Annotated in this window: 55 protein-coding genes, 1 other RNA gene and 1 riboswitch (2 of these 57 running past the window's edge); of the genes, 17 read left to right on the forward strand and 39 right to left on the reverse strand. The window is 69.3% G+C overall.

Translation table 11 applies throughout. The annotated features are described in order from the left end of the window. The 5 genes from JJL56_RS14425 to JJL56_RS14445 form a co-directional block, all read right to left on the reverse strand. Positions 1–941 carry the 5' portion of a hypothetical protein gene (locus JJL56_RS14425; protein WP_145625660.1) on the reverse strand. 262 nt of this gene lie to the left of the window's left edge, so 941 of the gene's 1203 nt are visible here — the first part of the coding sequence; its start codon is at positions 939–941; the stop codon falls past the left edge of the window. A gap of 147 nt (positions 942–1088) precedes the next feature. Then, complete coding sequence (locus JJL56_RS14430) at positions 1089–1799, reverse strand: ABC transporter ATP-binding protein (protein WP_247889414.1); 711 nt, start codon at positions 1797–1799, stop codon at positions 1089–1091. After that, positions 1796–3535 (reverse strand): branched-chain amino acid ABC transporter ATP-binding protein/permease, encoded by a 1740-nt coding sequence (locus JJL56_RS14435; RefSeq protein WP_345772579.1) that lies wholly within the window; start codon positions 3533–3535, stop codon positions 1796–1798. Before JJL56_RS14435 ends, JJL56_RS14430 begins: the two co-directional genes overlap by 4 nt. After that, complete coding sequence (locus JJL56_RS14440; protein WP_094304366.1) at positions 3528–4412, reverse strand: branched-chain amino acid ABC transporter permease; 885 nt, start codon at positions 4410–4412, stop codon at positions 3528–3530. The genes JJL56_RS14435 and JJL56_RS14440 overlap by 8 nt, the downstream gene beginning before the upstream one ends. A gap of 7 nt (positions 4413–4419) precedes the next feature. After that, positions 4420–5562 (reverse strand): ABC transporter substrate-binding protein, encoded by a 1143-nt coding sequence (locus tag JJL56_RS14445; RefSeq protein ID WP_200485482.1) that lies wholly within the window; start codon positions 5560–5562, stop codon positions 4420–4422. A gap of 69 nt (positions 5563–5631) precedes the next feature. Further along, positions 5632–5729: riboswitch (TPP riboswitch) on the reverse strand. A gap of 161 nt (positions 5730–5890) precedes the next feature. Between JJL56_RS14445 and JJL56_RS14450 the strand changes: the two genes are divergently transcribed. Continuing rightward, positions 5891–6268 carry an STAS domain-containing protein gene (locus JJL56_RS14450; RefSeq protein WP_200485483.1) on the forward strand — a complete coding sequence of 126 codons (378 nt, stop codon included), beginning with the start codon at positions 5891–5893 and terminating at the stop codon, positions 6266–6268. 11 nt (positions 6269–6279) lie between these two features. Here the strand turns inward: JJL56_RS14450 and JJL56_RS14455 are convergent, their stop codons facing one another. Next, a complete protein-coding gene (locus tag JJL56_RS14455) occupies positions 6280–7176 on the reverse strand; it encodes a DMT family transporter (protein ID WP_145625657.1) in 897 nt (298 codons plus the stop codon). Positions 7177–7392: 216 nt separating this feature from the next. On the opposite strand from JJL56_RS14455, the gene JJL56_RS14460 reads away from it, so the two are divergent. Then, the gene (locus tag JJL56_RS14460; RefSeq protein WP_200485484.1) at positions 7393–9447 is read left to right on the forward strand and encodes a phytoene desaturase family protein; all 2055 of its coding nucleotides are present in this window, start codon (positions 7393–7395) and stop codon (positions 9445–9447) included. Between the two features lie 9 nt (positions 9448–9456). Here the strand turns inward: JJL56_RS14460 and deoA are convergent, their stop codons facing one another. The 8 genes from deoA to JJL56_RS14500 all read right to left on the reverse strand — a co-directional run bounded on the left by deoA (position 9457) and on the right by JJL56_RS14500 (position 17822). Then, on the reverse strand, positions 9457–10779 hold the full coding sequence (gene deoA, locus JJL56_RS14465) for a thymidine phosphorylase (protein ID WP_200485485.1): 1323 nt from the start codon (positions 10777–10779) through the stop codon (positions 9457–9459). Between the two features lie 36 nt (positions 10780–10815). After that, positions 10816–11661: a deoxyribose-phosphate aldolase gene (gene deoC / locus JJL56_RS14470; RefSeq protein ID WP_145625654.1), complete on the reverse strand. Its 846-nt coding sequence runs from the start codon at positions 11659–11661 to the stop codon at positions 10816–10818. Continuing rightward, on the reverse strand, positions 11658–12491 hold the full coding sequence (locus tag JJL56_RS14475) for a purine-nucleoside phosphorylase (RefSeq protein ID WP_200485486.1): 834 nt from the start codon (positions 12489–12491) through the stop codon (positions 11658–11660). Before JJL56_RS14475 ends, deoC begins: the two co-directional genes overlap by 4 nt. Positions 12492–12506: 15 nt before the next feature. Further along, positions 12507–12935, reverse strand: coding sequence for a cytidine deaminase (gene cdd / locus JJL56_RS14480; protein ID WP_145625652.1), 429 nt, complete (start codon positions 12933–12935; stop codon positions 12507–12509). Beyond that, positions 12935–13909, reverse strand: coding sequence for an ABC transporter permease (locus JJL56_RS14485; RefSeq protein WP_145625651.1), 975 nt, complete (start codon positions 13907–13909; stop codon positions 12935–12937). Before JJL56_RS14485 ends, cdd begins: the two co-directional genes overlap by 1 nt. After that, on the reverse strand, positions 13902–15050 hold the full coding sequence (locus tag JJL56_RS14490) for an ABC transporter permease (RefSeq protein WP_145625650.1): 1149 nt from the start codon (positions 15048–15050) through the stop codon (positions 13902–13904). Before JJL56_RS14490 ends, JJL56_RS14485 begins: the two co-directional genes overlap by 8 nt. A gap of 115 nt (positions 15051–15165) precedes the next feature. Further along, a complete protein-coding gene (locus JJL56_RS14495) occupies positions 15166–16701 on the reverse strand; it encodes an ABC transporter ATP-binding protein (protein ID WP_145625649.1) in 1536 nt (511 codons plus the stop codon). A 122-nt stretch (positions 16702–16823) separates the two neighbouring features. Beyond that, positions 16824–17822 (reverse strand): BMP family lipoprotein, encoded by a 999-nt coding sequence (locus tag JJL56_RS14500; RefSeq protein WP_145625648.1) that lies wholly within the window; start codon positions 17820–17822, stop codon positions 16824–16826. Between the two features lie 229 nt (positions 17823–18051). On the opposite strand from JJL56_RS14500, the gene JJL56_RS14505 reads away from it, so the two are divergent. Beyond that, entirely contained in the window at positions 18052–18714 is a 663-nt protein-coding gene (locus JJL56_RS14505; RefSeq protein ID WP_247889427.1) for a LysE family translocator, read from the forward strand. 4 nt (positions 18715–18718) lie between these two features. On the opposite strand, the gene JJL56_RS14510 is transcribed toward JJL56_RS14505, so the two are convergent. Then, entirely contained in the window at positions 18719–19387 is a 669-nt protein-coding gene (locus JJL56_RS14510) for a DedA family protein (RefSeq protein WP_145625646.1), read from the reverse strand. Positions 19388–19607: 220 nt separating this feature from the next. Between JJL56_RS14510 and JJL56_RS14515 the strand changes: the two genes are divergently transcribed. Further along, the gene (locus JJL56_RS14515; protein WP_145625645.1) at positions 19608–21308 is read left to right on the forward strand and encodes a methyl-accepting chemotaxis protein; all 1701 of its coding nucleotides are present in this window, start codon (positions 19608–19610) and stop codon (positions 21306–21308) included. 24 nt (positions 21309–21332) lie between these two features. Here JJL56_RS14515 and mrdA read toward each other — a convergent pair whose 3' ends face one another. The 5 genes from mrdA to JJL56_RS14540 all read right to left on the reverse strand — a co-directional run bounded on the left by mrdA (position 21333) and on the right by JJL56_RS14540 (position 26761). Further along, on the reverse strand, positions 21333–23210 hold the full coding sequence (gene mrdA / locus JJL56_RS14520) for a penicillin-binding protein 2 (protein WP_145625875.1): 1878 nt from the start codon (positions 23208–23210) through the stop codon (positions 21333–21335). A gap of 58 nt (positions 23211–23268) precedes the next feature. After that, entirely contained in the window at positions 23269–23781 is a 513-nt protein-coding gene (gene mreD / locus JJL56_RS14525) for a rod shape-determining protein MreD (RefSeq protein WP_145625644.1), read from the reverse strand. Next, positions 23778–24647 (reverse strand): rod shape-determining protein MreC, encoded by an 870-nt coding sequence (gene mreC, locus JJL56_RS14530; RefSeq protein WP_145625643.1) that lies wholly within the window; start codon positions 24645–24647, stop codon positions 23778–23780. The genes mreD and mreC overlap by 4 nt, the downstream gene beginning before the upstream one ends. Positions 24648–24737: 90 nt before the next feature. Beyond that, a complete protein-coding gene (locus tag JJL56_RS14535; protein WP_014240000.1) occupies positions 24738–25778 on the reverse strand; it encodes a rod shape-determining protein in 1041 nt (346 codons plus the stop codon). Between the two features lie 440 nt (positions 25779–26218). Then, positions 26219–26761 (reverse strand): TIGR00645 family protein, encoded by a 543-nt coding sequence (locus tag JJL56_RS14540; RefSeq protein ID WP_145625642.1) that lies wholly within the window; start codon positions 26759–26761, stop codon positions 26219–26221. Positions 26762–26951: 190 nt separating this feature from the next. On the opposite strand from JJL56_RS14540, the gene phoU reads away from it, so the two are divergent. Then, positions 26952–27656 carry a phosphate signaling complex protein PhoU gene (gene phoU, locus JJL56_RS14545; protein WP_145625641.1) on the forward strand — a complete coding sequence of 235 codons (705 nt, stop codon included), beginning with the start codon at positions 26952–26954 and terminating at the stop codon, positions 27654–27656. A 194-nt stretch (positions 27657–27850) separates the two neighbouring features. Here the strand turns inward: phoU and ilvC are convergent, their stop codons facing one another. From ilvC to JJL56_RS14575, 6 genes are all read right to left on the reverse strand, one after another. After that, positions 27851–28870: a ketol-acid reductoisomerase gene (gene ilvC / locus JJL56_RS14550; RefSeq protein ID WP_014239996.1), complete on the reverse strand. Its 1020-nt coding sequence runs from the start codon at positions 28868–28870 to the stop codon at positions 27851–27853. Positions 28871–29033: 163 nt separating this feature from the next. Then, the gene (gene ilvN, locus JJL56_RS14555; RefSeq protein WP_114861385.1) at positions 29034–29540 is read right to left on the reverse strand and encodes an acetolactate synthase small subunit; all 507 of its coding nucleotides are present in this window, start codon (positions 29538–29540) and stop codon (positions 29034–29036) included. A gap of 50 nt (positions 29541–29590) precedes the next feature. Beyond that, positions 29591–31354 (reverse strand): acetolactate synthase 3 large subunit, encoded by a 1764-nt coding sequence (locus JJL56_RS14560; RefSeq protein WP_200485487.1) that lies wholly within the window; start codon positions 31352–31354, stop codon positions 29591–29593. A gap of 305 nt (positions 31355–31659) precedes the next feature. Further along, complete coding sequence (locus tag JJL56_RS14565) at positions 31660–32874, reverse strand: aminotransferase class I/II-fold pyridoxal phosphate-dependent enzyme (RefSeq protein WP_200485488.1); 1215 nt, start codon at positions 32872–32874, stop codon at positions 31660–31662. Positions 32875–32892: 18 nt separating this feature from the next. After that, a complete protein-coding gene (miaA, locus tag JJL56_RS14570) occupies positions 32893–33885 on the reverse strand; it encodes a tRNA (adenosine(37)-N6)-dimethylallyltransferase MiaA (RefSeq protein ID WP_200485489.1) in 993 nt (330 codons plus the stop codon). Positions 33886–33965: 80 nt separating this feature from the next. Continuing rightward, positions 33966–34466 carry a cupredoxin domain-containing protein gene (locus tag JJL56_RS14575; RefSeq protein WP_145625637.1) on the reverse strand — a complete coding sequence of 167 codons (501 nt, stop codon included), beginning with the start codon at positions 34464–34466 and terminating at the stop codon, positions 33966–33968. A gap of 161 nt (positions 34467–34627) precedes the next feature. Between JJL56_RS14575 and serB the strand changes: the two genes are divergently transcribed. The 3 genes from serB to JJL56_RS14590 all read left to right on the forward strand — a co-directional run bounded on the left by serB (position 34628) and on the right by JJL56_RS14590 (position 36122). Continuing rightward, complete coding sequence (gene serB / locus JJL56_RS14580) at positions 34628–35539, forward strand: phosphoserine phosphatase SerB (protein ID WP_200485490.1); 912 nt, start codon at positions 34628–34630, stop codon at positions 35537–35539. Positions 35540–35601: 62 nt separating this feature from the next. Continuing rightward, positions 35602–35856, forward strand: a complete 255-nt coding sequence (locus JJL56_RS14585) for a type II toxin-antitoxin system Phd/YefM family antitoxin (RefSeq protein WP_145625635.1) — start codon at positions 35602–35604, stop codon at positions 35854–35856. Then, entirely contained in the window at positions 35853–36122 is a 270-nt protein-coding gene (locus JJL56_RS14590) for a Txe/YoeB family addiction module toxin (RefSeq protein WP_200485491.1), read from the forward strand. The genes JJL56_RS14585 and JJL56_RS14590 overlap by 4 nt, the downstream gene beginning before the upstream one ends. Positions 36123–36199: 77 nt before the next feature. Here JJL56_RS14590 and JJL56_RS14595 read toward each other — a convergent pair whose 3' ends face one another. The 4 genes from JJL56_RS14595 to hflK form a co-directional block, all read right to left on the reverse strand. Then, complete coding sequence (locus JJL56_RS14595; RefSeq protein WP_200485492.1) at positions 36200–37729, reverse strand: DegQ family serine endoprotease; 1530 nt, start codon at positions 37727–37729, stop codon at positions 36200–36202. A 257-nt stretch (positions 37730–37986) separates the two neighbouring features. Further along, entirely contained in the window at positions 37987–38175 is a 189-nt protein-coding gene (locus JJL56_RS14600; protein WP_145625632.1) for a DUF2065 domain-containing protein, read from the reverse strand. Between the two features lie 124 nt (positions 38176–38299). Beyond that, the gene (gene hflC, locus JJL56_RS14605; protein ID WP_145625631.1) at positions 38300–39247 is read right to left on the reverse strand and encodes a protease modulator HflC; all 948 of its coding nucleotides are present in this window, start codon (positions 39245–39247) and stop codon (positions 38300–38302) included. 11 nt (positions 39248–39258) lie between these two features. After that, positions 39259–40437, reverse strand: coding sequence for an FtsH protease activity modulator HflK (gene hflK / locus JJL56_RS14610; protein ID WP_200485493.1), 1179 nt, complete (start codon positions 40435–40437; stop codon positions 39259–39261). 184 nt (positions 40438–40621) lie between these two features. Between hflK and apbC the strand changes: the two genes are divergently transcribed. Both apbC and JJL56_RS14620 read left to right on the forward strand, forming a co-directional pair. Continuing rightward, entirely contained in the window at positions 40622–41791 is a 1170-nt protein-coding gene (gene apbC, locus JJL56_RS14615; RefSeq protein WP_145625629.1) for an iron-sulfur cluster carrier protein ApbC, read from the forward strand. A gap of 137 nt (positions 41792–41928) precedes the next feature. Continuing rightward, entirely contained in the window at positions 41929–43737 is a 1809-nt protein-coding gene (locus tag JJL56_RS14620) for a monovalent cation:proton antiporter-2 (CPA2) family protein (protein WP_145625628.1), read from the forward strand. A 24-nt stretch (positions 43738–43761) separates the two neighbouring features. Here the strand turns inward: JJL56_RS14620 and JJL56_RS14625 are convergent, their stop codons facing one another. The 3 genes from JJL56_RS14625 to JJL56_RS14635 all read right to left on the reverse strand — a co-directional run bounded on the left by JJL56_RS14625 (position 43762) and on the right by JJL56_RS14635 (position 46567). After that, the gene (locus JJL56_RS14625; RefSeq protein WP_145625627.1) at positions 43762–44559 is read right to left on the reverse strand and encodes an ABC transporter ATP-binding protein; all 798 of its coding nucleotides are present in this window, start codon (positions 44557–44559) and stop codon (positions 43762–43764) included. Next, positions 44556–45455 (reverse strand): ABC transporter permease, encoded by a 900-nt coding sequence (locus JJL56_RS14630; protein WP_200485494.1) that lies wholly within the window; start codon positions 45453–45455, stop codon positions 44556–44558. Before JJL56_RS14630 ends, JJL56_RS14625 begins: the two co-directional genes overlap by 4 nt. A 143-nt stretch (positions 45456–45598) precedes the next feature. Beyond that, on the reverse strand, positions 45599–46567 hold the full coding sequence (locus JJL56_RS14635) for an ABC transporter substrate-binding protein (RefSeq protein WP_200485495.1): 969 nt from the start codon (positions 46565–46567) through the stop codon (positions 45599–45601). A gap of 80 nt (positions 46568–46647) precedes the next feature. Between JJL56_RS14635 and JJL56_RS14640 the strand changes: the two genes are divergently transcribed. Beyond that, positions 46648–46851: a hypothetical protein gene (locus JJL56_RS14640; RefSeq protein ID WP_145625624.1), complete on the forward strand. Its 204-nt coding sequence runs from the start codon at positions 46648–46650 to the stop codon at positions 46849–46851. A 60-nt stretch (positions 46852–46911) separates the two neighbouring features. Next, the gene (locus JJL56_RS14645) at positions 46912–47316 is read left to right on the forward strand and encodes a DUF983 domain-containing protein (protein WP_145625623.1); all 405 of its coding nucleotides are present in this window, start codon (positions 46912–46914) and stop codon (positions 47314–47316) included. Between the two features lie 21 nt (positions 47317–47337). Here JJL56_RS14645 and JJL56_RS14650 read toward each other — a convergent pair whose 3' ends face one another. Next, complete coding sequence (locus tag JJL56_RS14650; RefSeq protein ID WP_200485496.1) at positions 47338–49248, reverse strand: O-linked N-acetylglucosamine transferase, SPINDLY family protein; 1911 nt, start codon at positions 49246–49248, stop codon at positions 47338–47340. 31 nt (positions 49249–49279) lie between these two features. Further along, the gene (gene thyX / locus JJL56_RS14655; protein WP_200485497.1) at positions 49280–50218 is read right to left on the reverse strand and encodes an FAD-dependent thymidylate synthase; all 939 of its coding nucleotides are present in this window, start codon (positions 50216–50218) and stop codon (positions 49280–49282) included. A gap of 95 nt (positions 50219–50313) precedes the next feature. On the opposite strand from thyX, the gene ssrA reads away from it, so the two are divergent. The 3 genes from ssrA (at position 50314) to JJL56_RS14670 (ending at position 51652) form a co-directional block, all read left to right on the forward strand. After that, positions 50314–50690, forward strand: a transfer-messenger RNA (tmRNA) gene (ssrA, locus tag JJL56_RS14660). Positions 50691–50721: 31 nt separating this feature from the next. Next, positions 50722–51282: an SspB family protein gene (locus JJL56_RS14665; protein ID WP_200485498.1), complete on the forward strand. Its 561-nt coding sequence runs from the start codon at positions 50722–50724 to the stop codon at positions 51280–51282. Positions 51283–51289: 7 nt separating this feature from the next. Beyond that, a complete protein-coding gene (locus tag JJL56_RS14670; RefSeq protein ID WP_345772580.1) occupies positions 51290–51652 on the forward strand; it encodes a TfoX/Sxy family protein in 363 nt (120 codons plus the stop codon). 4 nt (positions 51653–51656) lie between these two features. Here the strand turns inward: JJL56_RS14670 and JJL56_RS14675 are convergent, their stop codons facing one another. Together JJL56_RS14675 and def are read right to left on the reverse strand one after the other, a co-directional pair. Continuing rightward, entirely contained in the window at positions 51657–52364 is a 708-nt protein-coding gene (locus JJL56_RS14675) for a COQ9 family protein (RefSeq protein WP_200485499.1), read from the reverse strand. Position 52365: 1 nt separating this feature from the next. Next, positions 52366–52908 (reverse strand): peptide deformylase, encoded by a 543-nt coding sequence (gene def / locus JJL56_RS14680; RefSeq protein ID WP_145625618.1) that lies wholly within the window; start codon positions 52906–52908, stop codon positions 52366–52368. Positions 52909–53124: 216 nt separating this feature from the next. Here def and rpsU point away from each other — a divergent pair, with 216 nt between their 5' ends. Continuing rightward, positions 53125–53328, forward strand: a complete 204-nt coding sequence (gene rpsU / locus JJL56_RS33685) for a 30S ribosomal protein S21 (protein ID WP_012974546.1) — start codon at positions 53125–53127, stop codon at positions 53326–53328. Positions 53329–53522: 194 nt separating this feature from the next. After that, positions 53523–54347: a 3-methyl-2-oxobutanoate hydroxymethyltransferase gene (gene panB / locus JJL56_RS14690; protein WP_145625617.1), complete on the forward strand. Its 825-nt coding sequence runs from the start codon at positions 53523–53525 to the stop codon at positions 54345–54347. 71 nt (positions 54348–54418) lie between these two features. Here panB and JJL56_RS14695 read toward each other — a convergent pair whose 3' ends face one another. After that, the gene (locus JJL56_RS14695) at positions 54419–54706 is read right to left on the reverse strand and encodes a DUF1330 domain-containing protein (protein ID WP_145625616.1); all 288 of its coding nucleotides are present in this window, start codon (positions 54704–54706) and stop codon (positions 54419–54421) included. Between the two features lie 93 nt (positions 54707–54799). Further along, the coding region annotated (locus JJL56_RS14700) for an NAD(P)(+) transhydrogenase (Re/Si-specific) subunit beta (protein ID WP_200485500.1) crosses the window boundary (this coding region is incomplete at its 5' end): on the reverse strand, positions 54800–55533 show 734 of its 1064 nt. The annotated region continues 330 nt past the right edge of the window.

The raw sequence follows: 55533 nt of genomic DNA on the forward strand, positions 1-55533 counted from the left end.
CCGGGGAGGTTCTCGACGGCGCTCAGCGACGCGGTCGGCGTGCCGCCTTCGCAGCGCTTCTTCATGGCGTCTACGTAGCCGGCGGACAGGTCCTCCAGCTTGGACCCTTCTTCCACCATCCGCTCGCGGATGCCGCCGACGATCGGGCCGATGCGCCACGCCATGTCGGCGGGGCGCTCGCCCTTCGGCACATTCTCCAGCGACACGCGCTTGACGTCGCGCACACCGGCCGCCTTCAGCAGGTCGCCCAGCCCTTCCGGCAGTTCGTCGGGGCGGGTCGCCACCTTCTTGGTGCGGGTGTCGATGGGCGGGACGGCGCCGGCCTTGTCCACGCAGGTCTTCAGGTCGGTGAGCACCTTCTTGGTGCCCTTGAGCGCGAAGGCCATGCGGTCGGCGTCGGAGGCGAAGACCACCTCCTTGCCGTTCATCAGGGCGGTATAAAGCTCCTCATCCTTGCCGTTGGGGATGACCAGCATGTCCGGCTTGGGCGCCAGCGCGCGCCGTTCGCGTGTCAGCTTGCCGTCCACCACGACCTTGACCTTCCACTGCTCGCCGTTCGGCAGCTCGGCGCCGGGGATGCCCATGCCCAGGTTGACCTCGCCCTTGACGTTCCGAGCGATCATCAGGACATGGCCGGTGTCGAAGCGGCCCTCGATGGCGCAATAGGCAAACTTGCCGTCCCGGTCGCGCGACGGGCCGCCTTCCCAGCCGTCCTCAAGCTCGGCCGGCCCGGTCTTCTCGGTCGGATCGGCGGCGGCCGGCGCCGGCGGCGCGACGGTGCGGGGCGCCGGTGCGGGGCCGGAGGAGGATGGCGCCGGGTAGTACATGGTCGGCGGGTTGACGGGGACCAGTTCCGCCACCTGCGCCCCATCGGCGTGGGCGGCGGCGGCGCCCAGCAGAAGAAGGGAGGAGAGTGCAGCAGCGACGGCTTTGTCCAACATGGCAGAGGTAATCCTTACGGGCAGGGCGACGCCGGAAGCTAGCCCCGCCGTTTGGGATCGGCAAGCGCAAGACGAGAAAGTCACGACAAAGATCCCGCCCTGTTGCCGCAATGCCGAATTGCGTCCGGCGCACCCTCCGCGACGGGATCACCCGCCCAGAAAGGCGTCACGCAGCGCGTCCGCGGGGAGGGTTTCCACCGGCCCGTCATGGACCGCCCGGCCGAGGCGCAGCAGCACGACGCGCCCGGCGGCGGACAGCGCTCGCGCGGCGCTCTGCTCGGCGACCAGCACCGCCGTTCCGGCGGCGGCGATGGCACGGACGGCGGCGAACACCTCCCCGGCCAGCTTGGGCGACAGGCCGAGTGAGGGCTCGTCGAGCAGCAGGACCCGCGGGCGGCCCATCAGCGCGCGGCCCACCGCCAGCATCTGCTGCTGCCCGCCGGACAGGCGCCACGCCCGCTCCTCCGCCTTGCCCTCCAGCGCCGGGAACAGGGCGAAGACACGCTCCAGGTCACGGGCGCGCTCGGCCCAGCCCAGCCGGCTCGCCACCTCCAGATTGTCGCGCACGCTCATGCCGGGAAAGACGCGCCGGCCCTCCGGCACATAACCCAGGCCGCGGCGCACCCGCCGTTCCGGAGCGAGGGCGCCGATCTCCTCGCCCGCCAGCCGGACCCGCCCGCCCGTCGCCGGGACGAGTCCGAGGATGGCCTTGAGCAGCGTCGACTTGCCCGCCCCGTTGGCGCCCAGCAGAGCCACCGCCTCCCCCGCCGCCACGGACAGCGACAGACGGTCCACCGCCACCGCCCCGCCATAGCCGGCGGTCAGGCCCTCCACACGCAACAGGGGGTTTCCCATCATGCCCCCTCCCCCAGATAGGCGGCGACCACGGCGGGATCGCTGCGCACCCCCTCCGGCGGGCCGGCGTAGAGCGGGCGCCCCTGGTCCAGGCACAGCACATGGCCGGCGAGCGGCAGCAGGAAGCCCATGTCGTGCTCCACCACCAGAATCGCGGTGCCGGTGGCGGCGATGGCGCGCAGGTGTCCGGCCAGTTCCGCCTTCTCCCCGTCGGTTAGCCCCGCCGCCGGCTCGTCGAGCAGCAGGACGGCGGGCTGGCGGGCCAGCGCGCGAGCCAGTTCCACCCGGCGGCGCAGTGCCGCGGGCAGGCCGGCGCAGGGCTTGGCGGCGAGGTCCGCCGCGCCCAGCCGCTCCAGCGCCCACAGGGCGTGGGCCTCGGCCTGGGCGATCGAGCCGTCGCGCTCCAGCCGCGCCGCCGCCACCGCCGCGAGGACGCTGGCGCCCTCCGGCAGGCTGACCGCCTGGAAGGTGCGGGCGATCCCGGTGCGGGCGATGCGATCGGGTCGCTGTCCAGCGAGATCCGTCCCCCCCATCAGCACCCGCCCACCGTCCGGCATCTCCAGGCCGGAGATCAGGTTGACCAGCGTCGTCTTGCCGGAGCCGTTGGGGCCGATCAGACCGGTGATGGTCCCGGCCTCCAGCGTCAGCGACACGCCATCCACCGCCCGCACCCCGCCGAAGCCCTTGGTCAACCCTTCGACCCGCAGCAGGGGACCCGTCGGGTTGGCCGTCTCCGGTGGTGCAGCGGGCTTGGGCAACGGCGCCGGGCGAGCCGGGAACAGTCGGTCGAGCAGGCCGGTCAACCCGTGCGGCGCCAGCACGATGGTGGCGAGCAGCGCCACGCCGTAGACGATCAGATAGCTGCGCTCCAGGAAACGGAACCACTCTGGCAGGTGGAGCAGCAGCACCGCCCCCAGGATCGCCCCGGCCACCCGCCCCCGCCCGCCGACCACGGCGATGGTCAGGACGGAAACCATGACGGGGAACTCCAGCACCTCTGGCGAGACGACGCGCTGGGTGTGCACCGCCAGCGCTCCCGCCGCCCCGGCATAGACGGCGCTCAGCGTGAAGGCGGCCAGCCGCAGCCCGCCGACGTCCAGACCCAGAGTGCCGGCGGCCAGCGGGTCGTCGCGCACCAGCGTCAGCGCCCGTCCCCAACGCCCGCGCGCCAGCCTCCAGGCCAGCAGACCGCCCAGCGCCACGAAGCCCCAGACCACCGCCGCCAGCGGCAGCCCGCGCGGCACCGCCCAGCCGAACAGCATGATGCCCGGCACGCCCGGCAAACCGTTGGCTCCCCCGGTCAGGGCGGGGCTGTTGACCGCCAGCAGATGGACGACCTGCGCGATGCCCAGAGTCGCCAACGCGAAGTAATGGGATTCCAGCCGAAGCACCGGCAGCCCGACCAGCAGGGCCAGCAGCAGCGGCACCAGCAACGACACCGGGAAGGTCGCCGCGAAGCCCCACCCCCACTGGCTGCCCAGGATGCCGGTGGCGTAGGCCCCCAGCCCGAAGAAGGCGCCATGGGCCAGCGACAGCGCCCCGCCCAGCCCGAACACGATCTGGAAACCGATGGCGGCCAGCGCGTACACCCCCGCCACGGTCAGCACGCGCAGCCCGTAGGGCGATGCGTACAGCAGCGCGTACGCCACCAGCACCGCAAGCATCATTCCCTCCCCCGCCCAGCGGGGGAGGGTCAGGGTGGGGGCCAGCGCCCACACCTTGTGCACGATCCTACGCACGGCGCCGCGCCGCCTCGCCGAACAGCCCCTGCGGGCGGGCAACCAGAATGACCAGCAGCGTCGCGTAGAGCAGCCCCAGCGCCACCGGATAGGACAGCACCGACGAGACCCCCACCTCGAACAGCGCGATCAGCAGCGCGCCGGCCACCGCGCCGGGGACGGAACCCCAGCCGCCGATGGTCACGGCGATGTAGGCTTTCAGGATCAGGTCGCCGCCCGCCGTCGGCGTGACGAAGTAACGGTTGGCGAGCAGCAGCCCCGCCGCCCCGGCGAAGGCGGTGCCCAGCGCGAAGGTGATCAGGATCATCGCCGTCACCGGCACGCCGCAGGCCCGCGCCATCTCCGGGTCCTGCGCCGTGGCGCGCAGGCGGCGGCCGAGCTGGGTCCGCCCGAACAGCCATTGCTGCCCGGCGATCAGCAGCGCCGCGACGGCGATGATGGCCAGCGACTGCTCCGCCACCACCAGCCCGCCGAGGTCGAGCGTCCCTCCGCCCAGCAGCGGCGGTGCCGCCCGCGGCTCCGGACCGAACAGGACGGAGGCGCCGTTCTGCAGGATGATGCCCGCCGCGATGGTGCTGATGAAGACCGCCACCGGCGGGCGGCGGCGCAGCGGCAGATAGGCCGCCGCCGCCAGCAGCAGCCCCAGCCCGGCCATCAGCACCAGAACCACCGGCAGCAGGAGCAATCCGGGCAGCGGCAGATACCCCGGCAGATGCGGCGCCAGCGCCACGCCGAGCAGCCCGCCGGCCATCACGAGGTCGCCCTGCGCGAAATTCACCGCCGCGGTGGCGTTCAGCACCAGCACGAAGCCCAGCGCGACCAGCGCATAGGCCGCACCCAGGGCCAAGCCGTTGACGAGAAGTTGCAGGGTGATCAAGACCCCCTCACCTCACCACGCCGGTCACATTGTCGTACCGTTTGGCAATCGCCGGCACGCGCGAAGCGCCGTCGTAGCAGACGATCACGGCGGAGTGCGCCATGTTGCCCTTGCCGTCCGAGCGGTAGGTCATGGCGAGGCCCTGATGGGTCCCGGCGGACAGGGCCTTGCGCACCGCCTCCGCGTTCCCCGCGCCGGCCTGCACCGCCGCCAGCACCATGCGGATGCCGTCATACTGGCCGAGCGCGAAGGCGTCCGGCTCCGCGTTGAAGGCGGCGCGGTAGGCGGCGGTGAAGGCCTCCACCTCCGGGCTGCCGCCGGAGATCGGCGAGGCCGCCGTCTCGGCGCAGACGCCCTTCAGCTCGGCCGGTTCCAGCAGCGCCGCCGTGCTCGGCTGGTGCATGGCCGACCCGGCGACGATGGGCACCGCCACCCCGTTGGCAGCCGCCTGCCGGATGAACAGGGCGGTCGGGCCGGAATGCAGATGCAGCACCAGCACGTCGGGCTTGGCCGCCAGCGCCTTGGTCAGAACGGGCAGCAGATCCTTGGCGGCAGGGTCCACCCCCTCCTCGAACACCGGCTCGACGCCCAACGTCTTGAAGGCCTGCTCCAGATGAGCCTTGCCGCTCTGCCCGTAGGCGGTCGTCTGGTAGATCACCGCCGGGCGCTTCTTCCCCAATTCCTCCGTCACGTAGCGGGCGTGGGCCTCCTTGGTCACGGCGTCGCCGGGGAAGAAGCGGAAGACCCAGGGGTTGCCCTGCTCGGTGATGCTCGCCGTGCCCGACACGGTGACCAGCGGAATGCCGTAATCCTGGGCCAGCGGCAGCATCGCCAGCATCTGCGTGCCCAGCATGCTGGCCGCCACCGCCGTGACCGTGCCGCCCGCCGCGCGCTCCAGCGCCGTGACGGCGGCCTCCGGCGAGGTGCCGGTGTCGATCACTTCCGAGCGCACCGCGACATCCGCGGGTGCGTCCTTCAGCGCCAGGACGGCGCCGTTGCGCTGGCTCGTCCCCTCCAGCGACAGGAAGCCGGTCAGCGGCACCAGAACGGGGACCGAGGCCTCGCCCGCCCGCGCCACGCCCGGCAGGAGCGTCGCCGAGAAAACCGCCGAAAAGGCCGTTGCCGAGAGGATGGAAAGGAAGCGCCGCATGAATGTGTCTCCTCCTGCCCGGCGAAGAACCGCGCGAGGACGAGGAGGCCAGGGGTGTAGCGGCGGCACAGCCTCGAACGCTTGGCTCCCTTCGCTGGCATGACCCAGATCAGGTTCGATGGGTGTGGTCTCAGCCCGCCTTGCGGCAGGCACCCCAGCCGTTCGTGTGCACAGTGTGAGCCCCGCGCCCGGCTGTCAAGCGGCGGCCCGGCGCGTTTTCACAATTTCGCAACGCAACAGACACCGGAAAGTCGTGCTTCCCGTGGTTCCTTCCGCCGCCCCCGGCCCGCCCCGGACCGTGGCCCCAACCGGAAAGTCGTCACGAAGCATGCGGCCCATCCCGTCGCACAGCACCGTCACCCTTCACCCCTTCGCCACCGCGCAGGGCGGATGCGGGCTGCGCGCCGTCCTGTCGGGACGGATCGACCACGCCGCCCTGTCCGGCTTGACGCCCCTGCTCCGCCGTGTCGCGGACGCCCCGGCGCTGACCGTGCGCGTCGATCTGGGACGGGTGGACTTCCTCGATTCCTGCGGCATCGGCATTCTGCTGGCGCTCCGCAACGCGGTGCTCGACCGCAGAGGCGCCATCGCTTTCGAGAAGCATCCGCCGCGAATCCGCCGCGTGCTGGAGCGCAGCCGGATCATCGCGCTGACGGAAGCCCCGCCCTTCATGGATAGCGGCCTGGCGATCCCCGTCGCCGCCTGAACGGCACCCCGTCAGCCGCCGCGGCGCAGCGTTTCCCGGTACAGGATGTAGAGCCCGCTGGCGATGATGATCCCCGCCCCGGCCAGCACGGTGGGGGTCGGCACGTCGCCGAAGACCAGGAAGCCGAGCAGGGTCGCCCAGATCATCCCCGTGTACTCGAAGGGCGCCACCACCGCGGCGCGGCCCAGGCGGAAGGCCTGGGTCATCAGCACCTGCGCCGCCCCGCCCAGCGTGCCGACCAGAAGCATCAGTCCCAGGTCGAACCCGCCCGGCTGCACCCAGTCGGGGATCGCCGCCACACCGCTCACCACCGTGGTGGTCAGCAGCAGATAGACGACGATGGCCGTGTTGCTCTCCGTCCGCGACAGGCCGCGCACCGCGATCATCGCCAGCGCGTAGAAGAAGGCCGCGGCCACGCCGACGAAAATCGGCAGGAGCGGCGCGTCAGCCTCCGGGCGGGCCATCACCACCACCCCGCCAAAGCCGACCAGCACCGCCGCCCAGCGCCGCCAGCCCACCGGCTCGCCGAGCAGCGGCATGGACAGCGCCGTGATGAACAGCGGCCCGGCGAAGCTCAGCACATAGACCTCGGCCAGCGGCAGATGCTTGAAGGCGTAGAAGAAGCAGCCCATCGACAGCAGCCCGGCCAGCGAGCGGAAGACGTGGGCGAAGGGCCGCCGCGTGCGCATCCCGCCCCAGCCGCCGCGCGCCAGCGAAATGCCGCCGACCAGGACCAGCGCCACAAGCGAGCGCGCGAACATGAGCTGCGCCACCGGATAGCCGCCGCTCAGATATTTGATGAGCGTGTCCATGCCCGCGAACAGGAAGATGGCCAGCAGGAAGCAGCCGATGGCGCGGCGGGTGTCATCGTTGTGTTCGGCGGCGGGCAGAGCGGCGGCTTGGGTCATGATTGCACAGTATCTGAGCAACCCGGACCCTGCCCAGTGCCGCAACCGCAGATCTGGCCCGCGCGGCGGCACCCGGTGGAACGCCCACGTTTCACGCTTCGTCAATCGATGGTCCGGCGTTTGGCGAAGCGAACCCGGCCTTTCACGGATCGGCGCTGGCCCCGTCCGGTGCCTTGGACAGTCTTGCGGACATCCCCATCACCGCAAAGGTCTGCCATGCTCCTGCCGAAACCGATACCCCCTTCGATCCGCATCCTCGTCGGCTTCTCGCCCTGGATCGCCTTCGGACTTCTCCAGCCGGCGGGCCATTCGGCGGCCGCGCTGGCGGCGCTGCTGCTCAGCCTGACGCTCTGTGCGCATGACTGGCGGGGCGGTTCGCTGAAGGCGCCGGAACTGGTGGCCGCCGTCTTCTTCGCCCTGCTGCTCCTCATCGGACCGCTGGAGAGCATGGGGGTGACCGTCCATCTCGCGCTGGCCGGCATGGCCTTCGCCTCGATCGCGCTGGGCCGTCCCTTCACCCTGCCCTACGCCCGCGAGACGACACCACCCGGCCTGTGGCACCTGCCGCAGTTCGTCGCCGTCAACAAGGCGATCACCGCGCTGTGGGGATTGGTCTTCCTGGCCGGCGCCGCCGGCTTCGCCGTGGCGACGGAGGTCGGCATCGTCACCTCCGCCCTCGCCGCCCTGGCCGGCCTGCTGGGGAATCGCCGATTGCCGGACTGGCTGGTCAACCGGGCCGTCGCCCGCCGGCTGGCCGAGCGAGAGCCTCACCGCTGGCCGGCGCCCGCCGTCCTTGGACAAAAGGACGGCGTTGTCGTCGTGGGCGCCGGCATCGGCGGGCTGACCGCGGCGGCCCTGCTGGCGGAGGCCGGAGTCCGCGTCACCGTTCTGGAGGCGCACGACCGTCCGGGCGGCTTTTGCTCCTCCTGGGACCGCAGGGTGCGGCTGCGTGACGGGACGGTGGGGCGTTTCACCTTCGACGCCGGGGTGCACGACGTCAGCGGCACCCATCCGGATGGCCCGGTCGGGCATCTGCTGCGCACGGTCGGCGTGGCGGACCGCGTGCGCTGGCAGCCGGTGAGCCGCGGCATCGTCCGGAACGGTGCCCTTCAGCCGTTGCCCGGCGACGCCGCGGGGCTGGCCGCTCTGATCGCGCGGGAGCATCCCGGCAGCGCCGCCGGGGCCGCCGCCTTTCTGGAGGAGATGCGCGGGGTTTACCGCGACCTCTACCGCGGCTGCGCCGAGACCGGCCTTCCCCACATCCCGCGCAGCGTCGCGGCGATGCGCGCCTATCCGCTGGAGTGCCCGCAGGCCTTCCGCTGGCAGGACCGCGGCTTCTTGGAGATGCTGGAGCATTACGTGCCCGACCCCGGAGCCCGCGCCCTGCTGTCCAGCCTGACCGGCTACCTGTCCGACCGGCCGGAGCGGCTGGGCGCCACCCAGATGGCGCCGATCTTCGGCTACTTTTTCGACGGCGGCGCCTATCCGGAGGGCGGATCGCAGCGGCTTGCCGACGCTCTGGTCGAGGCGATCCATGCGAAGGGCGGCGAGGTCCGGCTGCGCACCTCCGTCCGCCGCATCCTGGTCGATGACGGCCGGGCCGCCGGGGTGGAAACCATGGACGGGGAGCGCATCGCCGCCGCCGCGGTGATTTCCAACGCCGACGCCCGGCGGACCCTGCTGGAACTGGTGGGGGAAGAGCATCTGCCCGCCGGTCGCGCGGACCAATATCGCGCGCTATGCCCCTCGACCTCCGCCTTCCTGGTCACGCTGGCGCTGGACTTCCGTCCCGAGCTGCCCGCCATGACTTTTCTGAGGGATGCAGGGATGGCACTGGCCCTTCCCTCCGCCCACGATGCCACCCTGGCGCCGCCGGGCTGCGCCTCGCTGACGCTGATGCGGCTGGACCCGGCGGGCGGCACCTGGGACCGCTCCGCCCCCGATTACCGCGCCTGCAAGGCACGGGAAGGCGACGCCATGATCGCCGCGGCGGCGGGCCTGATCCCGGATCTGGAGCGCCACATCCTGCACCGGCAGGAGGCCAGCGCCGCCACCTTTGCCCGCTACGCCCACACGACGGACGGAGCGATCTACGGCACCGATCCGGCGCTTCCCGCCAAGTCGCCGCTGCCCGGCCTGCTGCTGGCGGGCGGCGGGGTCTTTCCCGGTCCGGGGGTGGAGGCCTGCGTCATTTCGGGCCGCCTCGCCGCGGAGGCTCTGGTCGGGCCGGTGCGGGCGCGGCAAGCCGAGGACCAGTGCCGCGCCGCGTAAAGCCGCCTTTTACAGCCGGATGCGGTCGGCGATCAGCGGCCCGGCCGGCGGGGCGGTGTCGGTCACGGTGAAGGCGCGGCGGAGCAGCGCCGCAGCGTCCTCCGCCTGCGCCACGCTGCGGGCGTGGACGACGGCGAGGGGGCGCTCCGCCGGCCCCACCGAAGCGCCCAGCCCGGCGACGTCCGCCAGCCCGACGGCGAAGTCGATGGGATCGGTCGTCTTGGTCCGCCCGCCGCCCAGGGCCACCACGGCGATGCCGACCGCCCGCACGTCGATGGCCGCCACCACGCCCGCCCGCTCGGCGAAGACCTGCTGGACGACGGGAGCGGCGTCCAGATGGCGGTCCGGCGCGTCCAGCAGGTCCGCCGGGCCGCCCAGCGCGTGGACCATGCGGGCGAAGCGCTCGGCCGCCTGCCCGCTCGCCATCGCCTGGTCGAACCGGGCGCGGCCGCCGGCGGCGTCGGGGACCAGCCCGGCCAGCACCAGCAGCTCGGCGGCCTGGGCCGCGGTGACCTCGTAGAGCCGGGAGTCGGCCGTGCCGCCGCGCAGGATGTCGATGCACTCCCGCATCTCCAGCGCATTGCCGGCGGTCAGGCCCAGCACCTCGTTCATGTCGGTCAGCAGGGCGACGGTGGGCAGCCCGGCGCCCTCGGCCACGGTGACGAGGCTGTCGGCCAGTTCCCGCGCCTTGGCGATGTCGGGCAGGAACGCGCCGGAGCCGAACTTCACGTCCATGACCAGCGCATCCAGCCCCGCCGCCAGCTTCTTCGACAGGATCGAGGAGGTCAGCAGGTCGATGGTTTCCACCGTCGCCGTCACGTCGCGGATGGCGTAGAGCCGGCGGTCGGCGGGGGCGATGTCGTCGGTGGCCCCGATCACCGCGCAGCCGACCTCCTTCACCACCCGCTCCAGCGTCGCCCGGTCTGGCTTGGCGCGGTAGCCGGGAATGCTCTCGAACTTGTCCAGCGTGCCGCCGGTGTGGCCCAGCCCGCGCCCCGACACCATCGGCACGAATCCGCCGCAGGCGGCCAGCGCCGGGGCGAGGATCAGGCTGACCTTGTCGCCGACGCCGCCGGTCGAATGCTTGTCGACCACCGGTCCCGGCAGGTCGAGATGGTCCCAGCGCATCACCGCCCCGGAATCCCGCATGGCCAGCGTCAGGGCCACCCGCTCCTCCAGCGTCATGCCGCGGAAGAAGACGGCCATGGCGAAGGCCGCCGCCTGTCCTTCGGTGACCGAGCCGTCCGTGATGCCGCGCACGAAGGCGCCGATCTCCGCCGCGTCCAGGCGTGCGCCGTCGCGCTTCTTGCGAATCAGTTCCTGGGGAAGCATCCGTGCGTCCGTCCTATGGTCGAGCTGTCCCCCGGATCAATAACCGGCGGCGGCCGGCTGGGCAACCGCCCCGCCTCCCTTGCCATCGCCCTTGCCGCCACCATGGCCGGCGGTGGCAAGCAGCGAGTCCAGCAGCCCCGACGCGCCGAAGCGGAACGTGTCCGGCTTGGCCCAGCCCTTGCCCTGGATCGCGGTGGCGAGCGCCAGATAGGCCGCCGCCCCGTCGGCGTCGCGGATGCCGCCCGCCGCCTTGAAGCCCACCGGCTTGCCCGATTCGTGGATGACGTGCAGCAGCAGCGCCGCCGCCTCCAGCGTCGCCGCGGGCTGCACCTTGCCGGTGGAGGTCTTCAGGAAATCCGCCCCGGCGGCGATGGCGTCGCGGGCGGCCCAGGCCAGCAGTTCCGGATCGGGGAAGCAGCCGGACTCCAGGATCACCTTCATCGTCACGTCGGTCCCGCAGGCCTCGCGGCAGGCGCGGATCACGTTCATCGGCTGGGTGCGGGCGCCGTCGATGAAGGCGCGGTAGGGAAGCACCACGTCGATCTCGGTCGCGCCGTCCTTGATGGCCGCCTTGGCCTCCGCCGCCACCACCGCCGCGTCGGCCTCCCCTGAGGGGAAGTTGACGACGGTGGCGATCTTCACGCCGCTACCCTTCAGCGCCTTGCGCGCCGTCTTGACGAAGCGCGGCCAGACGCACACCGCGGCGACCTTCCCGGCGGGGGTGACGGCGCGCTTGCACAGCGCCTCCACCGTCTGGTCGGTGTCGTCGTCGTTCAGACTGGTCAGGTCGAGCAGACCGATGGCCCGCCCGGCCCCCTTGGCGTCGGCCTTGGCGGTGGTCGTAGTGTCGAGTGCCCGTTGCAGATCGGCGGGAAGTTTCATGACCGGCGTCCTTCGTCTACGTTCAGCCCGTCGAGAAAGCCGGTCAGCAACCGCTCCAGGTCGGAGGCGGCGGCCGAGGCGGCGCGCAGGGTCTGGTCATGGTCCACCGGCCCGTCGCCGAGTCCCACGCCCAGGTTGGTGATGACCGCGCAGCCCACGACCCGAAGGCCGCAATGCCGCGCGACGATGCATTCGGGCACCGTGGACATGCCGACCGCGTCCGCCCCCAGGACCTTCAACATCCGAACCTCCGCCGGCGTCTCGAAGGAGGGGCCGGGATAGGCGGCGTACACGCCCTCGACCAGATCGATGTTCAACTCCAGCGCCCGGCGCCGCATCAGCGCGCGCAAGGCGGGGTCCCAGGCGTCGGTCATGCTGGGGAAGCGCGGGCCGAAGCTGTCCTCGTTGGGACCGGTCAGCGGGTTGGCGCCCAGCATGTTGATATGGTCGGAAATCGCCATCAGCCGCCCCGGCCCGACCTCCACCCGCAGCGAGCCGGCGGCGCAGGTCAGCACCAGCGTGTCGCAGCCGGCCAGCTTCAGCGCGCGGATCGCCGTCTTCAGCGCGTCGAAGCCGTTGCCCTCATAGGCGTGGACGCGGCCCTGCATGCAGGCGACGGGCTGGCCGCCGAGATGGCCCAGCACCAGCCGGCCCATGTGCCCCTCCACGCTGGGCCGCGGGAAGCCGGGCAGATCGCCGTAGGGCATGGCGGTCGCCCCCTCGATCCGGTCGGCGACCCCGCCCAGACCGGAGCCGAGCACGACCCCCACCCGCGGGCGGAAGCCGGGGACCCGGTGCAGGATTTCCGCGGCGGCGCGTGCGGCGGTCATGGCGGTCTGTTCCCCTCAGAAGTCGAGATTGTCGGGGCCGAAGGAGTGCGGCAGCAGTTCCTCCAACCGAAACGTTTGGCGAAGCCCTTCCGGTCCACAGACATGAATCGGCGTGTCGGGTCGGGCGAACTCGCGCAGGCGCTGGCGGCACCCGCCGCAAGGCGTGCACAGCCGGCCGTCGCCGGTCTGGCCGCCCATCACGACGATCGCCCGGATGCCGCGGTCCCCGGCCAGGATCATCGCCCCGATGGCCGAAGCCTCGGCGCACTGGCCCTGCGGGTAGGCGGCGTTCTCCACATTCGCCCCGGCGTGGATGCGCCCGGAGTCGCCCAGGATGGCCGCACCCACGGAAAAACGCGAATAGGGCGCGTAGGCCTGCGCCATCGCGTCGCGGGCGGCGGCGATCAGAGAGTCGACAACCGTGGCGTCTTGCGGGCCGCTCATCACCGTTCCTTCACATAGGGGACGCCGCTGGCCCTGGGCGCCACCGCCCGGCCGACGAAGCCGGCGAGCAGAAGCACGGTCAGCACATAGGGCAGCATCTGGATGAACTGCACCGGGATCACCCCCACCACCGGCAGCGGCACGCCCTGCAGGCGGACCTGCACGGCGTCGGTGAAGGCGAACAGCAGACAGGCGAACAGCGTCGGCCAGGGTCGCCACTTTCCGAAGATCAGCGCGGCCAGCGCCAGATAGCCCTTGCCCGCCGTCATGTCGCGCACGAAGCCGGCACCGTGGGCGGTGGACAGATAGGCGCCGGCGATGCCGGTCAGCACCCCGGTGATGATCACCGCCTGATAGCGCAGCCGCGTGACCGACAGGCCCGCCGTGTCGACCGCCGAGGGGTTCTCCCCCACCGCGCGCAGCCGCAACCCGAAGCGCGAGCGGGTGAACACCCAGTGAGTCGCCACCACCAGCAGGACGGTCAGCCAGATCAGCACGTTGGCGTCGTCGATCAGTTCCCGGTAGACGGGTCCGAGGAGCGGAATCCCGGACAGCGCCTCCACACCCGGCAGATGGATCTGCGGCAACCGCGCCTCTCCCGGCAGCAGCGGGGTCTGGCCGCCCTGGCGGAACCAGGCGTAGGCCAGGGTCGGCGCCAGCCCGGCGACCAGAATGTTGATCGCCATGCCCGACACCACCTGGTTGCCCTTGTGGGTGATGCAGGCGAAGCCATGGACCAGCGCCAGCGCCACCGAGGCCGCGACGGCGGCGCCCAAGCCCAGCCACGGGTTGCCGGTGGAGGACGCGACGGCGGCGGCGAAGAAGGCGCCGGCCAGCATCTTGCCCTCCAGCCCGATGTCCACCACCCCCGCGCGCTCGCTGTAGAGCGCCGCGAAGGCGGCCAGAACCAGCGGGGTCGCCACGCGGACGGTGGCGTCGGCCAGCAGCAGCGCGACGTGCAGGGCGTCACCCATGCGCCGTCCCCCCGGCGCGGCGGCGGAACAGCGCCTCGACCCGCGGCTTGAACAGGTTCTCCAGCGCCCCGGCGAACAGGATGACGAGGCCCTGGATGACCATCACCAGCTCCCGGTTCACGGTGGGGTATTCGAAGGACACCTGCCCGCCCCCCTGCGCCAGCACGCCGAACAGCAGCGCTGCCAGGACGATCCCCACCGGATGGTTGCGCCCCATCAGCGCCACGGCGATGCCGACGAAGCCCACCCCGCCGGTGAAGTTCAGCAGGATGCGGTGCTGCACCCCCATGATCTCGTTCACCCCGACGAAGCCGGCAAGCGCCCCGGAGATCGCCATGGCGAGGATGATGTTCCGCGCCGGGGAGATACCGGCATAGACCGCCGCCCGCTCGTTCCGCCCGACCGTGCGGATCTCGTAGCCCCAGCGGGTCCGCCACAGGAACAGGTAAAACAGCGCGCAGCAGGCCAGCGCCCACAGGAAGGACAGGTTCAGCGGCGAGGCCGGGATGGCGACGCCGAACCAGCCGAGCGCCCGGTCCATGGTCGGCAGCCAGACGCCGGGATCGAACTCCCGCGTTTCCGGCGACTGCGATCCGGGACGGATCAGCACGTCCACCAGCAGATAGGTCATGATCGCGGCGGCGATGAAGTTGAACATGATCGTCGTGATGACGATGTGGCTGCCGCGCCGGGCCTGGAGCCAGCCGGGAACCGCCCCCCAGACCGCCCCGAACAGCGCCGACAGGGCCACCGCGCCCAGCGCCGCCACCGGCCAGGGCCAGCCGGTCAGCGCCAGCCCGACCAGCCCGGCCCCCAGCCCGCCGAGATAGGCCTGCCCTTCCCCGCCGATGTTGAACAGCCCGCAATGGAAGGCGATGGCGACCGCCAGCCCGGTGAAGATGTAGCTGGTCGTGTAATAGAGGGTGTAGCCGATGGCCTCGGGATAGCCGACCGCCTCGGTCACCAGCAGCGCCAGCACGTCCAGCGGATTCTCGCCGATCACCAGGATGACCAGCCCGGACAGGACGAGGGCGGCGAGCAGGTTCAGCAGCGGCAGAAGCGCGAAGCCGACCCAGCCGGGCACCTCGCCCGGCCGGCCGAAGCCCCGGCCCGTCACCCCCTGCGCCGCGTCCTGCGCCATCCCGGCTCCATCCGTGGTGATTTCCGTTCACAAGCCGGACGGCTCGAACGTCCTCGCCCACAGGAAAGTGCCCCGCGCACGGGGCCAGCGCAAGCGAGAGCGTTCGGGGAATGCCTTACGCAGCCTCCGCCACCCCGGCCATCATCAGACCGAGGCGCCGCTCGTCCGCCTCGTCCGGGGCGACCTCGCCCACCAGACGGCCGTCGAACATGACCAGGATGCGGTCGGACAGGGCACGGATCTCGTCCAATTCCACCGACACCAGGAGAATCGCCTTGCCCTGGTCGCGCAGCGCCACCAGACGGCGGTGGATGAACTCGATGGCGCCGATGTCCACGCCGCGGGTGGGCTGGCCGACCAAGAGCAGGTCGGGGTTCCGCTCCATCTCGCGGGCCAGCACGATCTTCTGCTGGTTGCCGCCGGAGAAGTTGGCGGCGGGCAGGCGCGGGTCGCGCGGGCGCACGTCGTAGGCGTCCATCTCGGCGGCGCAGCGGTCGAACAGGGCGCGGCGGTCCATCAGGAGCCGCCCGTTGAAGGCCGGATCGCCATGATGGCCGAGAATCGCGCACTCCTGCGCCTCGAAGCCGGTGACGAGGCCGACCCGCTGCCGATCCTCCGGCACATGGCCGACACCGAGCGCGCGCAACCCCCGCGCGGTGAAGCGGTCGGGCGTGGCGGTCAGCTCCTCCCCGCGCAGGCGGACGGAGCCGCCGGCCAACGGGCGCATTCCGGCCAGCGCCTCCAGCAGTTCGGACTGGCCGTTGCCGGAGACACCGGCGATGCCGACGATCTCCCCGGCGTGCACGGTCAGGCCGACGCCCTTCACCCGCTCCACCCCGGCGCCGTCGCGCACGCGCAGGCCGGCAACCTCCAGCACCGCCGGGCCGGGCGTGGCCGGCGCCTTCTCCACCCGCAGCAGGACCTTGCGCCCGACCATCAGTTCCGCCAGTTGCTCGCGGCTGGTCCGCGCGGTGGCGACGTTCGCCACCACCTGCCCGCGGCGCATGACCGTGACGTTGTCGGTCAGCTCCATGATCTCGCGCAGCTTGTGGGTGATGATGACGACCGTTTTGCCTTGCTCCCGCAGCGCGCGGAGGATGCGGAAGAGGTGGTCGGTCTCCTGTGGCGTGAGGACGCCGGTCGGTTCGTCGAGGATCAGGATGTCGGCGCCGCGGTAGAGCGCCTTCAGGATCTCCACCCGCTGTTGCGCCCCGACCGGCAACTCGCCGACCGGGCGATCGAGGTCCACCTCCAGCCCGTAGTCGCGGGCCAGCCGGATCAGTTCCGCCCGCGCCCGCGCCATCCCGGCGGCCAGGGTGACGCCGCCCTCCGCTCCCAGAAGGACATTCTCCAGCACCGTGAAGGGATCGACGAGCATGAAATGCTGGTGGACCATGCCGATCCCGACGGCCAGGGCGTCGCGCGGGCTGCGCACCGCGACCGGACGGCCGTCCACCAGGATCGAGCCGCCATCGGCGGGCTGATAGCCGTAGACGATGCTCATGATCGTCGATTTGCCGGCGCCGTTCTCGCCGATCACGCCGTGGATGGTGCCCTTCGGCACAGCCAGCGACACGTCGCGGTTGGCATGATTGGCGCCGAACCACTTGTTGACGCCGCGGGTTTCCAGGGCGGGAGGGTGTTGGGGCATGGGGGTTGTCTTCATCGAAAGGTTCTTGCCCCCACCCTCCCCGCTTCGCGGGTCCCCTCCCTCCCCCGCTGGGCGGGAGAGGGTCAGGGTGGGGCCAATGGTCGGCGACGCAGAAACTCAGCTCACGGCTGATACGGCTTCACCACCAGCTCGCCCGCGATGATCTTGCGCTTGGCGTCCTCGACGGCCGTCTCCATCTCCGCCGTGACGAGCTTGCGGTTGTTCTCGTCGAGCGCGTAGCCCACGCCCTCCTCCTTCAGCCCGACGACGCGGTGGCCCGCCGTCCAGCTGCCGTCCTTGGCCGACTTCATGCAGTCGTAGACGGTCACGTCGACCCGCTTGACCATCGAGGTCAGGATCTTGCCCGGATGAATCCAGTTCTGGTTGCTGTCCACCCCGACGCCCAGCTTGCCGGCGTCCGCCGCCGCCTGGAGCACGCCCAGCCCGGTCGCGCCGGCCGCCGCGAAGACCACGTCGGCGCCGCGCCCGAACTGGCTCTTGGCCAGCTCCGCCCCGCGGGTGGGGTCGTTCCAGGCGGCGGGGGTGGAACCGGTCATGTTGGTGAAGACCTCCCCGTCCGCCTTCACATGGCGAAACCCCTGCTCGTAGCCGGTCAGGAAGTTGCGGATCAGCGGGATGTCCATGCCCCCGACGAAGCCGACCTTCCCGCTCTGCGAGGCCAGCGCCGCCAGCATGCCGACGAGGAAGGAGCCCTCATGCTCCTTGAAGGTCACCGACTGCACGTTGGGCAGGTCCAGCTTGTCGTCGATCAGGCAGAACTTGGTGTTGGGATACTCCCGCGACACCTTGTCCACGGCGGCGGACTGGGAGAAGCCGACCGCCGTGATGACGGTGGCGCCGCGCCGCGCCATGTTGCGCAGCGCCTGCTCGCGCTGGCCCTCGCTGGTGACCTCGAACTCGCGGTAGACGATCCCGGTCTCCTTCTTGAAGCGCTCCGCCCCGTTGTAGGCGGCCTCGTTGAAGGACTTGTCGAACTTGCCGCCCTGGTCGAACACCACCGCCGGCATGAACTCGTCCGCCGCCAGGGCGGAGCCCGCGGCGGGAACGGTCGCCGCCGTCAGCGACAGGGCCAGGATGGTCAGAATGCGCGTCATCGTCATCGTTCCGCTTCCCCGTTCCGGTGCGCCCGCTCGCCGGGTCGTGGCGGCCAGGATAGCCGCTCCTCCCATCCCGCGACAGGGGGCACATGACGGGGGATTGCCGCCGCAGGTCACAGCCCGTATGGGACCTCCCCCCGCGACGCTGGTTGACGGAAGAGCGGTGGGCCGCTATCACGCCCGCCATTGCCCGGAGGTGGGCCCGGAGGAGGGGAATCGCAGATTGGACGAGGTGATCGGCGTGCATGGTCTGGTGGTGCTGCTGCAGGGCATCGTCCTTGGAATCGCCATCGCCGCCCCCGTCGGTCCGATCGGCCTGCTCTGCATCCGGCGCACGCTCCAGCATGGGCCGTTGATGGGCTTCTTCACCGGCTTCGGCGCTGCCGTGGCCGACACCATCTACGGCGCCATCGCCGCCTTCGGCGTGTCCGCCGCCCTGGACTTCCTTCAGGGGCATGAGATCGCCTTCCAGCTCGTCGGCGGCATCTTCCTCATCGTCGTCGCCATCCGCACCTTCCGCCAGAAGCCGGAGGACGAAGAGCGCGAGGCCGCCAGCGCGCCCGACACCCCGTCCTTCCTCGGCGGCTTCATGACCGGCCTGTCGCTGACCCTGACCAACCCGGCGACCATCATGGCCTTCATCGCCATCTTCGCCGGCTTTGGGCTGGGCGGCAATCTGGGGCGGGTGGACGCCACCACGCTGGTGGCCGGTGTCTTCATCGGCGCCTCGCTGTGGTGGCTCACCTTGTCCATGGGCGTCGCCGCCGTGCGCCACCGCATTTCCGACCGCGGGCTGACCCGGCTGAACCATTGCACGGGGGTGGCGCTGGCGGCCTTCGGCGTCTGGGCGCTCGGCATGGCGGTTACCGGGATGGCCGGCTGGGCCATGGGGTAAGGCCTCAAGGGCTGAGCGAGGCGCCCGCCACCGGCGGGTCGCCGCCCGAGGATTTCTGGGCGCGGCGGATGCCGTGGAAATGGCTGACCAGCCGGTACAGGTACAGCCCGACCAGGACCACCAGCAGCCCAACGGTGACATACCCCACCAAGCTGTGCGCGAAGGGCCAGCGGGACAGCATGTAACCGGTCCAGGCGAGCAGCAGCGTCCACAGGATCGATCCGGCCCCGGAATAGAGGCAATAGAGCGGGATCGACATCCGGCAGGCCCCCGCCGGGATCGAGATCAGCGTCCGCACCCCCGGCACCGGCTGGGTCAGAAAGACGGCAATGCCGCCATGCTTTCCGAACCACTCCGTGCTTCGCCTGACCTTCTTGGGGTGGATCGTCAGCCAATGGCCGTAGCGCTTCAAAAAGGCTTCCAGCCGGTCGCGCCCCAGCAGGCGGCTCGGCAGAAACCAGACGAGCTGCCCGGTCAGCGACCCCAGCCCGCCAGCCAACGCGACGGCGAAAAGATTGTATTCACCCTGGGCCGACGCGATGCCGGCCAATGGAATAACCGATTCCGCCGGAACCGGCGGGAAAACCCGCGCCAGGACCAGGAGTAGGAAAATACCCGCGTAGTCCATGGTGTGCAAAACATCAACCAGCCAGTTGGTCAGATCGCCTGCCATTTTAGTCCACCCGCATTTTCTGCGCCTCTGGAACAGGGTTCGGCAGCCGGCGGTTCCTGGCTCGTCGGTGGGACAAAGAGCCGGATTACTCCTTTAGCCTTGCGATTTGATCAATATCAAAGCCCCCTACCAGGAACTTCAGGAGAATGCCGTTCATCCCGGCGCCTCTTGCCGGTCCCAGCCCGCGCGTTCCCTCCGGGCTCTTAGGGTGGGCTTTGCCATGCAGCTTGGTAATCTGAAGATCTCCACCAAAATTTTATCCATCATCGTTCTGCTAGCCGCCATCTGCGCGGGCATCACCGCCACGTCGATCGCCGGCCTGGGAGCGTTGAGCCGCGCTTCCGACGAACTCCAGTTGGCCGGCGAGGAGATGAAGCTCGGCGCGCGCATCAACCGGATGGTCGTCGAACTCAGCCGAGACGAGTATCGACTGGCCGCCAATCCCAGCGATCTGCCTCAGGTCATGCAATCCATCGGCAAGACCCGTGAGGCCATGGACGGGCTTCTGGCCAAGGTCAAGGGAACAAGCGACGCGGAACAGGGTCGCCTGTTGGCCTCCTTCGAGAGTTCGCTCGTGCTCTACCAAAAGGAACTCGAAGACACGATCGCAGTCGCCCGCCGGATCAAGGGGGGCGGCGATCTGACCCGGGATCAGCGCGACATCCTCGCCTCGGTGGAGGCCAGCGCCGCCGCCGCGCGGACGCTCCAGGATCTGACCGTCGCCTACACGACCTACACCGACGACAAGGCGTCGCAGCTGTCCAAAAACGCGACCGACCTCGCGGAAACGCGGTCGACCCAACTCACCATCGCCGCCGCCGTCGGCATCTTGGCCGGCCTGCTGCTCGGTTGGATGGTGTCCCAGTTCGGCATCGTCCGGCCGGTGAAGGCCATTGTCGCCTGTCTGCGCGGATTGGCCGACAGCAAGCTGGACACCGTCGTCTATGGCACGGACCGCAGGGACGAGGTCGGGGAGATCGCAGAAACCGCCGAGGTGTTCAAGCGCAACCTGATCCGCAACCAGGAGATGGAACGCGAAGCCAAGGAGGTGGCGGCCCGTTCCCAGGCGGAGAAGCGCGCGGCGATGCTCGCGCTGGCCAGCCGCTTCGAGTCGCAGGTGGGGGTCATCGTGAACGATGTCGGCGGCGCCGCGACCGAACTTCAGGCCACCGCGGCGCAGCTCTCCTCGGCGGTCGAGGAAGTCGGCGCCCAGTGCGGCGCCGTGGCCGGCGCGTCGGAGGAGGCCAGCGCCAACGTGCAGACCGTCGCTGCGGCGTCGGAGGAGATGTCCGCCTCGATCCACGAACTGGCAGAGCGCGTGACCCGCGCCGCCGCCCGTTCCAAGGCCGCGGCCGAGGGGGCCAATCTGGCCCAGACCCAGCTCGATTCCCTGTCCGCCGCCATCGAGCAGGTGGACCAGATCGTCGCCTCGATCAACGCCGTCGCCTCCCAGACCAACCTGCTGGCGCTGAACGCGACCATCGAGGCGGCCCGCGCCGGGGAAGCCGGCAAGGGCTTCGCCGTGGTGGCGAGCGAGGTGAAGAACCTCGCCAACCAGACCCACGCGATGACGGAGCAGATCGGCAACCAGATCGCCGCGGTGAAGAGCGCCTCCGGCCGGACGGTGGAGGCGATGCGCGCCATCATCACCCAGGTCGAGGACATCGACCGCTCCACCGCGGAGATGGCCGCTTCCGTCGAGCAGCAGAGCGCGGCGACCGGCGAGATCAGCCGCAACGCCCAGCAGGCCGCCAACGGCACCGCGGAGGTTTCTAGCAACGTCGCCGGCATCCAGCAGGCGGAGTCGGAAACCAGCGCAGCCACCCACAGCGTGAAGACCGCAGCCGACCAGCTGGCCGAACGCGCGTCGAGCCTGAAGCGCGAGGTGGATCAGTTCCTGTCCGAAGTGCGCGCGGCCTGATCGGCCGGGCGCCTCCAATGCCCCTCAGCCCCGGGTGCCGCCCGGCGGCGGGGGCGGCGGGGCGCTTTCCGCCACGGCGGCGCGGCCCGGATCGCGTTTCTGGCATTCCAGCAGGATGTCGCGCGCGATCGGAGCCGCCGCAGTGGAGCCGCCGCCGCCATGCTCCACGAACACCGCGCAGGCGTAGCGCGGGGAACTGACTGGCGCGTAGGAGATGAACAGCGCGTGGTCGCGCTCCCGCCAGGGCAGATCCTCGTTCTTCTTCACGCCGGTGCTGCGCTCCGCCATGGTGATGCGACGGACCTGGGCGGAGCCGGTCTTGCCGGCCATCTCATAGCCGGGTTCGGTGATGCGCGACTTGTAGGCGGTGCCGTTCGGCGCGTTGGTCACCTCGTAGAGGCCGCGCAGGACGAGGTCGAGATTCTCCTTCTTCACCCCGATCGGCGGCCAACTCGTCTGCTCGCCGGACATCGCCTTAATCTGCTTGGTCAGATGGGGCTTCACCGCGAAGCCGCCATTGGCCAGCCGCGCGGTCATGGCGACGAGTTGCATCGGCGTGGACAGCACGTAGCCCTGCCCGATCGCCGCGATCAGCGTCTCGCCCTGCGCCCAGGGCTTGCCGAGCGCGCCCTTCTTCCAGTCGATGGAGGGGATCAGGCCCGGCCGCTCGTGCGGCAGGTCCAGCCCGGTCAGCTGCCCCATGTCGAAGCGGTGGGCCATCTCGGCGATGCGGTCGATGCCGATGCGCCGCGACACGTCGTAGAACCACACGTCGCAGGAATGGCGCAGCGCGCCGACCACGTCCACGGTGCCGTGCCCGCCCTTCTTCCAGCAGTGGAAGCGGTGGTCGCCGAGGTCCATGTGGCCGGGACAGAAGACCGTGTGGTTGCGGCTGATCAGGCCGGATTCCAACGCCGCCAGGGCCACCACCGGCTTGAAGGTCGACCCCGGCGGGTATTGCCCAGCCACCGCCTTGTTGTTCAGCGGGGTCGCCTGATTGGACAGCAATTCCTCCCACAGTTCGGCGCTGATGCCCATGGTGAACTGGTTGGGGTCGTAGCTGGGGTGGGAGCACAGGGCGTAGATTCCGCCGGTGTGCACGTCCATCACCACGCAGGAGGCGCTGACCTCCTGCGACAGCCGCTGCTGCACGAATTTCTGCAACCCGATGTCGATGGTCAACTGGACCTCGCGGCCCGGCTGCCCCTCGTCGCGCGACAGCTCGCGGATGACCCGCCCGACCGCGTTGACCTCGAGCTGGCTGGTGCCCGCCGTGCCGCGCAGCGCCTTCTCGTGATACTTCTCCATCCCGGCCTTGCCGATGCGGAAGCCCGGCAGCGACAGCACGGGATCGCCGTTCAGCTCCGCCTCCGACACGGCGCCGACATAGCCCAGGATATGGGCAGTCGCCTCGGCCTCCGGGTAATGGCGGATTTCGCCGACCTCGATGGCGACGCCGGGCAGGTCCGGGGTGTTCATCTCGATGGTGGCGACCTGCTCCCAGGTCAGGTTCTCGCGCACGGTGACCGGCACGAAACGGCGCTTGCGGTGCAGCTCGCGCATCACGCGGCGGCGGTCGCCGTCGGTCAGCGGGACGATCTTGGAGATCTTGTCCAGCGTGTCCTGGATGTTGCGCGTGCGCTCCGACACCACGACGACGCGGTAGTTCTGCTGGTTCACCGCCAGCGGCGCGCCGAACCGGTCGACGATGGTGCCGCGCGACGGGGCGACCAGCCGCAGGCTGATGCGGTTCTCCTCCGCCAGCATGACGTAGCGCGCGGATTCCACCACCTGCAGGTAGTAGAGCCGCCCGACCAGGGCGGACAGACCGGCGAGCTTCAGCCCGCCCAGCACGGCGGCGCGGCGGGTCAGCAGGCGGTAGCGGTCGGTGTCGCGGTCCATCGCAGTCAAAGGCTCACATCCCCTGCCACATCATCCCTCGCCGCCTCATCCCTGCCGGCTAACCCTGCAGAAACGCCCGGTGGACGCGGATCAGCATCCAGGCGACCGCCGGAAAGAAGGCCATGGTCAGCAGCGCCTGGAACAGCGCCGGCCGGAACGGCAGAACCGACGCCTGAAGCGCCGCAAAGGCCAGCCACTGGATGCAGGCCACACCCATCATGACCAGCCCGAAGCCGAACCACATCAGGGCGAAGGTGCTCGACGCCAGCACCCGCCGCTGGCTGGACACCGCCCAGTGGACCAGCACCAGCACCAGCGCGTTCACCCCCAGCGGTCCGCCGGTCAGCAGGTCCTGCAGCAGCCCGATCAGGAAGGCGGTGCCCGGCCCCATCAGGTCGGGCCTATGGATCGCCCAATAATAGACGGCGATGGCGGTCAGGAAAGGCGCCACCGACGCATAGCCGGGCAGCGGCACCGGAACCATCCCGCCCAGCGCCAGCATGACCGTCACCGCGAAGGGCGCGAGATTCCGCCCCGTTTTGTCCAGCCGCTGCCACAAGGTCAGCGTCATTTCGCTTCGGATGACGGTTCCGCCTCGCTTCCCGGCAGGCTGAACTCGACCAGTTGCAGATGCTCGACCCGCGACAGATCGACGTTCGGCTGAACCCGGACGCCGCGTTCACCGGCCGAGGACACCACGCCCACCGGCAGGCCCGGCGGAAACTGCCCGCCGTGACCGGAGGTCACCACCCGCTCGCCCACCTGGACCGGCGCTTCCGGTGGCAGGTAGAGCAGCCGGGTCTGGTCGGAATTGTCGCCCGCCATCACCGCCCGCTGGCGCGAGCGCTCCAGAACCACGGGAATGCGCGTGTTGATGTCGGTCAGCAGAAGGACGCGGGCCGACCACTCCCCGACCTCGACCACCCGGCCGACCAGCCCGCTGCCGGCGACCGCCGCCTGCCCCTTGCGCACCCCGTCCCGGCGGCCGGCGGTGACCACCAGCGTGCGCAGGAAGGAACTGCCCGGAGCGGCGATGACGCGCGCCGTGATGAAGGAGGAGGACGGCTCCGGCGTCGCCTTCAGCAGCGAACGGAGGCTGATGTTCTCCGCCTCCAGCCGCAGCGCCGCCTGCTTCCACTGCAGCAGCCGCGCGTTCTCCGCCTTCAGCCGCTGGTTTTCCTCGAAGGCGTTCTGGACCTCGACCACCGACTCCACGACGTGGGCGGCGGTGGCGGCGGGGCGCGAGATCGCGTCGAGGATCGGTGCGAAGGCGTCGGTCACCCGCGCGCGCGCGCTGTCCACCGACAGCGCGTCGATCCGGCCCACCATCATCAGCGCGACGGAGGCGAGCACCAGCAGAAGGAAGGAGAAGCGCTGGGCGAGCGCCCGCAGGGGGGCGGCAAGGCGCACGACGGAACCGGAATTGCGAGGCTTCACAGGATCATCCCGTCCAGGTACGCGATCCGCCCCCGGCTACGCCGGCAAATGGACGTACCACCGGGGGAACCCAAGCGAGCAATACACCAATCAGTAGGCGCTGACCAAGACGTTTCGCAGCGTCTTCATCTCCTCCAGCGCCCGCCCGGTGCCCAGCGCGACGCAGGACAGCGGATCGTCGGCGATCGACACCGGCAGGCCGGTGGCGTGGCGCAGGACGAAGTCCAGGTTGCCCAGCAGGGCGCCGCCGCCGGTCAGCACGATGCCCTTGTCGACGATGTCGGCGGCCAGTTCCGGCGCCGTGTGCTCCAGCGCCACCTTCACCGCCTCGACGATGGCCGACACCGGCTCCGCCAGGGACTCGGCGATCTGCCGCTCGGAGATGATGAGTTCCTTGGGCACGCCGTTCATCAGGTCGCGGCCCTTGATCTCCAGGATGCGGCCCTCGCCGTCTTCCGGCGGGCAGGCCGAGCCGATTTCCTTCTTGATCCGCTCCGCCGAGCCTTCACCGACCAGCAGATTGTGGGTGCGGCGGATGTAGCCGATGATGGCCTCGTCCATCTTGTCGCCGCCCACGCGGACCGAGCGGGAATAGACGATGCCGCCCAGCGACAGCACGGCCACCTCGGTGGTGCCGCCGCCGATGTCCACGACCATGGAGCCGGTCGGCTCCGTCACCGGAAGCCCGGCGCCGATCGCGGCGGCCATCGGCTCCTCGATCAGGAAGACGCGGCGGGCGCCGGCGGCCTCCGCCGATTCCTGGATCGCGCGGCGCTCCACGGCGGTGGAACCCGACGGCACGCAGATGATGACCTGCGGGCTGGCGAAGCTGCGCCGGTTGTGCACCTTGCGGATGAAGTGCTTGATCATCTCCTCGGCGACTTCGAAGTCGGCGATGACGCCGTCGCGGAGGGGGCGGATGGCCTGGATGTTGCCGGGCGTGCGGCCCAGCATCATCTTCGCCTCGTCGCCGACGGCCAGCACCTGCTTCTTGCCGCGGACGTTGGCGATCGCCACGACCGAGGGTTCGTTCAGAACGATGCCGCGGCCCTTGACATAGACCAGGGTGTTGGCCGTCCCCAAATCGATCGCCATGTCGGCGGAAAGCACGCCGAGGAGTTTGGAAAGCATGGACCCGACTAACTCTTCATTGCGGTTGAGACGGCCTTGCCGGCGATGTGCCCGCTCCGGTGCGGAGGGCCACGCCCGCCAACGGTTCCATAGACGAATGCCCCTTCGCGCTCAAGCGGAGAGTGCAGCCGGCACGCCTTGCCGAACCCTGTTGCCGGCGCCCGTGGGGCGGGTGCCGACGCCGGTCCGGCGCTCTGGTCGATGGGAGACGGTCCTTGAGGCAAGGCCGGTCCCGGCGGAATGTCCAGTCCCCGAAGTCCTGGCGGAACGCCGTCCTCCGGTGCTCGCCACACTGCCGCGTCAGGGTTAATTTTCCGTCAACAGGAGGCGGAAACCTCCGGCGTTCGGCCAACCGCCCCGCTCGCGTCGGGGGTATCCTTAGGCTGATTCCCAACCCGCCGCAATGGCTTTGTGTCGGGTTTGAAACCGCTTCGGCGCCCTCAATGATGATCGGATTTCGCCACGGCGGCAGCCTTGCCGTGCGCTCCGTGATGGCTGCCCTCCAGCCGGTCCATCAGGGCCAGCAGCACGCCCGACACCACGAAGGTCATGTGGACGATGACCATCCACATCAGGTTCTCCTTGCTGGTGTTGTCGATGTTCATGAAGCTTTTCAGCAGGTGGATGCCGGAGATCGCCACGATGGAGGCGATCAGCTTCAGCTTCAGCCCGCCGAAATCGACCTTGCCCATCCAGTCCGGGCGGTCCTTGTGGTCGGCCACGTCGATCTTGGACACGAAGTTCTCGTATCCCGAAAAGATCACCATCAGCAGCAGGTTGCCGGCCAGCGACAGGTCGATCAGGGTCAGCACGGCCAGAAGCACGTCCTTTTCCTGCATCTCCAGCACATGCGGGACGATATGGAAGATTTCCTGCATGAACTTCGCCAGCAGGAGCACCAGCGACACGACGAGCCCCAGATAGAAGGGGGCGAGCAGCCAGCGGCTGGCGAAGATGATCTGTTCGAAACGGCGTTCGATCATGAGGGTCGTCGTCCGTGCTTGGTCATAAGGGGTAGGAGGGGCGGACTCTTGCCATTTCGCAGATGCGAAATCAACCGTTCCCATGCCGCGCCCGCCGCATCGACCAGTGGGAAGAAGGCTGGCCTGTGGGGCCGCGAAACGGTAACGTTCCCGGCCGTCCGCCGCACCGATACCGACAAGGCCCGCACCCATGAAGCACCCCGCCCCGCACATCGTCACCGCCTTCGAAGACGCCATGAAGCGGCTGAAGGCCAGCATCGTGCAGATGGCGGGCGCCGCGGAAACCCAGCTGGACGGCGCGCTGACCTGCCTGACCCAGCGCAACCCGGAGCAGGCCCGCGCCATCGTGGAGTCCGACGCGCGGCTCGACAGCTACGAGCATGAGATCGAGGCGAACTGCATGCGCATGCTGGTGCTGCGCCAGCCGGTGGCCGACGACCTGCGCGAGGTGATCGCCGCCCTGAAGATCGCCGGCAATCTGGAGCGCGTCGGCGACCACGCCGCCAACACCGCCCGCCGCGCCGTCTCCGTGGCGGAATTCCCCGAATCCCCGGCGATGAGCACACTGCCCAATCTGGGCCGCCTGGTGCGCCAGCGCCTGACCACGGCGGTGGACGCCTATGTCGACGGCGACGTCGAGCTGGCGCTGCGCGTCTGGCGCACCGACGACGAAGTGGACGCGCTCTACACCAGCCTGTGCGAGAGCATCAACCGGTCGGCGGCCCGCCTGCCGGAGATGTTCACCGCCCACATGCACCTGCTGTTCATCGCCAAGAGCCTGGAGCGCATCGGCGACCACGCGACCAACATCGCCGAGGTGGTGCATTTCGTGCACACCGGCCGGCCGCTTCTCGACGAGCGGCCGAAGGCGGACCGGTCGCGGGGGGATGTGTGAGCGTGCTGCGGCGTTTGCCCCCACCCTAACCCTCCCCCGCTGACGCAGGGGAGGGAACTGCCGCCACTTCGCATAGTCTCCCTCCCCTGCACAGCGGGGGAGGGCCGGGGTGGGGGCAAACCAATGCAGAACTCCCCAAAACGAAGAAAGCGCGCCTCGCGGCGCGCTTTCCCGTTTCTTGATCCAGGAACCGATTAGTTCTTGGACTTGTCGACCAGACGGCGCTCGGCGATCCAGGGCATCATGGCGCGCAGCTTCTCGCCGACCTGCTCGATCGAATGCTCGGCGTTGCGGCGGCGGGTCGCCTTGAAGGACGGCTGGCCGGCCTTGCACTCCAGCATCCAGTCGCGGACGAAGCGGCCGGTCTGGATGTCCTCCAGGACGCGCTTCATCTCGGCCTTGGTCTCCGGGGTGATGATGCGCGGGCCGGTCTTGTAGTCGCCGTACTCGGCGGTGTTGGAGATCGAGTAGCGCATGTTGGCCATGCCGCCCTCATACATGAGGTCGACGATCAGCTTCACCTCGTGCAGGCACTCGAAATAGGCCATCTCCGGGGCGTAGCCGGCCTCGGTCAGCGTCTCGTAGCCGGCCTTGATCAACTCGGTCAGGCCACCGCAGAGCACGGCCTGCTCGCCGAACAGGTCGGTCTCGCACTCTTCCTTGAAGGTCGTCTCGATGATGCCGGCGCGGCCGCCGCCGATGGCCGAGGCGTAGGACAGGGCGATGTCCAGCCCGTTGCCCGAAGCGTTCTGGTGCACGGCCACGAGGCAGGGCACGCCGCCGCCGCGCTGGTACTCGCCGCGGACGGTGTGGCCCGGGCCCTTCGGCGCGATCATGAACACGTCGAGGTCGGCGCGCGGCTCGATCAGGTTGAAGTGCACGTTCAGGCCGTGCGCGAAGGCGAGCGCGGCGCCTTCCTTCAGGTTCTTGGCGAGGTCGTCGCGGTACAGGTCGGCCTGCAACTCGTCGGGGGTGAGGATCATCACCACGTCGGCCCAGGCGGCGGCCTCGCCCGGAGCCATGACCGTGAAGCCGGCGGCCTCGGCCTTCTTGATGGTGGCCGAACCCGGGCGGAGGGCGATGCGCACGTCCTTCACACCGCTGTCACGCAGGTTGTTGGCGTGGGCGTGGCCCTGGCTGCCGTAGCCGACGATGACGACCTTCTTCCCCTTGATCAGGTTCACGTCGGCATCACGATCATAATAGACGCGCATGGTGGTCTTCCTTGGATTTTTCGATCTGGTGGTGCGAGTTTTGCGCAGCGGAATTACTCCACCGGCGAAAGGGCCGCGTCAAGCAGAACACTGTTCGATAGACTGATAAAGGACGGCGGGCTGGGTTGTCCCCCCATCATCCCTGGCCGTCATGAGACCGGGATCAGAACCCGGTGGCTCCCTTCGACATGGCGACGACGCCGGTCCGGCTGGCCTCGACGAGGCCGAGCTGGGCCATCAGCCCAACGAAGTCGTCGACCTCCGCCGTCGTGCCGGTCAGTTCGAACACGAAGGAGGTCAGGGTGGCGTCCACGACCTTCGCCTTGAAGATGTCGGCCAGACGCAGCGCCTCGATGCGGCGGTCGCCGGTGCCGGCCACCTTGACCAGCGCCAGTTCGCGCTCCACCGACGGCCCCTCGTCCGTCAGGTCGTGCACCTTGTGCACCGGCACTAGCCGGTCGAGCTGGGCCTTGATCTGCTCCACCACCATGCGGGTGCCGGAGGTGACCAGCGTGATGCGCGACAGGTGGTCGGCGTTGTTCACCTCCGCCACCGTCAGGCTTTCGATGTTGTAGCCGCGGCCCGAGAACAGGCCGATGACGCGGGCCAGCACGCCCGGCTCGTTGTCCACCAGCACGGCGATGGTGTGCTTTTCGATCTTCTCTTCCACGATCCGTACTCCGCCAGAGGGCCTTCAACCGTTCGTCTTGGTCGCCGCGATCAGACCAGCACCATGCCGTCTTCCGGCGTGGCGTCGGACGGGCTGTCCTCCGGACCGAACAGGATTTCGTTGTGGGCCTTGCCGCCGGGGATCATCGGGAAGCAGTTTTCCTTCGGGTCCACGGCGATGTCGATGATGCAGGGGCGGTCGGTGACGGCCAGCATCTTCTCGATGACCTCGTCCACCTCGGCCACCGTGGTCGCGCGCAGGCCGACGCAGCCCCAGCTTTCCGCCAGCTTCACGAAGTCGGGCAGCGCCTCGGAGTAGCTGTTGGAGTAGCGGGAGCCGTGCAGCAGCTCCTGCCACTGGCGCACCATGCCCATGTACTTGTTGTTCAGGATGAAGATCTTGACGGGGGCGCGGTACTGCACCGCCGTGCCGATCTCCTGCATGTTCATCAGGAAGGACGCCTCGCCCGACACGTCCACGACGATGGCGTCGGGGTGGGCGAGCTGCGCGCCGATGGCCGCCGGCAGGCCATAGCCCATGGTGCCCAGGCCGCCGGAGGTCATCCAGCGGTTCGGCTCGTCGAAGGGCAGGAACTGGGCGGCCCACATCTGGTGCTGGCCGACCTCGGTCGTCACATAGTGGTTCTTGCCGCGCAGCGCCTCGCGCAGCCGCTCCAGCGCGTACTGCGGCTTGATGACCGCCTCGGTGCGGTTGTAATTCAGGCAGTTGCGGGCGCGCCAGCCCTCGACCTGACCCCACCACTCCTTCAGCGCGGTCTGGTCCGCGCGCTTCTGGCGGGCCTTCCAAATGCGGATCATGTCTTCCAGAACGGCGCCGGCGTCACCGACGATGGGGATGTCCACCGCGACGTTCTTGTTGATCGAGCTGGGGTCGATGTCGACGTGGATCTTCTTCGATCCCGGCGCGAACTCCGACAGCTTGCCGGTCACGCGGTCGTCGAAGCGGGCGCCGATGTTGATCATGACGTCGCAGTTGTACATGGCGAGGTTCGCCTCGTACGTGCCGTGCATGCCCAGCATGCCCAGCCACTGCGGGTCCGACGCCGGGAAGGCGCCCAGCCCCATCAGGGTCGAGGTGATCGGGAAGCCGGTCATCTTCACGAACTGGGTCAGCAGCTTGGCCGCGATCGGGCCGGCATTCACCACGCCGCCGCCGGTGTAGAAGATCGGGCGCTTGGCGGTGGCGATCAGCTCGATGGCCTCCTCCACGCGGGCGATCTCGGGCTTCACCTGCGGGCGGTAGGTCTTGTGCTTCACCTCGGTCGGCGGGACGTAGGTGCCGTCGGCGAACTGCACGTCCTTCGGGATGTCGACCAGCACCGGGCCGGGGCGGCCGCTGCGCGCCACGTAGAAGGCCTCGTGCATGGTGCGGGCGAGCTGGTTGACGTCCTTCACCAGGTAATTGTGCTTGGTGCAGGGGCGCGTGATGCCGGTGGTGTCGGCCTCCTGGAAGGCGTCGTTGCCGATCAGGTGGGTCGGCACCTGCCCGGACAGGCAGACCAGCGGAATGCTGTCGCACAGCGCGTCGAGCAGGCCCGTCACGGCGTTGGTCGCGCCGGGGCCGGAGGTCACCAGCACGCAGCCCACCTTGCCGGTGGAGCGGGCGTAGCCTTCCGCGGCGTGCACGGCGGCCTGCTCATGCCGGACGAGGATGTGCCTGATGTCGTTCTGCTGGAAGATGGCGTCGTAGATCGGAAGTACCGCGCCGCCCGGATAACCGAAGATGATGTCGACGCCCTGGTCCTTCAGGGCCTTGATGACGATCTGCGCGCCGGTCAGCTTCTGTTCGGGCATAGCTCACGACCTTCCAATGGGGGCCCCTCTTTTCACGGGCGGCCCTGTTCCTTCTCAAACCCCGGCGATGGCCTGCTGGGAAAACAAGGGGTTATCCCCAAAGGCGAAGGCCGGGACCGGCAAACTAGACAATCCGCCGGTCACCGGTCAACCCATTTTGCGAATGATCGAAAAGATTTTTTGCCGCAGTTTTTCCAAATATTTCGCAAGCTGGAAGGACCGCCCTCCCCGCAAAGCCGTCTTCAAACGCGAACGGCCTGCCCCGCGGGTGCGGAGGCAGGCCGTTGCGCAAGAAGCGGCAGAGGTTACGCCGCGACGGTCTGGAGCAGGCCGCAGAGGCGGCGGATGCCTTCGCGGATGCGCTCCGGGTTGTTGTTGGAGAAGCTGAGGCGCAGCGTGTTCTTCCCCGACCGGTCGGCGTGGAAGGCCGAGCCGGGGACGAAGGCGACGTTGGCGTCCTTGATGGCGCGGGCCAGCAGGTCCACCCCGTCGGTGCCCTCCGGCAGTTCGATCCAGACGAACATGCCGCCGTCCGGCTTGGTCCAGGTCACCCCGGCCGGCGCGAACTCGGCCAGCGCGGTCAGCATGGCGTCGCGGCGCTCCTTGTAGCCGGCGCGCAGGCGGCGGATGTGGCTGTCGAAGCTCTGCGACACCACGTCGTGCAGCACGATCTGGTTGATGGTGCTGGTGTGCAGATCGCCAGCCTGCTTCATCAGAACCAGCCGGTTGACGACCTCCGCCGGGCCGTTGATCCAGCCCACGCGCAGCGCCGGCACCATCGTCTTGGAGAAGGAGCCGCAGAAGAGCACGTTGGTGATCTTGCCGCCGTTGCGGGCGGCGTCCAGCGCGGCGATGGACGGGATCGCCTCGCCCTCGTAGCGCAGCTCGGTGTAGGCGGCGTCCTCGACGATCGGCACGCCGTGCTTGGCGCAAAGGTCCAGCAGCGCCTCGCGGCGGGCCAGCGAGATCGTCGTGCCGTTGGGGTTCTGGAAGTCGGGGACGAGGTAGAAGAACTTCGGCTTCTGCTCCAGCGCCGCCTCAACCGCGGCCAAGTCCGGCCCCTCGGCGTCGCCGGGAACGGAGAGATACTGCGGCTCGTAGGGCGAGAAGGCCTGGAGCGCGCCGAGATAGGTCGGGCGGGTCACCAGGATCTTCTCGCCCGGCCCGATCAGCAGCTTGCCGACGAACTCCAGCGCCTGCTGCGACCCGCTGGTCACCAGCACCTCGTCCAGACCGGCCTGGATGCCGCGGCGGTCCATGTAGGCGCAGATCCATTCGCGCAGCGGCGTGAAGCCCTCGCTGATGGTGTATTGGAGCGCGCCGCCGGCCCCGCCGTTGGACTGGAAGATCTTCTCATAGGCGCGGGCGATGGCCGCCGTCGGGAAGAAATCGGGGTCCGGGATGCCCCCGGCGAAGGAGATGATTTCCGGCCGTTCGAGCAGCTTCAGCAGCTCCCGGATTTCCGAGGCTCCCATACCGGCGACGCGACCGGCAAACACGTTTCCCCAATCGACCGTCACTTTCAATCCTCCTGAGGGTCAACGACGCAACGTCGTTTCAAGATAGGTCAGTATTGCTTCACTAAGCGGTCTTGCGTAGAGCGAATTGATCGTATGGCAGCCATGCAGCGCGGAGGCCGGAGGCCGGCTGGCGAGCTGGTGGCGGAACCAGGTGACCTGCCGCTTCGCGTAGCGGCGCGTGGATTGCTGAGCCAGCGCTATGGCTTCGTCGAGCGTCAGCGCGCCGCGCAGATGGTCGCGCAGTTCCGGCACCCCCAGCGCCTTCATCGCCGGCAGGTCGGGGTCGAGGCCGAGCGCGTCCAGACGCCGCACCTCCTCCAGCGCCCCCAACCCCATCATCACGCGGAAGCGGCGGTCGCAATTGGCGTAGAGCGCGTCACGCGGCGGGTCGAGCAGCAGGACGGAGAAGGCCAGCCCCTCGGGTGCGCCCTCGGCCCGCTGGGTCTGCCAGTGGGACAGCGGTTGGCCGGTGGCCTCCAGCACTTCCCAGGCGCGGGTCAGACGGGTGGTGTCGCCGGGGTTCAGCTTGGCCGAGGCCGGGTCGCGGCGCACTAGCTCCTCGCGGAAGGCCTCGCCGCCCAGGTCCCGCAGGCGGGCGTGTGCGGCCTTGCGGACCTCGTCCGGAACCGCGGGGACGGCGCTCAACCCTTCCATGAGCGTGCGCAGATAGAGGCCGGTGCCGCCGACGACGATGGGCAGGCGTCCGGCGGCGTGGGCCTCGGCGATCTCTGCCAGCGCCATGTCGCGCCAGCGCGCGGCAGACCCGCGCTCCGCCGCTGGCAGCACGCCGTAGAGCCGGTGCGGGGCCTGCGCCAGATCCTCCGCCCCCGGACGGGCGGTCAGCACGTCCAGTTCGACGTAGAGCTGCATGCTGTCGGCGTTGATCACCGTGCCGTTGCGCGCCAGGGCGATGTCGAGCGCCATGCCCGACTTGCCCGACGCCGTCGGGCCGCCGATCACCACCACGTGCCGGTGCCGCCCATCCCGGTTCCGCGGGCTGTCCTCTGCCATGTCGCCTTGCCTGACGTTCCTCCGGTTACAGCGTATGGCAGGGGAAGGCTCGGCTTGGCAAGGCCGACCGGTGAACGGCCTCAGCGAACCGTGATCGTCCCGGTCATCCCGAAGCCGCTGTGCAGCGGTTCGTGGCAGGCTAGGTCATAGGTTCCGGCCTGGACCGGAATGAACTCCACCACATCGGTCTGGCCGGCCGGAATCTCCAGATTCACCAGGGCCGGCGTCTCGACGGCGCCTTGCGCGGTGGTGACCCGCCGCACCGCGATGGCCTTGAAGAAGCCTTCCGACGTGAAGGTGTGCGCGACGCTCCCGCGGTTCTCCAGCGTCAGGCGGTAGGGCGTTCCCCGCTCGAAGGCCAGACGGTCGGGCTGGAACCGGAACTCGTCCAACTGCACGGTCACGGGACGGGCCTGTGCCCAATCCACCGCCGAGACACGTGCCCCCACGTCGCCGACATAGCCGGGCGGCGGGCGCTGCGCCAGGTCGGTCCCGGCGCCGCAGCCGGCCAAGAACAAGGCAGGTGCCAGGGTGAAGGCGAGAATGGACAGGGTGTGAAGGGTGGCAGGCCGCTGGATCATGGACGAACCCTCCCGCGATTTGAGCGGAAACACGGCGGGAGGCGACCGGGTCCCCGGCGCGTAATGTCTACGACGCTTGGCGGAGTGGGTTGGCGGAGGGTCCCGGCTGTGCTAGGGAGCGCGCGCGCCCCTCCCCACGGCTCTTCCAGGATCGCCCCGCCATGAGCGCTGTCGTTACGCTGATCGCCGCCGCCTCCGCCGTTCTCGACGAGCAGGCCGTGCAGGCCGCCCGCGCGTCCCTGACCGCGCTGGGCGCCGACACCGCCAAGCCGGACTGGCTGGCGCCGGACCGCGCCTGCGACATCGCCGAGGAAGGGCTGGTGCCCGAGCAGGCCGAAGCCGCCGTCCGCCGCGCGCTGGCCAATCTTGCGCTGGACGGCCTCGCCATCGACGTGATCGCCCAGAAGCCGGGCAACCGGAAGAAGCGCCTGCTGGTCGCCGACATGGAATCGACGATCATCGAGCAGGAGATGCTGGACGAGTTGGGCGACTATGTCGGGCTGAAGGACCACATCGCCGCGATCACCGCCCGCGCCATGAACGGCGAGATCGACTTCAAGGACGCGGTGCGCGAGCGGGTCGCCCTGCTGAAGGGCCTGAACGAGAGCGTCGTCGACGAGGTGTGGCAGCGCGCCACCCTGATGCCGGGCGCCAGGACGCTGGTTTCCACCATGCGCGCCAACGGGGCGACCTGCGTGCTGGTCTCCGGCGGCTTCCGCTGCTTCACGGAGCGGGTGCGCCAGTGGGTCGGCTTCGACGACGACCGCGGCAACGTGCTTGAGGTGGTTGACGGCGTCATGACCGGCGCGGTCGTGGAGCCGATCCTCGACAAGGACAGCAAGCTGGAGGCGCTGCTCGCCTACGCCGGAGAGCGCCACGTCCCGACCGTCGAGACCATGGCCGTCGGCGACGGCGCAAACGACCTGCCGATGCTGCTGGCTGCCGGGCTTGGCGTCGCCTTCCATGCCAAGCCGACCGTGGCCGCCCAGGCCCGCGCCCGCGTCGACCATGGCGACCTGACCGCCCTGCTGTTCGCACAGGGCTACCGGATCGGGGAGTTCGTGGAAGGCTGACGCCCTAACCCTTGACGGGCACGCTACCTGTACGCAAATCTGTACAGGATATGGAGGATGCCATGGGCCACGTCAGCTACTCGGAACTGCGCCAGAATCTCGCCCGCTACATGGATGAGGTTTGCGATTCCCACGCGCCTCTGGTGGTGACCCGCCAGAACGCCCGCTCCGTCGTCATGATTTCCGAGGAGGAGTTCGAGAGCATGCAGGAGACGCTGCATTTGCTCCGAAGCCCGGCGAACGCCGCGCGCCTGCTTGATTCCATCGCCCAGGCGGAGGCCGGACAGGGCGCCGTGCGCGACCTCGACGACGCATGAAGCTGCTGTTCACTCCCCACGGATGGGACGATTACCTGTATTGGCAGGAAACCGACCGGACGGTTCTGAAACGGATCAACGAATTGATCTGCGACGCCGCGCAAAGCCCGTTCAAAGGAATCGGAAAGCCCGAACCACTGCGCGGAAATCTGTCCGGATGGTGGTCACGCAGGATCACCGGAGACCATCGGCTGGTCTATCGGGTGACCGGCCAGGGGCAGGATCAGACCCTGGAGATCGTGGCCTGCCGCTATCACTATGGATGAGACGTAAGCGGCGGATGAAAAGAAAGGGCACCGGCGGTTTCCCGCCGATGCCCTTTTCGTTGGAGCGCTATCTCTGATCAACCCTGGCTGAGCGGGATGGCGACGAAGCGCAGGTCGCCGTGACGGTCCACCAGCAGCAGGATGGACTTCTTGCCCTGCTCCTTGGCCTTCTGGATCTTGGCGGTCACGTCCTCCGGCTTGCGGACCTCCTCCTGGCCGACCTCGATGATGACGTCGCCGGCGCGAATGCCCTTTTCCGAAGCTGTGGAGTTGCCCGCCACCTCGGTCACCACCACGCCCTTCAGCTCGGGCTTGATCTCGAACTGCTGGCGCAGCTCCGGGGTGATGTTGGTCAGCTTCAGGCCGAGCGTTTCGGTCGGCTTCTGGGCCGGGGCCTGCTGCGGCTGGCGGCGCTGCTCCTCCGGATTGGCGGCGAGAAGGCCCGATTCCTCGGCGGCCTCAAGCTCGCCCACCTTCACCTGGAGCTGCTGCGACTTGCCCTTGCGCCACACCTCGACCGGGACGGCCTTGTCGATCGGCGTCTCGGCGACGACGCGCGGCAGGCGGCGCATCTCGTTGATTTCCTTGCCGTCGAACTTGGTCACCACGTCGCCCGCCTGGATGCCGGCCTTGGCCGCCGGACCGTTCGGGGTGATCGAGGCGACCAGCGCGCCCTTGTGGCCCTGGAGGCCTAGGCTCTCGGCGATCTCCGGGGTCACGCCCTGGATGCGCACGCCCAGCCAGCCGCGCCGCGTCTTGCCGTATTCGCGGAGCTGCGCGACCACCTGCTTGGCGAGGTTGGACGGGATGGCGAAGCCGATGCCGACCGAGCCGCCCGACGGCGAGAAGATCGCCGTGTTGATGCCGATGACCTCGCCGTTCAGGTTGAACATCGGGCCGCCGGAGTTGCCGCGGTTGATCGAGGCGTCGGTCTGCAGGAAGTCGTCGTAAGGGCCGGCGTTGATGTCGCGCTGGCGGGCGGAGATGATGCCGGCGGTGACCGAGCCGCCCAGGCCGAACGGGTTGCCGATGGCCAGCACCCAGTCGCCCACGCGCATGGCGTCCGAATCGCCGAAGGGAACGGCGACCAGCGGGTGGTTCGTGTTGATCTTCAGCAGGGCGACGTCGGTCTTCGGGTCCTTGCCGATCAGCTCCGCCTTGATGTTGGTGTCGTCCTGCAGGATGACGGTGATCTCGTCGGCGTCCTGGATGACGTGGTTGTTGGTGACCACGTAGCCGTTCTTGGCGTCGATGATGAAGCCGGAGCCGAGCGAGGTCGACTTGCGCGGCTGCTGCGGCTGGTCCTGCTGCTGGCGGTCGAAGAAGTCGCGGAAGAACTCCTCGAACGGCGAGCCCGGCGGGAACTGCGGCATCTCGGGACGGGCGCCCTGCTGGCGCTGCGCCACCGCCTGGCTGGTCGAGATGTTGACCACGGCGGGCAGCAGCTTTTCCGACAGATCGGCGAAGCTGGTCGGCGCCGGGCGCGACTGGGCCATGGCGGGGGTGCCGGCGGCGGCGGACAGCCCCAACAGGAGAGCGGCGATCAGCGGCACGACGCGCAGCCGGCGGCCAAAATCGGCGCGGTGGATGGGGTGGTTCGGGTTCAACTCAGCTCTCCCTGCCGGACATCCGGCACCTTCTTGTTCCAATCGGCCATCTGTTCCAATCGGCTCGCGGTTTCAAGCGAATCGCGGTCCGAGGGGGGCGCTTCACCGATCCGTGTGCCGGATGTAATCCCCGCGCGTCACCGCTTCAAGCAAAGGCGCACGGGTCCCATCCGCCACGGAGGACGCGCGAGTATAGAAGTCGGAGTATGGCCGGAAAATGGCGGCGCGGTCCAGCGACGCGCACGCGGCAAAGGGCGTCAGGCGCCGCGCAGAAGCCAGACGAATCCGACCCCGGCCATCGCCGTCGCCAGCCCGACGGCGCGCAGCCGGTTCTCCGGCATCGTCAGCGCTTCGACGATCAGCCGCCGCATCGCGGACGGGAACAGTGCGTAGAGCACGCCCTCGATCACCAGGACCAAGGCCAGCGCGGTGAGGAAATCCGTCATCGGTCGGGCGGCATTTCGGAGAAGGAATGCGGGGCGGGAAGACAGAATTGGGGTGGGAGAACGGGAGCCCCCACCCCACCCCCTCCCCCGGGACAAGGGGGAAGGGGAAGCCGAGCGCGACGTCTTACTGCTGCTGGGCGGTCGCCGGGGCCGGGGCCCGCTGCGGCGCCGGGCCGCTGCCCGAGGCCGGGGCCGGCTGGCCGTTGCCGCCGCCGGTGATGTCACCGAAGTAGCGGAAGAACTCGCCGGTCGGGGACAGCACCATGGTGGTGTCGTCCTTGTTCAGCGACTTCCGGTAGGCTTCGAGCGTCCGGTAGAAGCTGTAGAACTGCGGGTCCTGCGACGTCGCCTCGGCGATCATCTTCAGCGCCTGGTTGTCGCCTTCACCGCGCAGGATCTGCGAATCGCGCTGCGCTTCGGCCAGGATGACGGTGCGCTCGCGGTCCGCACGGGAGCGGATCTGCTGCGACTGCTCCTGACCCTGGGCGCGGGCCTCGGCGGCTTCGCGCTCACGCTCCGACCGCATGCGGGCGAAGATCGACTGGCTGGTCTCCTCCGGCAGGTCGGCGCGGCGGATGCGGACATCGACGATCTCGATGCCGAATCGCTTCGCCTCGTCGTTCACCTGCCCGCGGATGTCGTTCATCACGCGCGGACGCTCGTCCGACAGGATGGCGAGCAGGGTTTCGCTGCCGAGAACTCGGCGCAGCGCCGAGTTCACGATGGAGTTCATACGCGTCTCGGCCACCGCCTCGTTGCCGGCGGTCTGGTAGAAGCGAAGCGGGTCCAGGATGCGGTAGCGCGCGAAGGCGTCCACGTCCAGGCGCTTCTGGTCGGCCAGGATGACCTGCTCCACCGGTGGATCGAGGTCGAGCACGCGGCGGTCGAGGATGCGCACCTCCTGGATGAAGGGGATCTTGGCCTTGAGGCCGGGATCGCGGATGACGCGCACAGGGTCGCCGAACTGGAGGACGAGCGCCTGCTGCGCTTCGTTCACCGTGAACAGCGAGGCCGAGGCGAGGACGCCCGCCACGAGGATGCCGATGCCGGCGACCAACAGACTGCGGTTCATGGCATCCCTCCTCAACGGGCCGGTTGCTGGCCGGCGGGCCGCGCCGCCGCACCGGAGGCGGACGGCTGGAGCTGGCCGAGCGGCAGATAGGGAACCACGCCCTGGGCGCCCTGGGCGTTGCCGTCGATGATGACCTTGTTGGCGCCGCTCAGGATCTCTTCCATGGTTTCCAGATACATGCGCTTGGCGGTCACGTCCTTGGCGGTCGAGTAGGCGTCGTAGACCTTGCGGAAGCGGTCGGCGTCACCCTGGGCCAGGCTCACGACCTGCTCGCGGTAGGCGGACGCTTCCTGGATCAGCCGTTCCGCGTCGCCGCGGGCGCGCGGGATCACGTCGTTCCGATAGGCCTCGGCCTCGTTGCGGGCGCGTTCGCGGTCGGCGCGGGCGCGCTGCACGTCGTTGAAGGCATCGATGACGGGCGACGGCGGGTCGGCCTTCTGCAACTGCACCTGCGTCACCTCGATGCCACCCTCATAGTCGTCCAGCATGGCCTGGAGGAGCTGGCGGGTGGAGGTTTCGATCTGCTGGCGGGCCTCGGTCAGGGCGGGCTGCAGATCGGTGCGGCCGATCACCTCGCGCATCGCGCTTTCCGCCGCCTTCTTCACGGTGGCCTCGGGGTCGCGGATCTTGAACAGATACTCGCCCGCGTCCTTGATGACCCAGAAGACGGTGAAGTCGATGTCGATGATGTTCTCGTCGCCGGTCAGCATCAGCGACTCGTCGGGAACGTCGCGGTCGCCGCGGCGGCCGTCGCCGGCCGAGCGGTAGCCGACCTCGATCCGGTTGACGCGCGTCACCTTGGGCATCAGCACCGTTTCGATGGGCGACGGCATGTGATAGCGCAGACCGGGCTGTTCCGTGCGCACCCACTGGCCGAAGCGCAGCACGACGCCCTGCTCGTCCGCCTCGACGCGGTAGATGCCGCTGGCCAGCCAGACCACGGCCAACAGGCCGACGACAAGCGCGATGCCCCGCCCACTGCCGACACCACCCGGCATCACCCGTTTCAGGCGGTCCTGGCCGCGGCGCAGCAGATCCTCCAGGTCCGGCGGCTGCGGCCCTCCGCCACCACCACCACCGCCACCGCCACTGCCACCCGGCGGACGGCCCCACGGATTCTGACCGCCACCACCCGGCGGAGGACCCCAGGGGCCGCCACCGCCGCCCCCTCCCTGATTGCTCCACGGCATTCCGTTCGTTCCCCTTCGCGCTCTCTCAATTCTTGGGACGGAAATTCCGGAAAACAAATCGTTTCCGGACCGTCCGATCCCTTTACCATTATTGTCCGCCGGCCCTATAGTGCCCATCCCATTCGGGGAAGGATTTCACCGACGGATATCCGCCAATATCGGGAAGGAAGCGGAGTTTTCAACCATGGCGCAGGTCAGCGAAGCTCAAGTCCTTGAAGCTCTGAGGACGGTTGTCGATCCGGAACGGGGCAAGGACGTCGTCAGCCTCGGCATGTTGTCCGGACTTGTCGTGCGTGACGGGCACGTCGCTTTTTCGATCGAGGTGGACCCCAAGCGCGGCGCCCAGGCCGAGCCGGTGCGCCACGCCGCCGAGAAGGCGGTGGAGGCCCTGCCGGGCGTCCTGTCGGTCACCGCGGTCCTGACGGCGCACCGCCCCGCCGGTCAGGGCGCGGCGCCGCAGCAGGGCCACGGACAGGCTCAGGGGCATTCCCATGGCGGTCACGGCCACTCACACGGCCACTCACACGGCCAGCCGGCGGAGCAGAAGCCGCTGGTGCCGGGCGTGAAGGCCATCGTCGCCGTCGCGTCGGGCAAGGGCGGCGTCGGCAAGTCCACCACGGCCAGCAACCTCGCGCTCGCCATGGCGGCGAACGGTCTGAAGGTCGGGCTTCTGGACGCCGACATCTACGGCCCGTCCATGCCGCGCATGCTGGGCATCTCCGGCCGCCCGACCAGCCAGGACGGCCGCATCCTGGAGCCGATGGAGAATTACGGCATCAAGGTGATGTCGATGGGCTTCCTGGTCGCCGAGGACACGCCGATGATCTGGCGCGGCCCGATGGTGATGAGCGCGCTCCAGCAAATGCTGCGCGACGTGAACTGGGGCACGCTGGACGTTCTGGTGGTGGACATGCCGCCGGGCACCGGCGACGCCCAGCTCACCATGGCGCAGCAGGTGCCGCTGGCCGGGGCGATCATCGTCTCCACCCCGCAGGACATCGCCCTGTTGGACGCCCGCAAGGGGCTGAACATGTTCCGCCGCGTGGACGTCCCCGTCCTCGGCATCATCGAGAACATGAGCTACTTCTGCTGCCCCAACTGCGGCCACCGCACGGACATCTTCAGCCACGGCGGCGCCCGCAAGGAGGCCACGGACCTGGGCATGGAGTTCCTCGGCGAGGTCCCGCTGCACCTCGACATCCGCGAGACCTCCGACCAGGGCCAGCCCATCGTGGTGTCGCAGCCCGAGTCGGAGCACGCGAAGGTGTACCGCGGAATTGCCAAGCGCGTGTGGGAGAAGATCGCCGGCGAGCAGGGCCCGGCGCGGACCGCGCCGCGGATCGTGGTGTCGTAAGGGGGCGTGCTTGCCCCCACCCTCCCCACTTCGTGGGTCCCCTCCCTCCCCCGCTTCGCAGGGGAGGGCCTAAGTTCCCTCCCCTGCGAAGCGGGGGAGGGTTAGGGTGGGGGCAAAGCCTTTAGGGGACGGGACCGATGCCGGATTTCGTGACGTTGGTGGTGCTGCTGGCCGCCGTGGTCCTGGCGGTTCCGGTGGCCAAGCGGATCGGCTTCGGCGGGCCGCTCGGCTATCTCGCGGCGGGGCTGGCCATCGGGCCGGGCGGGCTCGGGCTCGTGACGGACGTCGAGGCGATCCGCCACGTCTCCGAACTCGGCGTCATCATGCTGCTGTTCCTGATCGGGCTGGAGCTGCGCCCCGCCCGCCTCTGGGTGATGCGCCGGTCGGTGCTGGGACTCGGCGGCGCGCAGGTCGCGGTGACCGCCATCGTGATCGCGGCCGCCACCATTTTCCTGCTGGGATTCACCCCCGCCGCCGCCGCGGTGACCGGATTCGGCCTCTCGCTGTCCTCCACCGCCATGGTGCTGCCCATGCTGGCGGAGCGGGAGTTGCTGACCACCAACGCCGGGCGCAGCGCCTTCTCCATCCTGCTGTTCCAGGACCTCGCCATCATCCCGGCGGTGGCGCTGCTGCCCCTGCTCGGCCATGGCACCGGGGAGGTGCCCGACGCCGGGACAGCGTGGCTGGCCGTGCTGAAGGCCGGCGGCGCGGTCGCGGCGATCCTGGCCGGCGGGCGCTATCTGCTGCGCCCGGTGCTGCGCATCGTGGACGGCGCCCGGACGCCGGAGATCTTCACCGCCACCGCCCTGCTGATCGTGCTGGGCACCGCCCTGTTCGCCGCCTGGGCGGGGCTGTCGATGTCGCTCGGCGCCTTCATGGCCGGGGTGCTGCTGTCCGATTCGGAATACCGGCACGAGGTGCAGGCGGACATCGCGCCGTTCGAGGGGCTGCTGCTCGGCCTGTTCTTCGTGTCGGTGGGCATGGGGGCCGACGTGGCGGCGCTGATGGCCGAGCCGGTGCGCTATCTCTCGCTGGCGCTCGGGTTGATGGCGCTGAAGGCGGCGGCGCTGTTCGGGCTGGCCCGCCTGTCCGGCCTGCGCCCCGGCGGGGCGGTACGGCTGTCCACGGTGCTGAGCCAGGGCGGCGAATTCGGCTTCGTGCTGTTCGGGCTGGCCGTCGGCGTCGGGGCGATGAGCGGGGGGCAGGCGGCGACGGCCATGCTGGTGGTCACGCTGTCGATGATCGCCACCCCCTTCGTCTTCGCGGCGGAGGAGCGCTGGCTGGCGCCGCGCCTGATCGTGAAGCCGGTCCGCCCCTACGACACCATCGCGCCGGATGGGGAACCGCCGGTGCTGATCTGCGGCTTCGGCCGGGTCGGGCAGATCGTCGGCCGCGTGCTACGGCTGCGCGGCATCCCCTTCACGGCGCTGGAACAGAGCGCCGAGCAGGTCGATGTCGTGCGGCGCTTCGGCAACAAGGTCTATTACGGCGACCCGTCGCGGCTCGACCTGCTGCGCGCCGCCGGGGCCGACAAGGCCAAGGTGCTGGTGGTGGCGCTGGAGGACATGGAGCAGTCGCTGCGCGTGGTCGAGTTGGCTACGCGCCATTTCCCGCACCTCGTCATCCACGCCCGCGCTCGCAACCGCCGCCACGCCCATTTCCTGATGGACCGCGGGGTCACGCATTTCGTGCGCGAGACCTACGATTCCAGCTTGCGGCTGACCGGCGGCGTGCTGGAGTCGCTGGGCCTGCCGCCGGAGGAGACCCGTCACACGCTGGACACCTTCCGCGAGCATGACGAACGCACGCTGATCCGGCAGCACGCCGTCCATCACGACGAGAACCGCCTGATCCAGACCTCCCGCCAGGCCGCCGCCGAGCTTCAGGCCCTGTTTGAGGCCGACCGCGAGGAACCGGAGAAGGAGCGGGACCGCAAGACCGTCTGACCGGGCGCGGTCCCTCCCTCGGCCTCAGCCGATCAGCAGGCTGTCGTCGGTGATGTCCTCGCCGCCGCGCTGCTTGGCGAACAGCGCCAGCAGATGCGGCACGTCCAGACCGGCGCGCTGCTCGCCCGACACGTCGAGCACGATCCGCCCCTCGTGCAGCATCACCGTGCGGTCGCCGTAGTCCAGCGCCTGCCGCATGGAGTGGGTGACCATCAGCGTGGTCAGCCGGTTCTCCTCGACGATGCGGCGGGTCAGGCCGAGCACGAACTCCGCCGTTCCGGGATCGAGCGCCGCCGTGTGCTCGTCGAGCAGCAGGATCTTCGACCCGGCGAGCGTCGCCATCAGCAGGCTGACCGCCTGCCGCTGCCCGCCGGACAGCAGGCCCATGCGGTCGTGCAGCCGGTTCTCCAGCCCCAGCCCCAGCTCCGCGATGCGCTCGCGGAAGTGCCGGCGGCGGTCGCCGCGCAGGGCGAAGCCCAGGCCGCGGCGGCGTCCGCGGGCGGCGGCGAGCGCCATGTTCTCCTCAATGGTGAGCGCGGTGCAGCTTCCGACCATCGGGTCCTGGAAGACGCGGGCGACCAGCGCGGCGCGCTTCGGCGTCGCCCAGCGGGTGACGTCCACCCCGTCGATGGCAATGCTGCCCTCCTCGGCAATCACGTCGCCGGCCAGCGCGCCCAGGAAGGTGGACTTGCCGGCGCCGTTGGAGCCGATGACGGTGACGAACTGCCCTTCCGGGATCGTCAGGTCGACGCCGCGCAGGGCGTGCTTCTCCAGCGGGGTTCCGCGCCCGAAGGTGACGTGGATGCCGTTGACCGTGATCATCGGACGGCCTCCCTCTTCTTCGACGCGGCTTTCAGCCGCATCCTCGGCAGGATCAGCGCCACCGCGACCAGGACGGCGGTGACGAGGTTGAGGTCGGAGGCCTGGAGCCCGATGGCGTCCGCCGACAGGGCCAACTGAACCGCCAGACGATAGAGGATGGAGCCGACGACGCAGCCGACCAGCGCCCACAGCATCGCGCGGGCCGGCAGCACCGTCTCGCCGACGATCACCGCGGCCAGACCGACGACGATGGTGCCGATGCCGGTGGTCACGTCGGCGAAGCCGTTGGTCTGGGCGAACAGCGCCCCGGCCAGGGCGCACAGCCCGTTCGACAGGGCCATGCCGGCGTAGATGTGGAAGTCCGTCTGTACCCCCTGGGCGCGGGCCATCCGGGCGTTGACGCCGGTCGCCCGCATGGCGAGGCCGAACTCGCTGTTCAGGAAACGGGACAGCAGCAGGACAACGGCGACCACCACCACCAGCACGACCAGCGGCCGCACCACATGGTCGGGCAGCCCCAGCCCGTAGAAAGGCGTCAGCACAGTGTCCTGCATCAGCAGCGCCACGTTCGGGCGGCCCATCACGCGCAGGTTCACCGAGAACAGCGCGATCATGGTCAGGATGCTGGCCAGCAGGTGCAGGATCTTGAAGCGGACGTTCAGCGTCGCCGTGACCAGCCCGGCCATCGAGCCGGCCAGCGCCGCGACGAGGCTGGCGATCCACGGGTTGACCCCGGCGACCAGCAGCGTGGCGCAGACCGCGGCCCCTAGCGGGAAGCTGCCGTCCACCGTCAGGTCCGGGAAATCGAGCACCCGGAAGGACAGGTACACGCCGAGGGCGACCAGCGCGTACACCAGCCCGATCTCGACGGCCCCGAAGAAGGCGATTTCACTCATGATTGGTCCTTGGGGAGTGTCGAGTCGGCCCCCCCTCCCGGCCTCCCCCCGCTGCGCAGGGGGAGGAGAAAAGCCCTCCCCTGCGAAGCGGGGGAGGGTTGGGAGGGGGGACCCTCCGCAACCACTCCCCTCAACGATACAACTTACTGCCCGACCACCTTGGTCGCGCGCTGGATCACCGCCTCGGGGATGGCCACCCCCATCGCCGCGGCGGACTTGGGATTCACGAACAGGTCGGTGCCCTTGGCGAAGGTCACCGGAACGTCGCCCGGCTTCTCGCCCTTCAGAATGCGGACCACGGCCTCGCCGGTCTGGCGGCCGACCTGACGGTAGTCGAAGCCGATGGAGGCGACCGTGCCGCGCGCCACGCTGTCGGTGTCGGCGGAGAAGACCGGCAGCTTGGCCTGCTGGCCGACCGCCACGACGCTCTCCAGCGCCGAGACGACCGTGTTGTCCAGCGGCACATAGATCGCGTCGACCTTGCCGACGAGGCTGCGGGCGGCGGGCTGGGCGTCGGCGGACTTGGTGGCGGTCGCCTCGACCACGGTCAGCCCGGCCTTCTGGGCCTCGTCCTTCAGCGCCTTGACCAGCGAGACGGAGTTCGGCTCACCGGCGTTGTAGAGGACACCCAGACGCTTGACCGACGGCACGATCTCGCGGATCAGCGCGACATGCTCGGCCACCGGGGCCATGTCCGACACGCCGGTCACGTTGGCGCCCGGCTTCTCCAGGCTCTTGACGAGCTGCGCGCCGACCGGATCGGTCACGGCGGTGAAGACCACCGGAATGTCGCGGGTCGCGGCGACGACGGCCTGGGCCGAGGGGGTGGAGATTGGAACGATCACGTCCGGACGGGCGCCGGCGAACTGGCGCGCGATCTGCGCGGCGGTCGCGGGGTTGCCCTGGGCGCTCTGATACTCGACCTTCAGGGTGTCACCCGGCGTGTAGCCAGCGGCCTTCAGCGCCTCGATCACGCCGTCGCGCGTGGCGTCCAGCGCCGGATGCTCGACGATGGCCGTGATCGCGACGGTCTTGGTCTGGGCGAAGGCGGCGGCGCTGGTCAGCGCGACGGCGGCCGTAGCGGCGGCGAGAAACAGGCGGGTGATCGTCATGGCTCCAGGCTCCCGGAGGGGGTTTGTGCATCCCGTAGACGCCCAGGGGCCGGTCCGTCAACTGCCGGAGCAGGAATCCGATGAGCGAAGACCCGCGCGACGCCCGACTCCAAGCCCGACTCCAAGCACTCGAATCCGCCATCGCCGACATCGAGGCCGAAGCCCGCGCCGCCGCACACGCGCTGTGCGCCCATGAGCTTCAGATGCGGCTGGAGAACATCGCCCGCCGCGTCGAGGCCCTGCGCGCGGCGCAACGCCGAAGTGCGGACGACGGAACGGCGTGACGATCGGTCGCTCCCTCCCCATATGAGACCCTTCGGGGAGCGGATCGCAGGGGTACGGTCATGACGGCGGAAGACAGGTCGGTGAATGATGGGGCGGAAGACGGCGCGCGGTCGAAGACGACGGCGGCGCTGCGCGGGCTGATGGGCAACTGCCCGGCCTGCGGACGCGGGCGCCTGCTGAGGAACTACCTGAAGCCGGTGGACCACTGCACTCATTGCGGCGAGGCGTTCGGCCATCTGCGCGCCGACGACGCCCCGCCCTGGATGACCATCCTGATCGTCGGCCACATCGTCATCCCGGCGGTGCTGTCGGTCGAGCAGAGCTACGAGCCGGCGACCTGGGTGCATCTCACCATCTGGCCGTTGCTGACCCTGTTGCTGACCGGCCTCCTGCTGCCGCGCTGCAAGGGCGTGGTGCTGGGGCTGCTGTGGAGCACCGGCGCGCCGGGGTCCGAGCGCGCCTGATCCCGCTCAGTCAAAGCTGGCTTAATCAAAGCTCAGGGCGAAGCTCGCCCGCCCCTGCCCGGCCTGGAAGCGCTGCCACATCACGCCGAAGGCGGCCTCCAGCGCGCGGGTGAAGCGCACGCCGTTCAGCGCCGGGGACGCCGCCAGCCGGTCCCGCAGGCCGCCGCGCAAGGCCGCCAGCCCCGCCGGGTCGGCCACCAGCGCCGCCGCCTTTGCGACGTAGCCGTCCGGCCCGTCGGCCACCAGATCGGACAGCCCCGCCGAGGCGAGGTGCGTCACCGAATGGCGGGCGCAGAAGCGGTCGCCGCCCAGCGTCACCACCGGCACCCCCATCCACAGCGCTTCCAGAGTCGTCAGACCACCCGAATAGGGGAAGGGGTCGAGCGCCACGTCGACCTCCCCGTAGCCGGCCAGGAACTCCCGGTGCGGCGCCCCGCCCCGCAGATCCACCCGCGCCGGGTCGAGCCCGGCCTGTTCGAACAACGCCAGCGTGCGCGCCGCGGTGCCGGTATCGTCCAGCCCCGGCGTGCGCAGCAGCAGGCGGGAGCCGGGGACGGCGCCCAGCACGCGCGCCCACAGCGCCGCGACCTCCGCGTTCAGCTTGGGCAGAGCGTTGAAGGAGCCGAAGGTGGCGTCACCGCGCGTCGCCAGCGGCAGCGGAGCCACGGCCGGCGCGTCCTCGGGCGGCGCCCAGGGAACATAGGCATCGGGCATGCGCACGACCCCCTCGATGCACCAGCCGTCCGATCCCGGCGGGCTCTGCCGCGAATCGGAAATCAGATAATCCATGGTCGGCAGGCCGGTGGTGCCGACATAGCCCGCCCAGGTCGCCTGCACCGGCGCCGCGCGCCGCGCGAAGACCGGCAGGCGGTTGCCGAAGGTCTGCCCGGCCAGATCGACCAGGATGTGGATGCCGTCAGCCTGGATGCGCTGGGCCAAGGCCTCGTCGTCCATGCCCGTGGTCCAGACCCAGTGGTCGGCGTGGGCCATCAGCCGCTCGGTCTTCCAATCCGGGTTGGCGGTGTTGGCGTAGCACACGACCTCGAAGGCCGTGCGGTCATGATTCGCCAGCACCGGCTCCAGGAAGAAGCCCACGGGGTGCGCGCGGAAGTCCGGCGAGACATAGCCGATGCGGATCTTCGGCGCCGGAGCGGCCACCGCGGGCGCCGGACGGTCGGGGTAGCGGGCACCCCAGTCCGCGTGGGCCTGGGCGATCGCCGGCATGGTCAGTCCCGGCACGAATTGCATCAGATAGAGGCGCGAGGCGTGCAGCGAATCGACATTGCCGTGCTGCGCCACCACGGCTTCGATTTCCGCCAGGGCCTCGTCCGCCCGGCCCTGCATGGCGAGCACGCGGGTGGCGCGGTTCGCCCGCACCTCCGCCCGGCCCGGCGCGAGGGCCAGCGCCGCCCGATAGGCGTCGTCAGCCTCGCCCATTCGGTTCATCTCGGCCAGAGCGTTGCCGAGGTTGTAGGGGTGCGCCCAGTTGGCCGGATCGAGCCGCCCGGCGCGCCCGTAGAGCGTCACCGCCTCCGCCCGCCGTGCCTGGGCGCGCAGCAGCACGCCCAGATTGGCGACGGCCGCCAGAGTCTTCGGGTTCAGCGCGATGGCGCGGCGGAAGAAGGCCTCCGCGCGCGCCGAATCGCCGGCCCGGCGCACCGCCTCCGCCATGGTGAGCAGCCCGTCCATCGCCATCTCCAGCGACGGATCGAGGTTCAGCGCCCCGGCATAGGCGTTGGCCGCCCCGGCGACGTCGCCCAGGCTTTCCATCACCAGCCCGTAGTTGGCCCACCAGACGGCAACCGAGGGATAGGCGGCGATGGCCCGCCCGATCCGATCCAGGGCCTCGTCGAACCGCCCGGCCTGCGCCGCGACGAGGCCCTGGCGGTGAAGTCCATCGGCCTCGTGCGGAGTCATCGGGGGCGGCGTCATGACGGTGATCCTTCGGAGATTGGAACGGGCGTTATTCGGCGCGGCCGAGCTGGTCCATCAGCTCACGCCATTCGCGCTTGGACAGGCCGCTGGCCTCCTGGGTCACGGCCTCGCCGGAGAGCAGGCGCTTCACGACCTCCAGCCCGGTCTTCGACATGTGGGTGCCGCCCAGCCGGTACTCGCTGAAGGCGTCGAACACGGCGGGGACCCAGCGCTTCACCACGTCCAGCATGGCCTCCGCGTAGACGCGGATCTCGTACTGGGCGTGCGGGTCGGCGCGCAGGCTGAGGAAATGCAGGAGGTTGTGGAGATCGACCTTCCAGTACCACTGGGTGTAATAGTTCAGCGTCAGGTTCATGCGCGCCAGTTCGCGCGCCAGACCCTGCCGGCCCTCCTCGATGGTGGTGCCGTCCTCGCGCTGGTTCAGCATTTCCTCGTAATGGGCGTAGACCGCCTCCGAATCGTCGCGCAGCAGCTTCATCACGGCCGCCGCCTCGTCGCCCTGGAGGATGTCGCCGCGGCCCTGCCGGTTGACGACGGCCTGGGCGCCCAGGTTCTCGGGCGTCGGGATGTAGAACTCGCGGTCGAGGATGGAGTAGCGCGCGGAGTATTCGTTGACGTTCGCCGTGCGGTGGCGAATCCATTGGCGGGCGACGAAGATCGGCAGCTTGACGTGGAACTTGATCTCGCACATCTCGAACGGGGTCGAGTGGCGGTGGCGCATCAGATACTTGATGAGGCCAGCGTCCTCGGTGACCTTCTTGGTGCCCTTGCCGTAGGACACGCGCGCCGCCTGGACGACGGCCGCATCGTCGCCCATGTAGTCGACGACGCGCACGAAGCCGTGGTCCAGGACCTCGATCGGCTCATAGAGGATGTCCTCCAGGGCCGGGACGGTGGCGCGGCGGGTGGTGGCGGTGACGGCGCGCAGGCGGTCGATCTCGGCGCGCTGCTCGGGCGTGATCGGCATGGGTACTCCGGGGACTGAATTCGGGCGGCACTCTACGTCCGCGAACCGGGACAGTCACCCCCTTCGCAAGGGCCTTCGGTCAGAATCCGCGGCACCCCCTTTCCATCTTCGGGCGAAGGGCCTATATTGGGTCCGTCGGCAGCAGCCGACTATGGCGATAAACGCCTTGCGGAATAAGCGTTGTGGACCCGGGGGCGGTACCCGGCGCCTCCACCAAACAAACCACCGGTCTCTCGGGCGTTGCCGTAGGGAGCGGGTTCGTTGGGGGCGAAATAGGATCGACACGCGTGGTAAAGGCATGGTCTTCGCCCGGCATGGTTCCGCCGTTATCGGGCCATTGCAATAGTTGCCAACGACAACGTTGCTCCGGTCGCTGTTGCCGCCTAACGGCGGTAACTGACCGAAATCAATCCCCGATGGGTAGCACCTGAGGGTGGGGCCGTGGGCCGCCTAGCAACAGAAGGCCCACACTTACCCGTCTGGCGTTAAGGACCCGCCCAAGAATGCCGAGAGAGCAGTTGCGTTATGACCGCATGGTCGAGGCCGCCCTGCGCGGTGTCGTCCGTGACGCGCTCCGCCAGGTGACGGACCGCGGGCTCCCCGGCGATCATCACTTCTACCTGACCTTCCGGACGGGTTACCCGGGCGTCGACATCCCCGAATATCTGTCGTCCCAGTATCCCAACGAGATGACCATCGTCATCCAGTACCAGTTCTATGGGCTGGAGGCGCTCGACGATCATTTCGAGGTGACGCTGAGCTTCAACAACGTGCATGAGCGGCTGGTCATTCCCTACGCCGCCATCACCACCTTCGCCGATCCGTCGGAGAATTTCGCCCTCCAGTTCCAGCCCGTGGAGCCCGCCGAATCGGCGGAGATCGCCACCATCCCCGCGCGCGAGGCGCCGGAGAAGAAGGCTGCGGACGGGGCGAAGCCGTCCATCGCGAAGCTCGCCAAGACCGATTCGGTCAAGTCCGACGCCGGCAAGCCCGACCCGGACCGCACCGGCGAGGAGCCGAAGCGCGGCGAGGTCGTGGCGCTCGACGCCTTCCGCAAAAAGTAGGCCCTCCGTGGCCGCGGTCAGCGAACTCGTCCGTTTCCTGTGCGAGTCGCTGACACCGTTGGGGGCCATCACCGCCCGACGCATGTTCGGCGGCTACGCCGTCTATTGCGACGGCGTCGTTTTCGCGCTGGTCGCTCGCAACATCCTGCACTTCAAGGCCGACGACGGCAACCGCTCGGATTACGAGGCGCTGGGCCTTCGCCCCTTCAAGCCCTTCGACGACAAGCCGACGGTCCTGCCCTACTTTCCGCCGCCCGACTCGGCGCTGGACGACCCGGACGAACTGCTGCTCTGGGCCCGCCCGGCCTTGGCGGCGGCGATCCGCACCGCCGCCGCCAAGAAGCCATCCCGCAAGAAGGTAAAGGCCTGAACCGTCAAATGTTTTCCGCCATGTGGGCGGACGCGGTGTCCACCGGCGCATTGCCGGCGCGCTGGCGGATCTGACGGGCGAAGCGCGCGGGGCTCGGCAGATGGCTGAGCAGGCGCCCGGCGCGGCCCATGGCGGACATCGCCTTGCCCATGCTCATCACGTCGCCCAGCCGGCGGTCCACGAAGGCCCAGGTTTCCGCATGGCCCTCCGACCGGTCGTCCAGCCAGTAGAAGGTGGCGGAGCTGAGGACCGCGGCCAGCGTGGCGCGCTTGGTGTAGTGGTTGAAGTCGGTGGCCGTGTCGCCCGCCGCGAACCACATGGCGTCCACCGTGCGGTAGAGCATCCGCAGCCCCATGCCGAAATTCTGCGGCATGGCGAGGTATGCGAGCAGGCGGCGCTTGGCCTCCATGTGCGGTTCCAGCACCTCGAAATGGGTACGGATGGCCAAGGCGATCTTCTCGCCCACCCTCATCTCGTCCAGCGGGTGCTTGTCCAGTTCGGCCAGCATACGGCGGTCGGTCCAGTCGCCGAAATGCTCAACCAGTTCCGGCACGCCGCCGGGGAAGGCGCGGTGCATGGTCGCGGTGTCGTAACCGGCCATCTGAGCGCCGTCGCGGAGCGCCTGGAGGCTCCAACCGTCGAACACGATGTTGGGAAGGGTGGACAGCAGGATGTCGTCCCGCACCGCGTCCATGTCCAAGGCTGCATCCATGTCAGTCTCTCCCCTCGTGCTGTTCCAGCGCCTCGGTCACGTGATGCGCCTCGTCGATGAAGGCCAGATAGCGCAGATCGGTCATCCGGTCGATGTAAAGCACGCCGTCCAGATGATCGCACTCATGCTGGATGACGCGGGCGTGGAATCCCGACGCCTCGCGCTCGATGGGCTCGCCGTGCAGCCCGACGCCGCGGTAGCGGATGCGCGCGAATCGCGGAACGATGCCACGCAGCTCGGGAATCGACAGGCAGCCCTCCATCCCATGCTCCAGCCCCTCGTCCAGCGGCTCGATCACCGGGTTGATGAGCACCGTCGGTTCCACCGACTCGCCGCCGGAGCGCAGGGCGGGAACGCGGAACACGATCATGCGCAGCGATTCGTGCACCTGCGGCGCCGCCAGCCCGACTCCGGGCGCGTCCAGCATGGTGTCGATCATGTCGGAAGCCAGCCGCCGGATCTCCGGGGCCGTCGGGTCGGGCACCGGGGCTGCGACCTTGCGCAGCACCGGATGCCCCATACGGGCGATCTTCAACAGGGCCATGCCCTATTATCTGGGCGTCGCGGGCCGCCGGGCAACCGTTTTGCCCACGCATTGTCGCTCTGGGACACGCAGGATCGGAAGACTCCGCTTCACAGGCGGCCCCGTCCGTGCTACATAAAGGTCCACACAAGGGGTGCGCCCGAAAGCGCATGCCTGTCGCATGCCTGTTTGTTGCTTCATGGCAACTCGGCTCACTTGATAAAGGTGACAGTTAACGTGCAAGTTCTGGTCCGAGACAACAACGTCGATCAGGCCCTCCGCGCGCTGAAGAAGAAGATGCAGCGCGAGGGCATTTTCCGGGAAATGAAGCTGCGCCGGAACTACGAGAAGCCCTCGGAGAAGCGCGCGCGTGAGAAGGCTGAGGCGGTGCGTCGCACCCGCAAGCTGCTCCGCAAGCGTATGGAGCGCGAGGGCTATTAATCCTCAGGCGCGTTTCGCGCCGGATTGACAGGCGCGCTTCGGCGCGCCGGGCATCCATGCGCGTTCGCGCGCTTGCCCCTCTTGTGTCTTGCACCTGCCGCCCCGCGTCTGCGCGTGGGCGGTTTTGGTGCATCTGCGGTCCGCTTCGCCGCACAAAAGAACGTCCGCCAAGAAAAGAATGGGGAGGGTCGCCAATGAGCGCATCCAAGGACACTCCGCGCGTCTCCGTGCCGGCGCTGCGCGCGCGCAAGGGCGGGGAGCCGATCGTCTGCCTGACCGCCTACACGACTCCGGTCGCCCGCCTGCTCGACCCCCATGTCGATCTGCTGCTGGTCGGCGACTCGCTGGGCATGGTGGTCTACGGCTTCGATAGCACACTCCCCGTCACGCTCGACATGATGATCGCCCATGGCGCCGCCGTGGTGCGCGGCTCGCGCCACGCCTGCGTGGTCGTCGACCTGCCCTTCGGCAGCTATCAGGAGAGCCCGCAGGTGGCCTTCCGCAACGCCGCCCGCGTCATGGCGGAGAGCGGCGCCCAGGCGGTGAAGGTGGAAGGCGGGCTGGAGATGGCCGAGACGGTGGCCTACCTGACCACCCGCGGCATTCCGGTGATGGGCCATGTCGGGCTGCTGCCGCAGTCGGTCAACGCGCTCGGCGGCTACAAGGCGGTGGGCCGCGATCCCGAAGCGGCGGAGCGCATCCGCGCCGACGCCCGCGCTATCGCCGACGCCGGCGCCTTCTCGCTGGTCATCGAGGGCACGATGGAATCGCTCGCCCGGCAGATCACCGAGGATGTGGCCGTCCCGACCATCGGCATCGGCGCCTCCCCCGCCTGCGACGGGCAGGTTCTGGTGTCCGACGACATGTTCGGCCTGTTCGGCGAGTTCCAGCCCAAGTTCGTCAAGCGCTACGCCCAGCTCGGCACCGCCATCGGCGAAGCCGCCGCGACCTACGCCGCCGAGGTGAAGGCCCGCAGTTTCCCCGGCCCGGAGCATTGCTTCGGCATCAAGAAGGCTTAAGGGCACCCCCCTTCTCCAAAGGAAAAAAAGCCGTGCGGCCCCGCACGGCTTTTTTCTTGTTCCGGAGAGCGTCAGGCGCCGTCCACCACGATCATGCGGAAGTCGGCGGCGTCCTTCCGGGCCTCGCGCGCCTCGCGGTACTCGGGGCTGTCGTAGAAGGCCTTCGCGGCGGCATAGTCCGGGAACTCCAGGATGACCACGCGGTTGGGCTGCCAGCCGCCCTCCAACTCCTCCGCCTGCCCGCCGCGGGCGATGAAACGCCCGCCATTCCTGGCGACCGCGTTCGGGGTCAGCGTCTTGTAGGTCTCGTAGGCTGCGGGATTCGTCACGTTCACGTCGGCGATGATGTAGGCGGGCATGGCGTCCTCTCTCCATTTCTTATGATGGCAAAAAAAGAACCCCCGGGGCGAGTCTGCCCCGGGGGTTCATCCTACTCCACAGCTATGACGCTGTTACTCCATCGACTTCACGACCTCTTCGGTGACCTTCTTGGCGTCGCCGAACAGCATCATGGTGTTGGGGCGGAAGAACAGCTCGTTCTCGACGCCGGCGTAGCCGGCGGCCATGCCGCGCTTGATGAAGAACACCGTCTTGGCCTTCTCGACGTCGAGGATCGGCATGCCGTAGATCGGCGACTGCGGGTCGGTCTTCGCCGCCGGGTTGGTCACGTCGTTGGCGCCGATCACGAAGGCCACGTCCGCCGTGCCGAAGTCGCGGTTGATGTCCTCCAGCTCGAACACCTCGTCGTAGGGCACGTTGGCCTCGGCCAGCAGAACGTTCATGTGCCCGGGCATGCGCCCCGCCACCGGGTGGATGGCGTACTTGACCTCGACGCCTTCCTTCTTCAGCAGGTCGGCCATCTCGCGCAGCGCGTGCTGCGCCTGGGCCACCGCCATGCCGTAGCCCGGGACGATGATCACCGACTGGGCGTTCTTCATGATGTAGGCCGCGTCCTCCGGCGAGCCGGCCTTGACCGTGCCGCGCTCGCCGCCGGCCGCCGCCGCCGAGGCCGCCCCGCTGTCGCCGCCGAAGCCGCCCAGGATGACGTTGAAGATCGAGCGGTTCATGCCCTTGCACATGATGTAGGACAGGATGGCGCCCGACGAGCCGACCAGAGCGCCCGTGACGATCAGCAGGTTGTTCTGCAGGGTGAAGCCGATGCCCGCCGCCGCCCAGCCCGAGTAGC

The organism is Azospirillum aestuarii, assembly GCF_016632405.1.
GTDB classification, from domain to species: domain Bacteria; phylum Pseudomonadota; class Alphaproteobacteria; order Azospirillales; family Azospirillaceae; genus Azospirillum; species Azospirillum aestuarii.

Excerpts from the sequence above, each read along its gene's own strand:
- JJL56_RS14430 (WP_247889414.1), bottom strand. The coding sequence starts at position 1,799 with ATGATGGGAAACCCCCTGTTGCGTGTGGAGGGCCTGACCGCCGGCTAT.
- JJL56_RS14445 (WP_200485482.1), bottom strand. The coding sequence starts at position 5,562 with ATGCGGCGCTTCCTTTCCATCCTCTCGGCAACGGCCTTTTCGGCGGTT.
- JJL56_RS14450 (WP_200485483.1), top strand. The coding sequence starts at position 5,891 with ATGCGGCCCATCCCGTCGCACAGCACCGTCACCCTTCACCCCTTCGCC.
- JJL56_RS14455 (WP_145625657.1), bottom strand. The coding sequence starts at position 7,176 with ATGACCCAAGCCGCCGCTCTGCCCGCCGCCGAACACAACGATGACACC.
- JJL56_RS14460 (WP_200485484.1), top strand. The coding sequence starts at position 7,393 with ATGCTCCTGCCGAAACCGATACCCCCTTCGATCCGCATCCTCGTCGGC.
- deoA (WP_200485485.1), bottom strand. The coding sequence starts at position 10,779 with ATGCTTCCCCAGGAACTGATTCGCAAGAAGCGCGACGGCGCACGCCTG.
- deoC (WP_145625654.1), bottom strand. The coding sequence starts at position 11,661 with ATGAAACTTCCCGCCGATCTGCAACGGGCACTCGACACTACGACCACC.
- JJL56_RS14475 (WP_200485486.1), bottom strand. The coding sequence starts at position 12,491 with ATGACCGCCGCACGCGCCGCCGCGGAAATCCTGCACCGGGTCCCCGGC.
- cdd (WP_145625652.1), bottom strand. The coding sequence starts at position 12,935 with ATGAGCGGCCCGCAAGACGCCACGGTTGTCGACTCTCTGATCGCCGCC.
- JJL56_RS14485 (WP_145625651.1), bottom strand. The coding sequence starts at position 13,909 with ATGGGTGACGCCCTGCACGTCGCGCTGCTGCTGGCCGACGCCACCGTC.
- JJL56_RS14490 (WP_145625650.1), bottom strand. The coding sequence starts at position 15,050 with ATGGCGCAGGACGCGGCGCAGGGGGTGACGGGCCGGGGCTTCGGCCGG.
- JJL56_RS14495 (WP_145625649.1), bottom strand. The coding sequence starts at position 16,701 with ATGCCCCAACACCCTCCCGCCCTGGAAACCCGCGGCGTCAACAAGTGG.
- JJL56_RS14500 (WP_145625648.1), bottom strand. The coding sequence starts at position 17,822 with ATGACGATGACGCGCATTCTGACCATCCTGGCCCTGTCGCTGACGGCG.
- JJL56_RS14510 (WP_145625646.1), bottom strand. The coding sequence starts at position 19,387 with ATGGCAGGCGATCTGACCAACTGGCTGGTTGATGTTTTGCACACCATG.
- JJL56_RS14515 (WP_145625645.1), top strand. The coding sequence starts at position 19,608 with ATGCAGCTTGGTAATCTGAAGATCTCCACCAAAATTTTATCCATCATC.
- mrdA (WP_145625875.1), bottom strand. The coding sequence starts at position 23,210 with ATGGACCGCGACACCGACCGCTACCGCCTGCTGACCCGCCGCGCCGCC.
- mreD (WP_145625644.1), bottom strand. The coding sequence starts at position 23,781 with ATGACGCTGACCTTGTGGCAGCGGCTGGACAAAACGGGGCGGAATCTC.
- JJL56_RS14535 (WP_014240000.1), bottom strand. The coding sequence starts at position 25,778 with ATGCTTTCCAAACTCCTCGGCGTGCTTTCCGCCGACATGGCGATCGAT.
- JJL56_RS14540 (WP_145625642.1), bottom strand. The coding sequence starts at position 26,761 with ATGATCGAACGCCGTTTCGAACAGATCATCTTCGCCAGCCGCTGGCTG.
- phoU (WP_145625641.1), top strand. The coding sequence starts at position 26,952 with ATGAAGCACCCCGCCCCGCACATCGTCACCGCCTTCGAAGACGCCATG.
- ilvC (WP_014239996.1), bottom strand. The coding sequence starts at position 28,870 with ATGCGCGTCTATTATGATCGTGATGCCGACGTGAACCTGATCAAGGGG.
- JJL56_RS14560 (WP_200485487.1), bottom strand. The coding sequence starts at position 31,354 with ATGCCCGAACAGAAGCTGACCGGCGCGCAGATCGTCATCAAGGCCCTG.
- miaA (WP_200485489.1), bottom strand. The coding sequence starts at position 33,885 with ATGGCAGAGGACAGCCCGCGGAACCGGGATGGGCGGCACCGGCACGTG.
- JJL56_RS14575 (WP_145625637.1), bottom strand. The coding sequence starts at position 34,466 with ATGATCCAGCGGCCTGCCACCCTTCACACCCTGTCCATTCTCGCCTTC.
- serB (WP_200485490.1), top strand. The coding sequence starts at position 34,628 with ATGAGCGCTGTCGTTACGCTGATCGCCGCCGCCTCCGCCGTTCTCGAC.
- JJL56_RS14585 (WP_145625635.1), top strand. The coding sequence starts at position 35,602 with ATGGGCCACGTCAGCTACTCGGAACTGCGCCAGAATCTCGCCCGCTAC.
- JJL56_RS14590 (WP_200485491.1), top strand. The coding sequence starts at position 35,853 with ATGAAGCTGCTGTTCACTCCCCACGGATGGGACGATTACCTGTATTGG.
- JJL56_RS14600 (WP_145625632.1), bottom strand. The coding sequence starts at position 38,175 with ATGACGGATTTCCTCACCGCGCTGGCCTTGGTCCTGGTGATCGAGGGC.
- hflC (WP_145625631.1), bottom strand. The coding sequence starts at position 39,247 with ATGAACCGCAGTCTGTTGGTCGCCGGCATCGGCATCCTCGTGGCGGGC.
- hflK (WP_200485493.1), bottom strand. The coding sequence starts at position 40,437 with ATGCCGTGGAGCAATCAGGGAGGGGGCGGCGGTGGCGGCCCCTGGGGT.
- apbC (WP_145625629.1), top strand. The coding sequence starts at position 40,622 with ATGGCGCAGGTCAGCGAAGCTCAAGTCCTTGAAGCTCTGAGGACGGTT.
- JJL56_RS14620 (WP_145625628.1), top strand. The coding sequence starts at position 41,929 with ATGCCGGATTTCGTGACGTTGGTGGTGCTGCTGGCCGCCGTGGTCCTG.
- JJL56_RS14625 (WP_145625627.1), bottom strand. The coding sequence starts at position 44,559 with ATGATCACGGTCAACGGCATCCACGTCACCTTCGGGCGCGGAACCCCG.
- JJL56_RS14630 (WP_200485494.1), bottom strand. The coding sequence starts at position 45,455 with ATGAGTGAAATCGCCTTCTTCGGGGCCGTCGAGATCGGGCTGGTGTAC.
- JJL56_RS14635 (WP_200485495.1), bottom strand. The coding sequence starts at position 46,567 with ATGACGATCACCCGCCTGTTTCTCGCCGCCGCTACGGCCGCCGTCGCG.
- JJL56_RS14640 (WP_145625624.1), top strand. The coding sequence starts at position 46,648 with ATGAGCGAAGACCCGCGCGACGCCCGACTCCAAGCCCGACTCCAAGCA.
- JJL56_RS14645 (WP_145625623.1), top strand. The coding sequence starts at position 46,912 with ATGACGGCGGAAGACAGGTCGGTGAATGATGGGGCGGAAGACGGCGCG.
- JJL56_RS14650 (WP_200485496.1), bottom strand. The coding sequence starts at position 49,248 with ATGACGCCGCCCCCGATGACTCCGCACGAGGCCGATGGACTTCACCGC.
- thyX (WP_200485497.1), bottom strand. The coding sequence starts at position 50,218 with ATGCCGATCACGCCCGAGCAGCGCGCCGAGATCGACCGCCTGCGCGCC.
- JJL56_RS14665 (WP_200485498.1), top strand. The coding sequence starts at position 50,722 with ATGCCGAGAGAGCAGTTGCGTTATGACCGCATGGTCGAGGCCGCCCTG.
- JJL56_RS14675 (WP_200485499.1), bottom strand. The coding sequence starts at position 52,364 with ATGGATGCAGCCTTGGACATGGACGCGGTGCGGGACGACATCCTGCTG.
- def (WP_145625618.1), bottom strand. The coding sequence starts at position 52,908 with ATGGCCCTGTTGAAGATCGCCCGTATGGGGCATCCGGTGCTGCGCAAG.
- panB (WP_145625617.1), top strand. The coding sequence starts at position 53,523 with ATGAGCGCATCCAAGGACACTCCGCGCGTCTCCGTGCCGGCGCTGCGC.
- JJL56_RS14695 (WP_145625616.1), bottom strand. The coding sequence starts at position 54,706 with ATGCCCGCCTACATCATCGCCGACGTGAACGTGACGAATCCCGCAGCC.